General features: G+C 35.7%; 49 protein-coding genes (1 of these 49 running past the window's edge). 15 read left to right on the forward strand and 34 right to left on the reverse strand.

The annotated features are described in order from the left end of the window. Positions 1-99 precede the first annotated feature (99 nt). From EDF66_RS19360 to EDF66_RS19370, 3 genes are read right to left on the reverse strand one after another with little or no spacing between them, the layout of a single operon-like run. Entirely contained in the window at positions 100-1,578 is a 1,479-nt protein-coding gene (locus EDF66_RS19360; protein WP_243656094.1) for a M14 family zinc carboxypeptidase, read from the reverse strand. 4 nt (positions 1,579-1,582) lie between these two features. Then, a complete protein-coding gene (locus tag EDF66_RS19365) occupies positions 1,583-2,635 on the reverse strand; it encodes an LD-carboxypeptidase (protein WP_132844444.1) in 1,053 nt (350 codons plus the stop codon). A gap of 18 nt (positions 2,636-2,653) precedes the next feature. Next, positions 2,654-3,991 carry a dihydroorotase gene (locus tag EDF66_RS19370; RefSeq protein ID WP_021189426.1) on the reverse strand — a complete coding sequence of 446 codons (1,338 nt, stop codon included), beginning with the start codon at positions 3,989-3,991 and terminating at the stop codon, positions 2,654-2,656. 264 nt (positions 3,992-4,255) lie between these two features. Here EDF66_RS19370 and EDF66_RS19375 point away from each other — a divergent pair, with 264 nt between their 5' ends. Next, positions 4,256-4,945, forward strand: coding sequence for a DUF3784 domain-containing protein (locus EDF66_RS19375; protein ID WP_207898694.1), 690 nt, complete (start codon positions 4,256-4,258; stop codon positions 4,943-4,945). A 92-nt stretch (positions 4,946-5,037) separates the two neighbouring features. Here the strand turns inward: EDF66_RS19375 and EDF66_RS19380 are convergent, their stop codons facing one another. From EDF66_RS19380 to alaS, 3 genes are all read right to left on the reverse strand, one after another. After that, complete coding sequence (locus EDF66_RS19380; protein ID WP_132844447.1) at positions 5,038-5,730, reverse strand: response regulator transcription factor; 693 nt, start codon at positions 5,728-5,730, stop codon at positions 5,038-5,040. Between the two features lie 100 nt (positions 5,731-5,830). After that, the gene (locus EDF66_RS19385) at positions 5,831-6,931 is read right to left on the reverse strand and encodes a TlpA family protein disulfide reductase (RefSeq protein WP_237682888.1); all 1,101 of its coding nucleotides are present in this window, start codon (positions 6,929-6,931) and stop codon (positions 5,831-5,833) included. A gap of 7 nt (positions 6,932-6,938) precedes the next feature. Beyond that, positions 6,939-9,554 (reverse strand): alanine--tRNA ligase, encoded by a 2,616-nt coding sequence (gene alaS / locus EDF66_RS19390; RefSeq protein ID WP_132844449.1) that lies wholly within the window; start codon positions 9,552-9,554, stop codon positions 6,939-6,941. 383 nt (positions 9,555-9,937) lie between these two features. Between alaS and EDF66_RS19395 the strand changes: the two genes are divergently transcribed. The 4 genes from EDF66_RS19395 to EDF66_RS19410 all read left to right on the forward strand — a co-directional run bounded on the left by EDF66_RS19395 (position 9,938) and on the right by EDF66_RS19410 (position 14,720). Continuing rightward, positions 9,938-10,780: a universal stress protein gene (locus EDF66_RS19395; protein ID WP_021191118.1), complete on the forward strand. Its 843-nt coding sequence runs from the start codon at positions 9,938-9,940 to the stop codon at positions 10,778-10,780. Positions 10,781-10,785: 5 nt separating this feature from the next. Continuing rightward, complete coding sequence (locus EDF66_RS19400; protein ID WP_132844450.1) at positions 10,786-11,661, forward strand: universal stress protein; 876 nt, start codon at positions 10,786-10,788, stop codon at positions 11,659-11,661. Positions 11,662-11,854: 193 nt separating this feature from the next. After that, positions 11,855-13,192, forward strand: coding sequence for an OmpA family protein (locus tag EDF66_RS19405; RefSeq protein WP_132844452.1), 1,338 nt, complete (start codon positions 11,855-11,857; stop codon positions 13,190-13,192). A gap of 184 nt (positions 13,193-13,376) precedes the next feature. Then, positions 13,377-14,720, forward strand: coding sequence for a S41 family peptidase (locus EDF66_RS19410; protein ID WP_132844454.1), 1,344 nt, complete (start codon positions 13,377-13,379; stop codon positions 14,718-14,720). Positions 14,721-14,749: 29 nt separating this feature from the next. Here EDF66_RS19410 and EDF66_RS19415 read toward each other — a convergent pair whose 3' ends face one another. From EDF66_RS19415 to EDF66_RS19440, 6 genes are all read right to left on the reverse strand, one after another. Next, positions 14,750-15,064, reverse strand: coding sequence for a hypothetical protein (locus EDF66_RS19415; protein WP_132844456.1), 315 nt, complete (start codon positions 15,062-15,064; stop codon positions 14,750-14,752). A gap of 72 nt (positions 15,065-15,136) precedes the next feature. Further along, entirely contained in the window at positions 15,137-15,940 is an 804-nt protein-coding gene (locus tag EDF66_RS19420) for a hypothetical protein (RefSeq protein ID WP_132844457.1), read from the reverse strand. Between the two features lie 54 nt (positions 15,941-15,994). After that, positions 15,995-17,350 (reverse strand): hypothetical protein, encoded by a 1,356-nt coding sequence (locus tag EDF66_RS19425; RefSeq protein ID WP_132844459.1) that lies wholly within the window; start codon positions 17,348-17,350, stop codon positions 15,995-15,997. A 216-nt stretch (positions 17,351-17,566) separates the two neighbouring features. Next, a complete protein-coding gene (locus EDF66_RS19430; protein ID WP_132844461.1) occupies positions 17,567-20,971 on the reverse strand; it encodes a TonB-dependent receptor in 3,405 nt (1,134 codons plus the stop codon). Between the two features lie 121 nt (positions 20,972-21,092). Continuing rightward, entirely contained in the window at positions 21,093-22,055 is a 963-nt protein-coding gene (locus EDF66_RS19435; RefSeq protein ID WP_132844462.1) for a FecR family protein, read from the reverse strand. A 128-nt stretch (positions 22,056-22,183) separates the two neighbouring features. Continuing rightward, positions 22,184-22,798, reverse strand: coding sequence for an RNA polymerase sigma factor (locus EDF66_RS19440; RefSeq protein WP_132844464.1), 615 nt, complete (start codon positions 22,796-22,798; stop codon positions 22,184-22,186). 259 nt (positions 22,799-23,057) lie between these two features. Here EDF66_RS19440 and EDF66_RS19445 point away from each other — a divergent pair, with 259 nt between their 5' ends. After that, positions 23,058-24,938, forward strand: coding sequence for a DEAD/DEAH box helicase (locus EDF66_RS19445; RefSeq protein ID WP_132844466.1), 1,881 nt, complete (start codon positions 23,058-23,060; stop codon positions 24,936-24,938). A gap of 160 nt (positions 24,939-25,098) precedes the next feature. On the opposite strand, the gene rlmB is transcribed toward EDF66_RS19445, so the two are convergent. The 3 genes from rlmB to EDF66_RS19460 form a co-directional block, all read right to left on the reverse strand. After that, complete coding sequence (gene rlmB, locus EDF66_RS19450; RefSeq protein WP_132844467.1) at positions 25,099-25,872, reverse strand: 23S rRNA (guanosine(2251)-2'-O)-methyltransferase RlmB; 774 nt, start codon at positions 25,870-25,872, stop codon at positions 25,099-25,101. 108 nt (positions 25,873-25,980) lie between these two features. Continuing rightward, a complete protein-coding gene (locus EDF66_RS19455; protein WP_132844469.1) occupies positions 25,981-27,792 on the reverse strand; it encodes a DNA polymerase III subunit gamma/tau in 1,812 nt (603 codons plus the stop codon). Positions 27,793-27,946: 154 nt separating this feature from the next. After that, entirely contained in the window at positions 27,947-28,666 is a 720-nt protein-coding gene (locus EDF66_RS19460; RefSeq protein WP_132844470.1) for an MIP family channel protein, read from the reverse strand. Between the two features lie 879 nt (positions 28,667-29,545). Between EDF66_RS19460 and EDF66_RS19465 the strand changes: the two genes are divergently transcribed. After that, complete coding sequence (locus tag EDF66_RS19465; protein WP_132844472.1) at positions 29,546-30,175, forward strand: hypothetical protein; 630 nt, start codon at positions 29,546-29,548, stop codon at positions 30,173-30,175. Positions 30,176-30,383: 208 nt separating this feature from the next. After that, positions 30,384-31,529 (forward strand): hypothetical protein, encoded by a 1,146-nt coding sequence (locus EDF66_RS19470; protein ID WP_132844473.1) that lies wholly within the window; start codon positions 30,384-30,386, stop codon positions 31,527-31,529. A gap of 69 nt (positions 31,530-31,598) precedes the next feature. Here the strand turns inward: EDF66_RS19470 and EDF66_RS19475 are convergent, their stop codons facing one another. After that, a complete protein-coding gene (locus EDF66_RS19475) occupies positions 31,599-33,056 on the reverse strand; it encodes a hypothetical protein (RefSeq protein ID WP_132844475.1) in 1,458 nt (485 codons plus the stop codon). Positions 33,057-33,141: 85 nt separating this feature from the next. Further along, on the reverse strand, positions 33,142-35,943 hold the full coding sequence (locus EDF66_RS19480) for a TonB-dependent receptor (RefSeq protein WP_132844476.1): 2,802 nt from the start codon (positions 35,941-35,943) through the stop codon (positions 33,142-33,144). Positions 35,944-36,219: 276 nt separating this feature from the next. On the opposite strand from EDF66_RS19480, the gene EDF66_RS19485 reads away from it, so the two are divergent. The 3 genes from EDF66_RS19485 to EDF66_RS19495 all read left to right on the forward strand — a co-directional run bounded on the left by EDF66_RS19485 (position 36,220) and on the right by EDF66_RS19495 (position 38,886). Beyond that, on the forward strand, positions 36,220-36,888 hold the full coding sequence (locus EDF66_RS19485) for an ABC transporter ATP-binding protein (RefSeq protein WP_132844478.1): 669 nt from the start codon (positions 36,220-36,222) through the stop codon (positions 36,886-36,888). 1 nt (position 36,889) lies between these two features. Next, positions 36,890-38,233: an ABC transporter permease gene (locus EDF66_RS19490; protein ID WP_132844479.1), complete on the forward strand. Its 1,344-nt coding sequence runs from the start codon at positions 36,890-36,892 to the stop codon at positions 38,231-38,233. Between the two features lie 176 nt (positions 38,234-38,409). Continuing rightward, positions 38,410-38,886: a hypothetical protein gene (locus tag EDF66_RS19495; protein ID WP_132844481.1), complete on the forward strand. Its 477-nt coding sequence runs from the start codon at positions 38,410-38,412 to the stop codon at positions 38,884-38,886. A gap of 21 nt (positions 38,887-38,907) precedes the next feature. Here EDF66_RS19495 and EDF66_RS19500 read toward each other — a convergent pair whose 3' ends face one another. From EDF66_RS19500 to EDF66_RS19540, 9 genes are all read right to left on the reverse strand, one after another. Continuing rightward, complete coding sequence (locus EDF66_RS19500; RefSeq protein ID WP_132844483.1) at positions 38,908-39,627, reverse strand: 16S rRNA (uracil(1498)-N(3))-methyltransferase; 720 nt, start codon at positions 39,625-39,627, stop codon at positions 38,908-38,910. 5 nt (positions 39,628-39,632) lie between these two features. Further along, positions 39,633-40,946, reverse strand: coding sequence for a hemolysin family protein (locus EDF66_RS19505; protein ID WP_132844484.1), 1,314 nt, complete (start codon positions 40,944-40,946; stop codon positions 39,633-39,635). An 8-nt stretch (positions 40,947-40,954) separates the two neighbouring features. Continuing rightward, the gene (locus tag EDF66_RS19510; RefSeq protein WP_021188159.1) at positions 40,955-41,497 is read right to left on the reverse strand and encodes an inorganic diphosphatase; all 543 of its coding nucleotides are present in this window, start codon (positions 41,495-41,497) and stop codon (positions 40,955-40,957) included. A gap of 5 nt (positions 41,498-41,502) precedes the next feature. Beyond that, positions 41,503-42,153 (reverse strand): DedA family protein, encoded by a 651-nt coding sequence (locus EDF66_RS19515; protein WP_132772219.1) that lies wholly within the window; start codon positions 42,151-42,153, stop codon positions 41,503-41,505. A gap of 176 nt (positions 42,154-42,329) precedes the next feature. Beyond that, the gene (locus EDF66_RS19520) at positions 42,330-42,743 is read right to left on the reverse strand and encodes an HIT family protein (RefSeq protein ID WP_132844486.1); all 414 of its coding nucleotides are present in this window, start codon (positions 42,741-42,743) and stop codon (positions 42,330-42,332) included. A gap of 117 nt (positions 42,744-42,860) precedes the next feature. Beyond that, a complete protein-coding gene (gene greA, locus EDF66_RS19525; protein ID WP_132772217.1) occupies positions 42,861-43,334 on the reverse strand; it encodes a transcription elongation factor GreA in 474 nt (157 codons plus the stop codon). A 142-nt stretch (positions 43,335-43,476) separates the two neighbouring features. Next, positions 43,477-44,175: a response regulator transcription factor gene (locus EDF66_RS19530; RefSeq protein WP_132772215.1), complete on the reverse strand. Its 699-nt coding sequence runs from the start codon at positions 44,173-44,175 to the stop codon at positions 43,477-43,479. A 13-nt stretch (positions 44,176-44,188) separates the two neighbouring features. Beyond that, positions 44,189-45,847 carry a sensor histidine kinase gene (locus EDF66_RS19535; protein WP_132844487.1) on the reverse strand — a complete coding sequence of 553 codons (1,659 nt, stop codon included), beginning with the start codon at positions 45,845-45,847 and terminating at the stop codon, positions 44,189-44,191. A gap of 7 nt (positions 45,848-45,854) precedes the next feature. Continuing rightward, positions 45,855-47,744 (reverse strand): prolyl oligopeptidase family serine peptidase, encoded by a 1,890-nt coding sequence (locus EDF66_RS19540; RefSeq protein WP_132844489.1) that lies wholly within the window; start codon positions 47,742-47,744, stop codon positions 45,855-45,857. Positions 47,745-47,904: 160 nt separating this feature from the next. Here EDF66_RS19540 and EDF66_RS19545 point away from each other — a divergent pair, with 160 nt between their 5' ends. Continuing rightward, positions 47,905-48,189 carry a DUF4286 family protein gene (locus tag EDF66_RS19545; protein ID WP_132844490.1) on the forward strand — a complete coding sequence of 95 codons (285 nt, stop codon included), beginning with the start codon at positions 47,905-47,907 and terminating at the stop codon, positions 48,187-48,189. 14 nt (positions 48,190-48,203) lie between these two features. On the opposite strand, the gene EDF66_RS19550 is transcribed toward EDF66_RS19545, so the two are convergent. The 6 genes from EDF66_RS19550 to EDF66_RS19575 all read right to left on the reverse strand — a co-directional run bounded on the left by EDF66_RS19550 (position 48,204) and on the right by EDF66_RS19575 (position 52,332). Continuing rightward, complete coding sequence (locus EDF66_RS19550) at positions 48,204-48,614, reverse strand: DUF983 domain-containing protein (RefSeq protein ID WP_132844492.1); 411 nt, start codon at positions 48,612-48,614, stop codon at positions 48,204-48,206. A 12-nt stretch (positions 48,615-48,626) separates the two neighbouring features. Next, on the reverse strand, positions 48,627-48,896 hold the full coding sequence (locus tag EDF66_RS19555; RefSeq protein ID WP_021188167.1) for a hypothetical protein: 270 nt from the start codon (positions 48,894-48,896) through the stop codon (positions 48,627-48,629). Positions 48,897-48,939: 43 nt separating this feature from the next. Continuing rightward, positions 48,940-49,635, reverse strand: a complete 696-nt coding sequence (locus EDF66_RS19560; protein ID WP_132844494.1) for an RluA family pseudouridine synthase — start codon at positions 49,633-49,635, stop codon at positions 48,940-48,942. 153 nt (positions 49,636-49,788) lie between these two features. Beyond that, the gene (locus EDF66_RS19565; protein ID WP_132844495.1) at positions 49,789-50,793 is read right to left on the reverse strand and encodes an MlaD family protein; all 1,005 of its coding nucleotides are present in this window, start codon (positions 50,791-50,793) and stop codon (positions 49,789-49,791) included. A 4-nt stretch (positions 50,794-50,797) separates the two neighbouring features. Next, positions 50,798-51,571: an ABC transporter ATP-binding protein gene (locus tag EDF66_RS19570; RefSeq protein ID WP_021188170.1), complete on the reverse strand. Its 774-nt coding sequence runs from the start codon at positions 51,569-51,571 to the stop codon at positions 50,798-50,800. 2 nt (positions 51,572-51,573) lie between these two features. Further along, positions 51,574-52,332 carry an MlaE family ABC transporter permease gene (locus tag EDF66_RS19575; RefSeq protein ID WP_132772204.1) on the reverse strand — a complete coding sequence of 253 codons (759 nt, stop codon included), beginning with the start codon at positions 52,330-52,332 and terminating at the stop codon, positions 51,574-51,576. Between the two features lie 258 nt (positions 52,333-52,590). On the opposite strand from EDF66_RS19575, the gene EDF66_RS19580 reads away from it, so the two are divergent. From EDF66_RS19580 to EDF66_RS19590, 3 genes are all read left to right on the forward strand, one after another. Then, positions 52,591-54,087, forward strand: coding sequence for a DUF6600 domain-containing protein (locus EDF66_RS19580; RefSeq protein ID WP_132844497.1), 1,497 nt, complete (start codon positions 52,591-52,593; stop codon positions 54,085-54,087). Positions 54,088-54,235: 148 nt separating this feature from the next. Then, entirely contained in the window at positions 54,236-55,408 is a 1,173-nt protein-coding gene (pncB, locus tag EDF66_RS19585) for a nicotinate phosphoribosyltransferase (protein ID WP_132844499.1), read from the forward strand. Beyond that, positions 55,401-56,102: a class I SAM-dependent methyltransferase gene (locus EDF66_RS19590; protein ID WP_132844501.1), complete on the forward strand. Its 702-nt coding sequence runs from the start codon at positions 55,401-55,403 to the stop codon at positions 56,100-56,102. The genes pncB and EDF66_RS19590 overlap by 8 nt, the downstream gene beginning before the upstream one ends. A gap of 109 nt (positions 56,103-56,211) precedes the next feature. Here EDF66_RS19590 and EDF66_RS19595 read toward each other — a convergent pair whose 3' ends face one another. Both EDF66_RS19595 and EDF66_RS19600 read right to left on the reverse strand, forming a co-directional pair. Further along, complete coding sequence (locus EDF66_RS19595; protein ID WP_132844503.1) at positions 56,212-56,685, reverse strand: hypothetical protein; 474 nt, start codon at positions 56,683-56,685, stop codon at positions 56,212-56,214. A 67-nt stretch (positions 56,686-56,752) separates the two neighbouring features. Next, positions 56,753-57,671 carry the 3' portion of a SusD/RagB family nutrient-binding outer membrane lipoprotein gene (locus EDF66_RS19600; protein ID WP_132844504.1) on the reverse strand. The gene runs 680 nt beyond the window's last position, so only the last 919 of its 1,599 coding nucleotides appear in the window; its start codon lies beyond the right edge, outside the window; the stop codon is at positions 56,753-56,755.

Below are 57,671 nucleotides of genomic sequence, written 5' to 3' on the forward strand. Positions count from 1 at the left end.
AACTAACTAACTAACTAACTAACTAACTAACTAACTAACTAACTAACTAACTAACTAACTAACTAACTAACTAACTAACTAACTAACTAACTAACCAAACTACCGAACAATCTGTTTCATATTTCGTGGCAACTCATGATTCAAATCAATGAGATAACCATTGATAACAGCGTATTGAATTTCTTCATTCTTCTTTAAGAAAAAATTTGCTTCTTTACCAAGACTTAATGTTCTGATCGTACTCAACTTGCTTTTAGATAGTACATTGATGGTTAAATGATGTAGTACTTTGGGCTCGGATGCATTTATCTTTACACCGGCATATCCTTGCTTCAGTAATGCTTTTATATCAACGTTTTCAAGATCACTCAGGCGATAAAATTCCTTTTCGTAAACTTTAGCTTCTACAAATTCGAAATCTGTCAGATCCAGATCATCGTACCCATAAAAGTCATGAAGATCTCCAATGTCTTCAATATATCCTTTTGTATAGTAATCTTCCCCCTCGGTAATCTCATCTCTTCGGATAGCAATATCTACTTTCAGAGGAAGACCATGTGATATTGTGGTCACCCGACGAAGGATCACATCGTGCAGCTGCGAGGCGTTGAATGGTATCTGCTGGTATTCTGAGATTGAAAATTGCTGATAACTGTCCTGGGCGATTTGCAGTAAGGAATTAAGAATCAGAATAAAATTCAATTTTCTAATTTCCTGTTTTTCCGGATCTCCAGCAAAAGCTCCTGATTCGATCAGTATGGTGCTTGCACCCCATTGCTGAAAGCTATCTCCAAATGCTCTTGGTGAGTGTTCATCATCATATTTGGCAATGGCTCCTGGGATATAGTCTTGAAGCAGCTGATTCATACCAGCTATGATCTTCATTGCATTACCACGCACTTCATTGACTTCGCGCTCCCAATTATATGCTGGTGCTAAAAGGGAAATGGTAACCGGAGTTTTAGTTCCCGGAACGTTATAATAGATATTCTGATCATGTAGATTAAAGCCAAATTGTGGTTTGATCATTTCTGCCTGATTTCTTAATAGCTTACCTTCTGGTGTTGCGGTATCTCTGGCATCCCGATTCAGATCAATGTGCTGCGCATTTCTTCTTGTATAGATTTCAGCTCCATCTGGGTTGAGCATAGGGATAAAATGCACTTCTAAGTTTGATTTTAATATTTCCCTTAAGCTTTGAAATCTGCTATCTTTTCCTTCAAGAAAATTAAACAGGTCAAAAAGGGCCATGGTTGCGGTCGGTTCATCGCCATGCATCTGCGACCACAGCATTACTTTCTTTTTTCCCTGACCGTAGGTTAATTTATAGATCGATCTTTTTTGAACTGACAGTCCGATCTGATCAATCTTTAGGGTTGATGCCTCCTGATGCTTATTGATGAGATCGACTACAGTCGAATGTTTAAATCTACGTTTTGTTAACGTGGTTTCTTTATAGGATGAATAGGCTTCATCAAAATCATTTTTATTTAAATTCATGGTTTGGGCAGAAATTGTAATTCCCGAAGTAACGAAGATCAAAAAGAAGATAATTTTCATCAGGGGGATAATTTTCATCGATTTAATCTTTTAGTACTTTCTCTAAAAGTGTAATGGTTCCTTTGTCGGCATCTATTTTGACCTGTGCTCCTACCGGTAATATAAATTGATTGGCAATATGTCCGATCATGGCTCCTGAATAAGCAGGAATCCCGAGCGGTTTGATATAATCGTTCAATACCTGTTCGAGCGTAAGAGAACCATAACCTCCTGCTGGCCCACAGTCCGTACACTTACCAAAGACGAAACCTTTGATCTGATCCAAAATTCCTGCTAATTTTAATTGACAGAACATCCGGTCCACGCGCTCTATATTTTCATCTACTTCTTCTAGGAAGAGTATGGCATTTTTAAAATCTGGCAAATAGGCTGACCCGCATAACCCACTGAGCAATGTCAGGTTTCCTCCTAGTAGTGTACCTGTTGCTTGTCCTGAGTTTAAGGTCGTGATCCGCTCTTTGTACTGGATAAAGTTATCGCCTTTTTCTGTTGGGTTTGCAAATTGTGTCGGCTGATTAAGGAAAAATTGATTTTCAAAATTTTTAGCAACGGTATTACTCCATGTACTGATACCGACTGCGCCGTGAAAGGATATTAAACCGGTCTTTTTATAGAAGGCCATGATCAGTGCAGTAATATCGCTATAACCTAATAATACTTTGGGGTTATTGGCGATGAGTTGATAATCAATATGTGGTAATAAACGGGATGCTCCTGCTCCTCCGCGTATACAGACAATCGCTTTCACTTCTTTGTCTGCAAACATGCTGTGGATATCGGCTAGGCGCTCTTCATCTTTTCCTGCAAAATTACCATATCTACTTCGGATATGTTTTCCTTCTTTGATTTTGAAACCAAAGTTTTCAAAAATTTCGCGGGTCATAACAATGGCTTCTTCGGTATCAATAACTCCCGCAGGAGCTATTAATCCGATGGTATCTCCTTTGCGCAATACTTGAGCTAGTAATTTCTTTTGATCTGCTTTTGTTTCAAAGAAATCTTCCTTTGCAAATGATAGTGCAGGTATTCCTGTTGCGACTAAGCCTAAGGATTTTAAAAATGTTCTTTTATCCATAGTCCTGGATGATCATGATTATCTGTTAAATAATAAACGTCTACCAGAGCCGTACTCGATCAAGCTCCCTTTGGAATAGGCTAATTGTCCTGATACAATGGTGTGCTCGATAGAAGATTTAAAGGTATGATCTTCAAATGGAGACCAGCCACATTTTGACAGTATATTTGATTTTGTAACAGTATAAGGTTTATTTAAATCTACCAGTACTAAATCTGCCCAATAGCCTTCACGAATAAATCCACGTTCCTCAATCTGGAAGCAAATTGCTGTATTGTGTGCTGACTTTTGAACGATCTGCTCTAAAGTGATCTTGCCCTCATGGTACATGTCCAATAAAGCTTGTAATGCATGCTGTACCAATGGCCCTCCAGATGGTGCTGCGCTATAAGCTTGTGTCTTTTCAGCAATGGTATGTGGGGCATGATCGGTAGCAATTACATCGATATGTCCATCCAATACCGCTTTTACAATGGCATCTCTATCATCTGCTGTTTTAACAGCTGGATTCCATTTGATAAAATTACCTTTTGTCTTGTAATCGACATCGGAGAACCACATATGGTGAATACATGCTTCAGCTGTAATTAATTTTTCTGCCAATGGAATGTCATTTCTGAATAGTCCGATTTCTTTAGCAGTAGAGATGTGCAGAATATGTAAGCGGGTATTGTTCTTTTTCGCTAATTCTACAGCTTTGGAGGATGAGATGTAGCAAGCTTCTGCCGAACGAATAAGGGGATGCATATCTATTGTCAATCCTGCTTCGCCATATTTCTCTTTATATATAGCAAGGTTTTCCTGGATAGTGGCTTCATCTTCGCAGTGTGTGGCTACTAATGTGGGCGAGTTAGCAAATATCTGTTCCAATGCACGCTCATTGTCTACCAACATATTACCAGTTGATGATCCCATGAATACTTTGACACCACAGACATCACGAGGGTTTGTTTTGAGTACTTCTTCCAGATTATCATTGGCTGCACCCATAAAAAATGAGTAGTTGGCTAAAGCATTTTGAGAGGCGATATCGTACTTATCTTGTAACAAAGATTGTGTTAAAGTATTGGGTACTGTATTGGGCATCTCCATAAATGATGTTGTACCTCCCGCCACTGCGGCACGGCTTTCATGCCAGATATCAGCTTTGTGCGTCAATCCTGGTTCACGAAAGTGTACTTGATCGTCAATTAATCCGGGTAAAAGGTGTAATCCTTCGGCATTAATCTCTCTATCGGCAGGGTGGTTAATCTCTGCGGCGATCATCTCGATACGGCCATTACTGATATAGACATCTGAAGTGGTAATCTTCCCTTCATTAACGATTTGTGCAGATTTTATAAGTATTGTTGACATGGATGATGGTAATGTTTAATATGATATACAAATATAAGCATTTGAATATTTACAGCCTAAAAATACACAATTGGATGCTTGCTTGCATATTTTATGAGTTTGAAATACTATTAAATTTTTGTATATTAAGTTGCTTTACCCTTTAATAGGGATAGCCCTATTATGATACAAGATCATATTATGTTATAATCAATTTTCCTAAATCGGATTTGTTAAACAAAACTATTCGCTCATTAAACAATTCATCTAACAATGGAAATAAACATGTTGTATTTACTTTCTTTTATCTTAATATTGATCGGACTTATTATTAATAAAGAGAATGCGAAGTACTTATTAAGTGGATACAATATGCTTCCTGAGAAGGAACGTAATCATTTTGATCTCGTTAATTTTCTTAAATTTTTTAAAAGATCTTTCCTCCTTTTGGGTGTATCGTATCTGATTATTGGTTTACTGATTTCTGCCTGTGTTAAGAACCCGCTAATTTTTATCATTTATAGTGTTTTGTTTCCCTTAATTGGTGTATTTTTTATTATTTATAAATCTATTGGTTATTATAAACCTAACAAATGGTCTTGGGCTATATTGACATTTGGCTTGATGATCATCATCGCGATTATGGCGGGTATCGGTATTGGGTTGGCTGAGGTTAACGTTACTATTAAAGGAAATAAAATATATACTTCTGGTCCATATGCTATTGCTATTGATCGTAATCAAATAAAAGCTATTACTATTGAAAAAATGCCCACTATTGTGGGTAAGATTGAGGGTTTTGAAATGGGAAAGGTTAGAAAAGGTATTTTTAAGCTTTCTGATGGCGGGAACGCAACGATTCTGAGTAACGGAAAAGATAGTTGTTTTATTATCCTGACTATCGAACGGAATACCTATATCCTGGACTATCGCGCTAATCTTAAGAATAAATTGTTCGAGAAGATCGAACGTTAATTGTTTAAATGGGATTTAGAAACTGATTTTTTACAGAAAAGGGCTGTATCATGATGATACAGCCCTTTTCTGTTATGATATTTCTGTAATTTCTAAGCTACATCAAATTTGTATCCAACACCTTTAACGGTGGTTACATAATCTTCACCAATTTTTTCTCTAAGCTTTCTGATGTGTACATCTATTGTTCTGTTGGTAACAACAACTGAATCTTCCCAAATGCTTTTCAAAATTTGTTCTCTTGTAAAAACTTTATTTGGTTTTGATGCCAATAAGTACATCAATTCAAATTCTTTTTTTGCAAGTACAATTTTTTGTTCTCCACGGTACACTAAAAAAGAATCACGATCAATCACCAGATCCATAATCTCTAATTTATCTTGTGATCGTGCTGCTTCTTCCGAGACATTTCTTCTTAGAATGGCATTAATACGGCTCATCAAAGCACGAGGCTTGATAGGCTTTGCAATATAATCATCGGCTCCAACATGGAAACCTGCAATCTCAGAATACTCCTCACTTCTAGCCGTTAAAAACACCATAAATGTATTTTTAAACTCTGGCATGGCACGCATTAGTCGGCAAGCTTCGATACCATCCATTTTAGGCATCATAACATCCAAAATAATAAGATCTGGATTAATATCCTTTGCTACATTGATAGCTTCGTGACCATTCGAGGCAGTTGATACTTGATATCCTTCGCGCTTTAAATTAAAAGCAATTAATTCTAGAATATCCTGCTCGTCATCAACTACTAATATTTTTTGCTTTGCAATGCTCATCTTTTTTTTTTGCTAAATTATGAACAAAATGACAACAAAACATTAACGAAGTGTTATTAAATTGTTAAGTAACATTCCGAAAGTTAATATTTAATTTGCGCTATTTTAAAGTTTTCTTTAAAAAATCTTCCAATTCTTTACCGCGTAGGTTTTTAGCAATGATCAAGCCTTCTGGATTTAAGACATAAGAGGCCGGTATTCCTGTTATTCGATACAGACCAACAACAACGGATCCCCATGCTTTTAAATCAGATGCCTGCGTCCATTGTAACTGATCGTCTGCTATGGCACGCATCCATGGTCCGGGATTATCATCAAGAGATACTCCGAAAACGTCAAACCCTTTTCCTTTGTACTGATTATATAATTTGACAATATTCGGATTTTCTTGACGACAGGGCATACACCATGACGCCCAAAAATCCAACAACACATATTTACCTTTGAAATCTGATAACTTTATCGATTTATTGTTAGGTGTGAACGATTCAAAGTCTGGAGCTGGTTGACCTACAGCCAACTTTCTCAGTTTATTTGTTTCTTCTTTAAATTGGGTAACATAGCCATTATCTAAGAACTTATCTTTTATCTTATCGGCATAGGTTATAATTTCAGCTTCTGCAATTTCCGGATCTAGTGTACTGATGGCATAAAATCCAGCGATATCATCGTGCTGTTCAGCAAAATCTACTGCTGCTTTTGTATAGTACTGCAATTGCTCTGTAAACTTTTGTTTGTACTCACTACGCAGATTTTCAATATCATCCACATCAGCTGTGATGGATTTCTTCGCAAAATCTGCCTGTAAGGAATCGCGAACTGCATCACGTCGATTTCTCATTTTTGAGAAACTCTGAATCGATGATGACAACTCAGAGCCCTCTAATTGATAATCGTTAACATCTTTCTGAAGATCTGCCTTGAAAACAATGTCCTCTCCTGGTGAAGCAATTAAATCATAACGATTTTTACCTACACGAAGTGATAATAGACGCGCCTGACTTGTAGGTCTTTTAAATTGAAAGGCATTTTTGTCTCCAAAAAACATGGAGTCCAATTTTCTTTCGCCTTCGTATAACGATATTACTTTAATATTTCCTGGATTTTCAATTTGGCCAGAAATTGTAAACTCATCTTTATTTTTACATCCGATTAGAAATAAAAATAAACAACCCACCACTAGCAACGTCTGCTTCATCATATTCGTTTTATTTTATAAATTCTATTGCTCTATCTATCGCTGTTTGTAATCCGGCACTATTTTTTCCTCCGGCTGTCGCAAAGAACGGCTGTCCTCCACCACCACCTTGGATGTCTTTTGCCAAATCCCGGATAATATTTCCAGCATTCAAGCCTTTTGATTTTGCTAATTCATCTGAGATGACAACGGTCAAACTTGGTTTACCGTCAAAGTCAGCTCCTATTACTAAGAATAAGTTATTAACGGCTCCTTTTAATGCGTAAGCTAAGGTCTTTACAGCCTCTGCGTTTGGCAAATCAACAACTGTGGCTAAGAAATTAACATCACCTACTTGTTGTAATTTGCTTTCTAGGTCTGATTTTAACGCTAATGATTTTTCAATAATCGTTTTTTCAATTTCCTTTTTCAAAGCACTGTTTTCGTCCACAATTTTACCCATTGCAGCAACAAAGTCTTTTGGATTATTTAATAACCCTTTGATTTGGTCAACTAATTCAAAATGTTCACGGATCACTGCTGCAGATTTCGTTCCTGTAATCGCTTCGATACGACGTACACCTGCTGCAACGGCAGACTCTGATGTAATCTTAAAGAAACCGATCTGACCGGTAGCTTTAACATGCGTACCACCACATAGTTCTTTTGAAAATTGATCATCAAAAGTAATGACACGCACATAATCGCCATATTTTTCACCAAACAACGCAGTTACTCCTGAATCTAATGCTTGTTGGTAAGGAATATTGCGTTCTTCTTTCAATGCAATATTTTCACGAATCTTAGCATTGACAATATCTTCGACTTGTTTGATTTCCTCTTCTGTTACTTTAGAGAAGTGAGAAACATCAAAACGTAAAATATCATCATTTACTAAGGAACCTTTTTGATTCACATGATCGCCTAATACCTGCTTTAATGCAGCGTGCAATAAATGCGTCGCAGAGTGGTTATTCTCTGTATCTTGTCTTTTTGCCTGATCGACTTGAGCTACAAAAAGGCCTGCAAAACTTTGTGGGAGGATATCTATAAAATGTACGAACAACCCATTTTCCTTTTTTGTATCGGTTACAAATATCTTCTCACCTGTAGCTTCAGAAATCAAAACTCCAGTGTCACCGACCTGACCACCACCTTCTGCATAAAAAGGTGTGACCGATAAAACCAATTGAAATTGGTCTTTTCCTTTTGCTGAAACTTTACGGTATTTTACAATTTCTGTTTTTGCACTTAGTGTATCGTATCCAACAAATTCAAAGCCTTCATCTTCATTGACTAAAATCCAGTCTCCTGTATCAATGGCAGTTGCTGCACGTGAACGGTCTTTTTGGATCTGCAATGCTTTATTAAAACCGACCATATCAACGGAAAGATTTTTCTCTCTCGCTAGTAACTCGGTCAAGTCTATTGGAAAGCCATAAGTATCATATAATTCAAATGCAAAATCACCATCAACAGTTGTATTTGATTCAGCATAATTTTCGAAACGCTGTACTCCTGTGACTAGAGTTCTTAAGAAAGATACTTCCTCTTCTAAGATTACTTTTTGAACAAAACTTTCCTGTGCTTTCAATTCGTTAAATACACCATCAAACTGTGCCGCCAACAAAGGGACTAGCTCATTGATGAATGGTGTTTTGAAATTTAGGAAGGTATACGCATAACGCACTGCACGACGTAAAATACGACGGATTACATAACCAGCTTTATTATTAGAAGGTAGCTGACCATCGGCAATGGCAAAACTAATCGCCCGGATATGGTCTGCAACTACACGCATTGCAATATCTGTTTTCTCATCCGCACCATAAGCTATCCCGGCTTTTTGAGAGATGAACTGAATAGTAGGCTGAAAAACATCGGTATCATAGTTAGATGTTTTCCCTTGAATAGAACGTACCAAACGCTCAAAACCCATTCCTGTATCCACATGTTTTGCTGGTAAAGGTTGTAATGAACCATCTTTTAGACGGTTGAACTGCATGAAAACCAAATTCCATACTTCAATAACCTGCGGATGATCGGCATTAACAAGTGACTGTCCTGCTACTTCTTGACGTTCTTCTTGCGTACGCATATCGTAATGGATTTCGGAACATGGACCACATGGTCCTGTCTCTCCCATTTCCCAAAAATTATCTTTTTTATTTCCTAATAGAATACGATCTTCAGCGATTAAAGCTTTCCAAAAATCATAGGCTTCAGTATCCTTTGCTAGTCCTTCTGAATCATCACCTTCGAAAATCGTCACGTAAAGACGGTCTTTATCTAATTTGTATACATCAGTAAATAACTCCCAAGCCCACTGAATAGCCTCTTTTTTGAAATAATCGCCAAAGCTCCAATTGCCCAACATTTCAAATAAGGTATGGTGGTAGGTATCAATACCTACTTCTTCCAAATCATTATGCTTACCAGAAACACGTAAACAACGCTGTGTATCGGCGACACGTGGAAATTTAATGGCGGCTTCGCCTAAAAATAAATCTTTAAACTGATTCATTCCCGCGTTTGTAAACATCAATGTGGGGTCATTTTTCACCACAACTGGTGCAGATGGTACGATTTGGTGTCCTTTACTTTTGAAAAAATCCAAAAAAGCCTGACGAATTTCTCTACTTGTCATTGAAAATCTAATTGTCTAATTATGATGTTGCAAACTTACTTAAAATTGCCTCGTTATGCAATTAGACGGATGTCTTTTAGTTCATAATAATGTACTAAAAGTGTCATGAAATAAAATAAATTTTGACTATTTTTAGGAATAATTCAATTTCACTCTACAATAGGAATAAGGAAAATTAATGGTGGTGATACGTCTTATTTAAATTTGTGCTTAAAATCACTTTATTTCATTAAATTAAGCACATGTTTAGATCTTTGGAAAAAATATCTTTACAACAGTCAAAAACAAACTTAACCGATACAAAATGTGTTAAGCTACAATGATGAAATTATATCATTATTAATTAAAGAAAGTGTACGTAATAAAATTAATTACCAAACAACATGAGCAATAAAATTTTAGTCCCGATTGATTTTTCAGAGAACGCCAACACGGCTGTTCAATTTGCAATTGATTTGGCAAAAAAAAGAGGGTTTGATATTCATTTATATCATAACTATACCGTTTCGTCCAGTACTTTTGATGATGTAAACAGTGATAGTTCTGATGATAATTTCAAAGCAGATGTTTTAATGGCTGATTTAATCGAGAAACTAAAGGCCAATAATCCTACTATCGTTTTCACGTCAAAATGTGAGCGCGGCATTATTACGGAGTCCCTGTTGAAAGAAACGAAAAACACTACTTATTCGGCTATTATCATGGGTACTAAGGGTAAAACAGATGATACCAGTGTGATAGTGGGCAGTACAACATATGCTGTTAGTCAGAAAAGTAATATTCCCGTTATTGCGATCCCCTTTAATTACCAAACAAAAGATATTAAGAAAATAGGTTTATTGTCCAATTTTAAATATGCTGAATTGGATACATTAAATGAATACATCAAAATATTCGGATCTGATGTCAAAGTACAGATCATTCACGTACACTACCATTCGGAGTCTGAATCTGACATTGAGGATAAACTAGAAATTTGGAAATATCAAATCAAAAAGCACACTGAAATAACCGATGTGGATATAGAAGTAGATTCTATACAAACTGATGTAGAAGAATTGGACACTATTCCTGAGGTAATCAATGATATCATCAAAGATGAAGAAATCGATGTTGTATTGATCACGAAAACACGTAAGTCATTTTTTGAAAGATTGTTCAAAAAATCTGTCGCCAAACAAATCATTCATCATCCTATTATTCCAACATTTTTTTCTAAAGCTTAATTATTATGGGCAAAATATTAGTTCCGATCGACTTTTCTGAAAACTCGATTATTGCTGCACGATACGCAAGAGAAATTGCTCTTGAAAATCAAGATGAACTTGTTTTCTTACATGTTTACACCCGACATGTAAACAAATACGCCAATTTTATGGTCCATGGGGAACACATTGTTGATCCAACTATAAAGGAATCTGAGGAACAACTCAATCAACTTGTCGGCGTGGTAAAAGAAAAATGGCCTACTTTGGTCATAAGCCAACTTTTCGATGAAGGGATTCTTGCTGAAGTTATTAGTAAAGAAACGGCAAGAAATCAGTATAAAGTTGTTGTTATGGGTACAAAGGGTGCCTCTGGATTAGAGTCTGTATTAATAGGGAGTAATACTTATGATGTAATCCGTGATTCACAAACTCCAATTTTAGCGATACCTGCTAATGCAACCGCATATAAAAAAGATACGATTGCTTTGTTAACGAATTTTAAACCAGGTGAATTAGAGGTGTTAAAACAGGCGATTCCTGTCTTTGGTAGTAAATTTCATCTATTATTGATTCATATTAATAAACAAGAGGTTGATATTAAAATACTGGATAAAAAACTTACGGAATGGATAGACAATATCATTACAGAAACGGGTATTGACGACGTTTCATATACCGTAAAAAACAGAAGTCATTTTGCAAATTCTGCTGAGAAAATTGCGAATGGAATACAAACGATGATTCGCGATGAAAATATTGATATTATTTTAATAACAAAGAGCCGTAAAACATTTTTTCAGAACTTGTTTAATGAAAATATAATCAAAGAAATGGCTATGGGGATTGTTATTCCTAACTTCTTTGGCAAAACGAATCCGAATAGCAATATTCCTAAATAAAGTACAATCTAACGCTGTAATGTTAATTATAGTATACATTATGGCATTTTTTTTAAAAAATTAATAAAATGGCAAAGTAGACAATTGTCTACAAGAAGGGATAAATGTAACTCAGATTCTAACAGACGTCCAATATTTGGCAACATTATTGTCTAGAGCACTATGAAGAAATTTAAAATCAAATTTAAATAATATGAAGATTAACCTTAAGAAAAGTGGATTATTAGTAGCAGCTGGATTATTGGCATCTGCTTCATTTGCACAAAATGCAAAAGTTGGTTCTATAGAGGGCACTACACCGCTAGGACCATCTACCCAATACAGAACTTGGTCTATCGGTATTGGTGCTGGGGTTTTAAATCAAACTAATATTTTTGGTTTCAACCGTAAGGATTACAATGATTTAGATCACAATGTTGGTTATTCGGCATACATTAAGAAACAAATATCTCCTTCTTTTGGATTTAAAGCTTCTTATTTAGGCGGTAAAGTTGGTGGAGCATATGATGATGGTTCACAATCTTTCGAAACTAAAACACCTTGGTCGGCAGCTTTATCTGGAGAGTGGACAATGGCTAATACCAACTGGAGATTTTTCAACAGTTTTATCAAACCTTATGTATCATTAGGTATTGGGGTATTAAATTCTGAGGCTACAGTAACGATGGGGTCAACAAGCACTACATATGATTCTCAATCGAAGTTATTTGTTCCTGCTGATTTCGGATTGAAATTCGCCATTGCAAAAGGGATTAATTTAGATTTAGGGTACCAGTTGAACTGGGCAAATCAGAAGTTTGATGGATCTAATCCAGCAGTGGATCCAAAGCCTACCTTCAAAAATGATTTATTCTCGTATGCACATGCTGGTTTAGAGATTGCTTTAGGAGATGGTTCGAAACCTACTTTGAATAATTCAAACCCTGTTGCAACGTTAGTAAATGATTATTCTGCAAAATATGATGAGTTAAAAGCACAACGTGATGCACTAGATGCTGCTAATAAAGCATTACAATCTAAAGTTGAGTCATTGAATGCTGACTTACAAGATGATGATGGCGATGGTGTTGCTAACAAATTTGACAAATGTCCAGGTACGCCTTCAGGTGTTCAAGTAGATGGTGCTGGTTGTCCAATTCTTGTTAAAAATGAAACTAAAATTGTAGAGAAAGTTATCACAGAGACGGATAGAAGAACTGTTGATGAAGCAATTAAAAACTTAGAATTCGAAACTGGTAAATCAGTTATCCGTTCTACTTCATACAATTCTTTAGATCGAGTTGCTGCTTTATTAATTGAAAAAGATTTCAGTTTAAAATTAGCTGGTCACACGGATAATACAGGTTCATTACAATTGAACTTAAGATTATCTAAAGAGCGTGCTGAATCAGTAAAAGCTTATTTAGTATCTAAAGGCGCTAACCCTTCTCGTATTGAAGCTACTGGTTACGGTCCAAACCAACCTATTGCATCTAACAAAACTGCAGAAGGTCGCCAACAAAACCGTCGTGTTGAGTTTACAATATATTAGTAGATTTTAACATCAGGTATATAAAGGCTACTCTATATAGAGTAGCCTTTTTTTATGAAATAAAAACATCGCAATATGAATGCTTTGATAAGTTGTTTAAACCAAATAAACATTTGAACAACATAAAGATAACGCCAATATCATTTCGATAATACGTATTTTTATGTCGTTAAGATTTTAAAAAATGTGGAAATCAAATCGTATTGTTTTAACCCTTTTTTCAGTGATTCTTTTCTCCTGTGAAAAAGAAGACTCGTTGAAAGAGCCCGGCTCAAATGAGGCCATCAATCACTGGACTCTGGATCAAATGCGACAGTATTATTACTGGAATACTAAAATCAGAACAACAAACGATTATCAGCAACGTCCGGATCTATTCTTCAAAAGTATCTTGTTTCAAGATGACCATTATTCAATGATTATGCAAACCCTGAACAGCGACACCTACGGTAATACCTTGACAAATACTTTTGGCTTTGATATGGTGCAGCTACAGGTTGCAACAGGTACTATCCAAGTCGTAACTCAGGTGGTTCCATTTAGTGAAGCAGATTTACTGGGTCTAAAACGTGGTGATAGTTTATCCTATATGAACAACGAGCTTTTGGATAAGAGTAATATGAAAGCTCTGATAAATAAATCCTTTCATTTGCCTGCAATCAATCTGAAGCGGATAGATGGGAAAATATTTATTCTACCCTCCTCCTATATTTCACAACCTGTTGTTTATATGTCTAAGATTATCTCGTCGTCTCCCACAGTAGGTTACATTTTTTTAAGTCAATTTGACTTCAGCGGTGCTTATTCATTATTGGAAGCTGTACAAAATTTTAAATCCAAACAGATAAAGGATCTTATTGTTGATTTACGCTATAACCCTGGCGGACAAGTTGCTTTTGCTTCATTTTGTGCGCTATTGTTCGCTAATATTAAGGAAAATGACATCTTTGCGAAATATCAGGGAAACAAAAACATCAAAAAGCTGGAGGACTCTTTTTCAGCTACGCTACAAAGACAGCCAGAGGGTTATTCTTTTATTGCCAAAGAAGTTTTAAAAGAGGGCCTGGGACTAAATAGAATATATATCCTAACGGGTCCAAACACAGCTTCCGCCTCCGAAATGCTCATTAATGGATTGCACCCTTACGTACAGGTTATTCAGGTTGGCGATAAAACCTATGGAAAAGACATGGCTTCTACCACCATATCTACACCAGAAGAAATACATGGCGTAGAGCGCAGCTGGCATTTAATCCCAATGGTTTATAAAATTTATAACAAATTGGACCAAGGGAACTACAATGCGGGAATTCTACCACAAAAGCCTATAAATGAATTTGATTTTTTACCACTGGTGCCTATAGGCAATATACAAGATCCACTTATTGAGGAAGTGTTGAATACGATCAATGCACATAAACCTCAAGCTAAAATCGCTCTTGATAAAAACAACAAAGCCAATTCAAATGCTCATCAATATCTGGGTAGCAGTTATGAAACGATTCCTGTAGAAATAAATCCCCATTAGAAAAACTGGAATAAATACCTATTCGTTCTTCAGCGTGCGCAGGAATTGAAAGAATTGATCACGGTACGGAGATCAACTCCGGTTTGTCCTTCTCTAACAAGCTTACGAAGGGAACGCGATAATATGCCGGAACGAATATTGCGTTCTTTTACTTCATATTCCCTGACCAATATTTCCAACTGTTGTAATACTTCTTGATATTGACTATAAAGTTGATTCAGGTCGTTAAGCTCTTTACCCAAGGCAAAAAGCACAGTTGCATCGATATCATGCTTAATTTCTCCCTGAAAATTCAGGGAGAGCGCCAGTAGTTTTCGATGTTTTAAATCATTGATTCCTTTCATAATGATTCTTTTATGGTAATATAGATTGAGATTTTTGTATTATATGGAGTTTTTTTTAAAAAAAACTACCATTTATTTTTTAAGCCAGATATTATCCAGACTATAACCTATTCCGCCAATTTCTGAAACTCCATCAACATCTAAAGGAGTGTCAGATTCTTTTTGAGGAAGATATACAATACCTATGTCTACCGTAAAATAAAAGAACAAATAGACTTTTTGTCCATCTACAAATATTGGCTTTGAATCCTTATCCAATACCTGCGCCTTTGCTGGAAAAATGGGGTCCACTGCTAATTTGAGAAATTTTTCAGGGATTTTATCCGATATTAAGTCAGTAATAAGGATCGGAGTTTCGTCGTATTTGACCAAGTCCATTCCCCAACTTTCATCAAAAACAGGCTTACCTTGATAAACCGCCAATCGAATTGGCTCCCCTTTTGGTGAAATCGTTTTGTTATAATTTAATATTTTCACCTGCATTACACCTGGAATCGACGGCACATCATCACCTAAAGGATTTTCCCCTACAACTAGTGAAGGATCAATGGGACTTTTACTATGTACACCAAAGGTATTTAACCCGGGTTTGATAGGTAAGCGTTGTTCTAGAACTACATGATCTTTCCCATCATAGGCTACAATCAATGAAGAATCGGCATCTTTATTTCTCATAAATATGAAGTTGCTCTTATCACTGTTCGCAATTTTCCCGTCAACCATTACTTTTTTTACATCTGCTGATACAGCAGTATATGTTTTAAAAGCAATCCTAGCTAATTCTTCCGATTCCAGAACAAGCTCACCTTTCTGACATGAGCATAGCATACATCCTGTCCAAAAGACAGCAAAATATGTTAATAGATTTTTTATCATTTGAGAATAATTAAAGAAGTGAGCCATAAAAATGGCTCACTAAGAGATATTATGTTAATAAGTTCTTGGCGCAAATTGTGTCCAAGTTGCAGTCCATGGAGCAGTTGTTGGATGGAAAGCACCACTGTAAGTTGTAGTTCCATTACCATATGCCGGTGAAGTGGATAGTGGTCTTAATACAACAGGATTAAAAGTAGCTGTTGTTGGGTAAAAAATATTAGCTCCACCTGCCAATTTCAAATAAGTTGCTGCATCGGTTGATACATTTGTTTGGTTTCCTGTCGGAGTAGCACCACTGAAGGCTGCCGTATATGCATGTACGACATTTGCAGTAAAAGTACCTGTTGCACCGTCTTGGAATGCGGCACCTGTTGCATAACCTGCGATAATCGAGTTTTGAATATCATACTCAGAAGCTCTTCTCCAACGGTTACCAAATTTTAGTTTAGTACCGGCTACAGTAACATCTTTAATACCCAAGAATGTGAAATTTTTCAAAACTGGACGTGTTTTTGGTGTTTGTGCATATGGAGCTATACCTTCATTATCAGACTCCAAACCATTCGAATCAGAGTTACCGCCTGATAGACTGTTTGTCGAATTAGGATCTTTCAATGATAAGGCATATTGAATTGTTCCGGTGTATCCATGATCGAAATCAAAGTCATCATCGTCATTCGATAATGCAACTAAGTATTTTGCATTGACAGTACCACCGAAGAACTCAAATCCATCATCTTTACCCCAAGATACTTGGATATTTTCTAGCGTTGTACCCGTACCAACACCACCTAAAGTCAATCCATTGATTTCATTGTCGGCAGTTAAGTTGTAACCTGCAAACTCAATACGCACATATTTTAATGAGCCTGAATTATCAGCCGCATTTGTACCACCATAAGTCACATCTACGCCCACAGGTTGAGGAATTCCTTCGATTCTTTTTGTTGCAGCTTGATTTGTCGTCGCGTTACCCAATAATACAACACCACCAAAATCACCAGGATTACGTAGGCCTGAAGCATTCGGAGAAGTAAATACAATAGGTGCGGCGGCAGTACCATTGGCAATCAATTTGGCCGTTTTAGGAACAACCAAAACTCCTTTGATATTTTGTGTCAATCCGGTAATCTGATCATTATATGCTTTAGTTACACCAGAAGTAATGTACGTACCTGGTTGAATAGTTAATGTTGCCCCTGGTTTTACAAAAGCTACACCATCAATTTTCCATACGGTATCCGCAGAAAGAGTTGTCTTGGTAATAATACCTGAGGCATCTGTTGGAATAGTTGCTTGAGGTTTGTTTGGCAAACCAGCATTCAAATCTGAATTAGGTCCTACGTTGTCTTTGTTACAAGAAGCCAATGCGATTGCGCATACACTTGCTACTGTTAAGATTTTTTTCATTTTATGTTAAATAATTACTAGTTTTGCCATCACAAGATCATTTTTTAGACTATGCATCCCTATGGGATAGCATTTCATAAGTTTGCATAGTTGTTTTCATTCCCCCTATTTTGCTTCTATTTTATTTTCCTGTTGTGCTATATGGACAAACTCGGAACTGTTGTACATTATTGAGGGGTAATATGGAGCTGCCTCGCGCAGTTATTTTATTTTGTTCTAAAAATTATAGGATACTGAAAGACTAAATCTTCGACCATCTTTTCTTCTGTAAGTAATGATATCATCGTCCGCCCTATTGTACTTATTATCTCCTTTAACAAGCTCATAAACTATTTCTCCTTTTTCTCCTTGAGAATTACTATACGCCGATTGATTTTGATAATACCTTGTCCATTCATCCAAAAGATTGGCAGCATTAAATTTCACTTCCAATTTCTGTTTCAAAAAACGTTTATACACCTGAAAATCAACCTGCTTTGGCGCAAGTTCATACTCTACCCTATTTGGATTGAAAGAGGCCGTATTTGTACGATAGCCTCTATGGTTATAGCTTGCTGTTATACCAAAACTATCACCCCAATAACCTACACCAAGATTTAACAACCAAGGTGATTGTCCCATTAGTGGACGGTCTTGACTGGGCGCTCTTTCTTTTTCGCGTTCTGCAATTGTACGATCATCTACCAACTTATGTCTCCACTGACTTAATGCATTAACTTCAGATTTCAACAATGTTCCATTGGCATTTAGAAAAGCTTTAGATAGCCAATCGGCCTCACCAATAAAACTCAAATTTTTACGAATTTCAAATTCCAATCCCATGTTTTTTGCGGACTCCATATTATTGAAAACATATGCAGTTCCGGGACTTACATCTTCATTTTCAATCAGTTCTATTGGCTTATCTAAATATTTATAAAATCCGGTTAAAGATATAATTTCACCAGGACTTGGATACCATTCCAATCGCAGATCAACATTATCGATAAAAGTTGATTCGACATTATCCCCTGAAACAATAGCATCCAATTCAAAGTCATAAAATCCAAAAAAACCTGATTCCCTAAAGTCTGGACGAATGGCTGTCTTTGAATAACTTCCTCTCACATTAAAGGTGTTGGTCACACTATAGGTTGCATTAATGGATGGTAAAAATTTCCAATTATTTTCACGAATCATCAGTTTATAAAGCAATAATTTATTGTTATCTGCTTCTGGATCGCCATTCTGTTTTCTAAACATTTCATCCTGACGATTTAACAAGTTGTAATATTCAGCACGGAATCCGTAGACTAATCTCAGCTTATTCCAAAATTTCTGATCCAACATCAAATATCCTGCATGCGAACTCATATCACCATCATAAACATTGCCTCCAATAGGCTCAGGATAATAATAAGCTTGACCAACTCCGTTTCCAATATTTTCTGGAGAGAACAATATATCATATGATTTTTCAATAGCAGGCGCCTGTTTAGAAGGATCATCGGGCATGTAAGAGCGTGTAAATGGCAACAAACGAAAAACCGAAAGATTACGATTCTTTTTCCAACCTTGATATCCAGCCTTAACCAAAGTGCTAACGGATTTACTTTCCCCAAAGACTCGAGAAAATGCCATTGCCCAATTAAAATCATTTTCATTAATCTCAGTCCACATCCGGGAATCAAAACCCGTTTCGGAATGGTTAGACCAGTTAGAAAGACTTAATAAATTAGGACTTTGAAACATATAATTCCCGTCTAATATTGTCGTTAATCCATATCGCAATTTACGTTCATCCAATATCTGCTGCTCGATTCTATTATAGGCAAACATACCCTCAGCCTTGATTTTCCACGGCAGCTGATATTCACCACTTAACTGATGCTGCTGCAAAGACATTGTTTCAGGTAATTGATATTGATTTTTGGTCGGGGGGGTATTTAAATTAGTAAAGGTTGACCGGATATTTTCACTATAATTATTGTTAAAAGTACGGGCGTACATATTTTTAAATGCGAGCTTAAAATCCTGTCCTTTTAGTCCAAAATTTGCCACCAAGCCGCTACTACTATTAAAGCGATAAGATGTCCCTGCACCATTCTGACCGATCGTGTCACTTTCTATCATATGTTGCTTTTCTCCATACCCATTAATGATACTAGATCCTCGCACATTATTGAAGGCGACAATATTTTGCTCATTTCGAATATTAGCAGAAGCAGAGAAACCGAACAATAATCCATTTGAAAAATTAAACCGCCTTCCCAATGCAAACCTTAAATTTTGATTAGGATTGGCCTTGTAACGATATAATTTCATCGCATCGGCGTTAATCTGTTTGGACTGGGCTATTGCATCAATATCATTATATTTGAGATTTGAGCCTGGCATTAAAAATTCTTCATTCAACCTTGGGTCGTTCAATATATATCCTGGAGGAGCATCTAGACGTCTTGCTTCACCATTCCAAAACCAAGGCTGTATGCCTTCGGGCTGCATCGAGGAAGTGTGATTAAAACCAAAAAACTCTGATATTCTCCGTTCCCCAAGACGATAGAAGTCTTTACCTGTTGTGCGGGAATTTCCTCCAACACCATATTGTATTGTGGTAAAATCTTTATCTGGGATATCTAACGTATTGATCGAGACCTGTCCGCCCGAAAATTCAGCCGATACATCCGGTGTTGCTGTTTTATTGACCACCACCGAGCTCACCATTTCTGTTGGAATAATATCAAAAGAAAAATCGCGTCTATTCTGTGAAGTACTTGGAATAACGACTCCATCCAGCATGGCCTGATTATAGCGATCCGACATACCCCGCACAATCACATTTCTATTATTAACGGTGGTCACTCCAGTTACGCGTTTCAAAACCTGTCCCATATCATTGTCCGGTGTGCGGGCGATCTGTTCAGCCGAAATACCATCGGTCACCGTAGCCGCATTTTTTTGTGCAGCATAAAGTCCTGCTACTGATGCTTTTTTAAATGACACACTAACGACTGCCGTTTCCAACTTATTGGTCTGCGTTTTCATAGCAATATTGAGTGCTGTACGTTGTCCGCCCTCTATTTTCACGCCTTCAATGCGTTGTGTCTGATAAGATAGATAACTGACCTCCAAGACATAGGTGCCCGACGCACCGGTTAAAATATAACTACCATCAATACTGCTCTGTGTCGATTTATTGGCTCCAATTAATTTAATACTTGCGTTGGCCAAAAACTGACCGCGATCATCAATTACTTTACCGGAAATGCTTCCTACCTGCTGTATTGGTTTTTTGACCAATGTAATATAGACCCCGTTGTCTTGAGGTATCAGATCTGTGCCCTTAAGCAGGTAGTTGACTACTTCTCCTATACTGCTATTGTTAAAAATTTTGGCATTCACTTTTTCTTTTGACAGATTATATTTATTGGCGTCAAAGGCAATATGTATATTTTGCGATTCCAAATGCTCGAAAGCTGCTGGAATATTAGATTCATTAAAAGAAACTGAAATCTTTCTATTGAGCAACTGGCCGTATGCACCTGATGCTAAAAGCATTTCTGCTGATACGATTAAAAGAAGTAGTCCCACCAATGATGACTTGATCATAAACTTAATATTGTTTTTCGTAACGTATTTCATAAATTTGTATGCGTATATAATAGCTCTGTAAGTTTTTGTATATGTTATTTATAGCACCTTATGGATGCTATAGGGTCCAGAGTTGACGATGGCAGTCGTCAGCTCTTTTTTTATGCCTGAATTAATAGATATGCACCGTACTCCCCTCCTTCCTAGACTTGTTATGGTGGACAGCTTTTATACTTTCCAAGGTTGCTGACCAAGAGAGCTGTTTCGATATCGGCATACTGTAGCGCTGTCGGGCAATCTGATCATCGCCAGCTTTCAGATCGACATTGTACATATTTTTAACTGCTAGCGCCAATTCTGCAAAACTGCTTTGCTTTAGGTAAATCTTTCCTTCAATCCAACTATTACGAATAGTGAGGTCAAAAGTCTCTTGCTTAATGCTGTGGTTGTTTTTAGTATAACGAATCTGTCCGCCGCGCTCCAATGTGCCTAATGACTTGTTGTCGGCCGCTACTTGTACTTTACCTGTAAATACAGATACAGATATTTCATCCGATTCGCGGTAGTTTTTTACCGTAAATGATGTACCCAATACCTTTGTCTGTACTTGCTGCGTATTGACAATAAAAGCTTTTGTGGAATCTTTTTTAACTTCAAAAAATGCTTCTCCGGCAAGAAGCTCTACTACACGGTCCTTTCTGTCGTATGAAACGGTATCCAATTTAACTTTGGAACGTGCATTTAAAATGATCGTTGATCCGTCTGCCAATAATACCTTCTTCCGTTGTGCAACTCCTGTTTCAAAAATCCGGTACCCTGGTTTTACATTCACTTCCTGTTTTACGGTATCCAGAGCGGTTTGATTCTCCCAAAACAATATGCCAAGGCAAAACAAAAGTGTAGCCGCCACAGATCCAATCCAATAAACCATTTTCCGAATTGATGATTTTTGAGGAGTTGTATTTTCAATCTGCTGTTGTATCTTAGTCCATAATTGGACCTCATCAATTACACGTTCAGGAATCTCTTCCCGATCTAGTGTTTCATACCAGCGATCGACCAACATACGCTCTGCTTTCGTAGCTTTGTTCTGCTGATATCTGTAGATCAGGGATTCAAATATTCTTCTTTTCACTTTTTTGCCTGCTGTTTATATATAAGTCCGCAAAAAAGCTATAAAGTACTTCAAGAAATAGTTAATGTTTTATAAAAGAATTGTTAAGTATATTTTTGATGGCAGAGATTGTCTAAAGTATATAATATTTACTTAGATAGTTGCTCCAGAGCGAGAACAAGAAATACGCTAAGCGTACTATTTTGTACATTTTGTCTTGCACTTATTGCTTTCCTCATTCTTTTGGAAGCCTCTGTCAGGTTATTTTTCACGGTCTGCTCGGAAAGCCCCATACGCCGGGCGATCTCTCGAATTGGCAGATGCTCCCATTTAAGCAAGAGTGCCTGACGCATATTATGCGGCATAATTTCCAATTCCTCTTCCAGTAATTTTTCTAATGCAAGGTAAGTTTCCAATTCTTCAGGATGCTGGTGTACATAGTCAAAAATATGGTTGCTCCAATGATCCAAGAGACTATTTTTAACTTTATTGGCATTAAAAAAATCTATAATTTTATATTTGAGCATTCCTTTGAGGTAGGCTGGAAGATTCATTTGGATGTCGATAGCATGTCGTTTTTCCCAAAACTGCACAAATAATTCTTGAAGAATATCTTCTACATCCTGAGCGTCCAAAATCCGCCGGGCAGCATGCTGATAAAGATCTTTCCAACAATAGCGATAAAGCTCTCCAAAAGCGTTCGTATCATTCCGCTCTTTAATAGCTTGAAGCCAATGCTGATATATAATTGGTATTTGATCCATACTACTATCAAAAGTAAGGTTGAAATATTAAGTCTACATTAACAAATGATCAAAAAAGCAGAATAGTTATAAAATAGTTTCACAATCCAAATAATTCTTTTCAATGTGGTTTATTTATGTTTAACACGTATAAAAATATTTATTTGTCATTCAAAAAACACATTATATCAAATACTTAGGTTATAAATTAGTTTTGTAAATATTATTTTCTTATCTTTGCATCGCCTTAGGCAATAGAGCCTATTGTATAAATTAATTCATGAACCCATTTTTAGAACTGGGAATCCGTGAGGAAATTGTTAATGCCATCTCAGAATTAGGTTTTGAAAAACCTTCTGAAATTCAGGAAAAAGCCATTCCTGTTTTATTGACTGGTAACGACGATTTTGTCGGATTAGCCCAAACCGGCACAGGTAAGACAGCAGCATTTGGTCTTCCATTATTACAGCAATTAGACTTTTCTCAGAAACATCCTCAAGCGTTGGTATTGTGTCCAACACGTGAGCTTTGTTTGCAAATCTCGAAAGATATAGAAAGATATGCTAAAAACCTCGACAACGTACATGTTGTTGCTGTTTATGGAGGTGCAAATATTAGTGACCAACTGCGTCAAATCAGACGTGGAGTGCAAATTGTAGTAGCGACCCCAGGTCGTATGTTAGATATCATTGGCCGTAATGCTATTGATTTCTCTCAAGTGAAATATGTTGTGTTAGATGAAGCAGATGAAATGCTTAACATGGGCTTCAAAGAAGACATCAACAACATCCTGTCAGAAACTCCTGACACTAAAAAAACATGGTTATTCTCTGCAACAATGCCATCTGAGGTACGCCGTATAGCTAAAAACTATATGACTGATCCAGTTGAAATGACTGTAGGTACGAAAAACACTGGTAATGCTAATATTGAGCATCAATATTATTTAATTAGAGCTAAAGACAAATACGCTGCTTTCAAACGTATTGTAGATTCAAATCCAGATATTTTCGGTATCGTATTTTGTCGTACAAAAATTGAAACGCAAGAAATTGCTGAATCTTTAATTAAAGATGGTTACAACGCTGATTCATTGCACGGAGATTTATCTCAACAACAACGTGATAAAGTGATGAAACGTTACCGTGACCGTAGTTTACAATTATTAATTGCTACAGACGTTGCAGCCCGTGGTATTGATGTAAACGACGTAACTCACGTGATTAACTTCTCTTTACCTGATGAAATTGAAAACTATACTCACCGTTCTGGCCGTACAGCTCGTGCAGGTAAAACTGGTATTTCAATCTCATTGATCAACATTAAAGAGCAAAGCAAAATCCGTCAACTTGAAAAAGTTATCGGAAAACAATTTGAGCGTAAACAAGTTCCTCAAGGAGCTGATGTTGTTGAAAAACAATTATTAACGATCATCAATAAAGTTCAGAATGTTGAAGTTAATGAGGATCAAATCAATCAATTCTTACCAGCTATTATGGAAGGTTTTGAATCGTTATCGAAAGAAGATATCGTAAAAAGATTTGCTTCATTAGAATTCAATAGATTCTTAGATTATTACAAAGGTGCTCATGATTTAAATATCGAAGCACGTGATATCAGCAGCAATGGCCGCGAACGTGGCGAAAGAGGCGAGCGTGGTGAAAGAGGAGAACGTGGTAGCTCTAAAGGATTTACTCGTTTATTCATGAACCTTGGTTCTGTAGATGAATTCAGCCGTGGAGACATGTTAGGATTTATCTGTAACAACGCTAAAATTTCTGGAAAATCAATTGGTAAAATTGATTTAAAAGGAGTATTCACTTTCTTTGAAGTTGAAGATGCTGAGGTAACAAAAGTATTCGAAGGATTTAAAGACGTTGATTTCAACGGTCGTAACGTACGTATCGAAGTTTCTGGAGACGGAAAAACTGAAAACCGTGGTGGTGGAAACAGAAGCCGTGGTGGAAGTGGCGAACGTAGAAGCTTTGGCGGTGGTGAAAGACGTGAAGGTGGAGGTGGTTACCGCGGTGGTGGTGATCGCAGAAACGGTGGCGGTGAAAGACGTGAAGGTGGATACCGTGGTGGAGATCGTAGAGAAGGAAATGGTGGTGGTTTTAGAGACTTTTCTGGAAAAAGAAAAGAATCTAGTAACAAATACTAATCGATTCATCTTATATAATAAGAGCGGCTATCCCAAAAGATAGCCGCTCTTATTATATATACAGCAGTTATGCGATTTTCTAATGTGATTAACATATAAAAACAAGAGTGGCTACCCTTAAGATAGCCACTCTTGTTTTTATATAGTATTTATACAAATATTATTTCACGCGTTGACGAATAGCCTCGTACAATACAACCCCAGCTGAAACAGATACGTTTAATGATCCTATTTCTCCGAACATAGGTATTTTAGCAAGGTGATCTGCGATACGAATTAAGTCGTCTGATACACCTGTATCTTCAGCTCCCATGATGATACATGTTGGCACAGTATAATCTACATCATAGATGCTATCTTTTGTCTTTTCAGTACTTACAACTAACTGTATTCCGGACTCAATAAGAAATTTACCCACTTTAGCCAAACCTTCATGACGACATACCGGTATTTTATATAATGCACCTGCGGATGTCTTGATTGCATCAGGATTGACCTCTGCAGATCCTTTTTTTGGTACAATGATCGCATGTACACCTGAACATTCTGCTGTACGTGCAATAGCACCAAAGTTGCGCACATCTGTAACACCATCTAGCATCAAAAATAAAGGCACTTCTCCTTTTTCATAAATTGCAGGAACGATGTCTTCAACTTTTTGATAGATAATCGGGGAAATAACGGCTATAACACCTTGATGGTTTTTGCGTGTGATACGATTTAGTTTTTCAATTGGAACTTGTTGAAACCCTAAGTCGTGCTCTTTCAAAAGAGCTTTCAATTCTAAAACTAAACTTCCGGCTAAACCTCTTTGTATAAATAATGATTCGATTTCTTTACCACTATCTATCGCTTCTATAACGGCACGAATACCGAAAACCATCTGATTGGCTTCACGATCTGATGATCTATCGTGTCTTTGAAAATTTTGCATGCTTAATATTCTAAATAAGAATTGGTTTCTAGCAATTAGCTAACCAATTTGAAAGGCAAAGATACAAAAAGAAATATGGGTTAGTGCAAGAAAAAGTTGGTCTAAGTTTTAACTTAGTCCCAAATTAAGCTCTTTTCTTAACGTTTCTAAAAGTGGATTCTTCTGTACCATAGCTTGATATTTCTCTTGCGAGGTATAAGGTTTACGTACAACATCATGCTCCATAACAATACCACGCAGATCTAGCGAAAAATTATGCAAGGCAGGGCGAAGGTAATTTAATAAATCTACCTTTGCCATATTGAGAACATCCATCTGGACCATGTTCTCCACATCTACTTCAATTTGATTTCCAACTAACTTTGGTGGCACAGCTGTCATCAGGGTATACAGATTAATCTTATTTTGCTTTTTTATATCTGTTGCCAACGTTTTCCAGAATTGGATAAATTTTTCATAAGTCACTACTTCCTCTTCCGTACCTTTAACTAAACTAGGTTCGTTACTATCTTCTTCTTCAGTTTTAGATTCAAAAATTGAATTTAGATCAGGTAATGATGGCATAGAACTTTTGGAAGCTCCCCATCCACCCTTTTTCACTTTAGGCGGTAAGTTAGAGACTTCTGGGCTTTTCGTTTGTTCTACTATAGGTGTTGCAGGAGGTACTGCAATCGGAGTTATAGCAATATTTTTATCTACTACTGGTAATGAGGGTTTTGCATCAACGACAGGGGTTTCTGTGGCTAGAGCTACATTAGGGAGTTTTTTTTTTAATCCTTCAACCGTATTGGGAGCTTGAAGGGCTCCAATCTGGCTTAACTTAATCGCACTTGATAAGTGACAAATTTTTAATAGCGCTAATTCTACCTGAAGCCTCTGATTCTTACTTGTTTTATAATTAATCTCACATTGATTAGCAATATTCAATGCTGATAATAATAATCCCGTTGAAGATTTACGTGCTTGATCCAAATACTTAGCTCTTATACTTTCACTTACTTCTAACAACTTTAGCGTAGACGGTTCTTTTGCTACCAATAGATTTCTAAAATGCGATGCTAAACCTGAAATGAAATGACTGCCATCAAAACCATTATTTAAAATATCATTTAATATTAATAAGGTATCTGCTGGATTTTCAATCAATATAGCATCTGTCAATTTAAAGAAGTAATCGTAATCTAAAATATTCAGATTATCAATAACTGCTTGATAAGTGACCTGCTTATTTGAAAAACTAACGATTTGATCAAACATCGATAATGCATCACGAAGTCCTCCATCTGCTTTTTGAGCGATGATATGAAGGCCATCTTGATCGTACTGAATACTTTCACGTGTTGCAATGCTGGCCAAGTGATTGGCCATATCTTCAACACGGATACGGTTAAAATCAAAAATCTGACAACGTGATAAAATCGTAGGTAAGATTTTATGTTTTTCTGTAGTTGCTAAGATAAATATGGCATAGGCAGGTGGTTCTTCCAATGTTTTTAGGAAAGCATTGAATGCCTGCTGCGACAGCATGTGAACCTCATCGATGATATAGATCTTAAACTTACCCACTTGTGGTGGAATACGTACTTGATCAATCAAATTTCGGATATCGTCTACTGAGTTGTTTGATGCTGCATCTAATTCATGAATGCTAAATGAATTACCATTCTGAAAAGATTTACAGCTATCACATACACCGCAGGCTTCGCTAATATCTGAAATGTTTTCACAATTTATTGTTTTTGCTAAAATACGCGCGCAAGTTGTTTTACCCACACCTCTTGGTCCACAGAACAAAAATGCTTGTGCTAACTGATTGTTATGTATAGCATTCTTAAGTGTACCGGTGATGTGTTGCTGACCGACAACCGAGTCGAAGGTGACCGGGCGATATTTACGAGCAGAAACAATAAAATTTTCCATTGTACGAAGATACAAATTTTGTACCTCCGTCACAAAATTAAAAAGCGATACTTCAAAAAAGTGTGCTCTTAAAACTGTTAGATAACAGAAACGAGAAGATAAAAAAATAGCTTCATTTTTCGATGAAGCTATCCAATATCATGATATAAAAGTTTTAATTCCCTTTGGGTTCAAGAGCACGCCAAACGACAGCGGCAATTATAGCTCCTACTATTGGAGCTACAATAAATAACCAAAGTTGTGAAAGGGCTTGCCCGCCAGCTAATACAGCTGGACCAAAACTACGCGCCGGATTGACTGAAGTACCTGTGATGGGAATAGCAACTAAATGAATCAAAACTAAGGTCAGCCCTATAGCCAAACCAGCCATAGTGGAATTTCCAACTTTGGAGGTAGTCGCTAAGATGACAAATAAAAAGATGAAGGTTAAAACAGCCTCTGTTAAAAATGCAGCGGTTGTGCCGTATTCATTCTGATAGCCTTTCCCCCATCCATTCGACCCATATGCCCATTCACCTGGAGAGAAACCAGCTAGCTGTCCTCCTAGAATCTGCTGTAGAACAAAAGCACCTAATAATGCTCCTATTAATTGTGCTACAATATAAATAATTGCATCTTTCGCAGCAATCTTTCCTGCAACAAGTACACCGATTGTTACCGCGGGGTTGATGTGACACCCACTAATGCCGCCTATCGCATAGGCAAAAACAACAACGGATAAACCGAATGCTAGCGCAATCCCCAGTAATCCCAATCCCGACAATCCGCCTAAAGTCGTAGCGCCGGCAACAGCCGCTGCACCACAACCAAATAGTACCAAACCAAAAGTTCCAATTAGTTCAGCAACAAATTTTGTAGAAATATTTGTTTCCATTTCTTTAAGTTATAATATGGTCAAACTTGCGTCAAATATCTTGCCTCTTTTACACCTGTTTTTCAATGAGTTAAATTAAAGTAAGGATACAGCTACATGTATATTATTTCGTACAAATAATATACAATGGTAACAGGTAAAACTTAATAGTAAGATCATTAAATAATAATGCTTTAGGTGAGAAAAAATTTAGGGTTTATAAGTGTGATCTATTTTACTTTTCTACGTAACATGGATTCAAAGAGCAATTGATTAGTGCTGCCGAGAGATGACGGTGCTATCAAATGCTATGGCGCAACTATATTGTTGTTTCGCAAATCGATGGTGCTCTTAAGATGATGCCCTACATTTTCTTGAAATATAAGTCCGCCAAGATGGTTGAACATCAATAAGTCAAAAGAAAAGTATCTCCCTGCCTGCAACGAGACAATACAGGAGTTTACTTTATCTTGACAGACTGGTGAATAGCTCCAAACACTTTCCTTTCAATAAACTTATCCCTCCTATGTGTAAATAACTATTTCCTTAAAAGCATGTTACGTAGAACTATCTACGCGAGATCGCGCAATATAATCAAGTCGTTGGGAGATATAAGCTTGTTATAAGAAGAAACCTTCCTGTTCCTCTTCATCATTACAAAGAAACTAGAAGATATCTTTCAAAAGTACAGTATTACTGAATTGCAATGGCGCAAAATGATCTCCCCACTATGCTAAGGTTATCGGAAATAGTGCGGAAGAATGCGGCCATTCCGTCTGTTAGGAATGCCATCGCGTGAAGTGCCGTGGCATCGCGTATAATCTCTAGTATCTATCGTTTCAATTGTGAGGTTATAACAAAAAAGAGTTATTTTAGTGATTAAACCTAGATGATATTCTAATGAAATATATTCGTGCAAAAGCCAATTTTATTCGATATACTGACGAAAAACTACTTGTAAAAGCAAGCTATATTTTATCGTGCATGAAGAATTCTACTGTCTTTATTAATCCGACTTTGCCACTGCCAACTATTGAAGATGCTTACCAAGATTACCAGAAGAAAGTGATCGAGGCTGAAAGCGGAAGCCGAGAAAAGAAGTCTTATAAGCGAGAAAGCAAGCGGAAACTCTGTGAACTGTTGCAACAGCTTGTTACTTATGTCAATTTAGTCAGTGATGGAAAGTTATCTTTACTACATAGTTCGGGTTTCCCTGTACTCACCAGGAAACGTAAAGGCCAAGTTCCTGATACTCCATCCGCCCCATTTCTTTGTGATGGACGTACAAGTGGTGAAGTCGCCTTTGGATTTAAACCCGTAGGACGGGATATGTTTTATGATTATAGGTTTGCAACAGAGGTAGACTCGTATGGACTCCCACAATGGGGAGAAATATTCTATAAAACGAACTCATTCAGGGCGTATTATTCAGGATTTACTCCTGGCCACTATATCTATTTTCAAGTTAGAGCACGTAATAAACATGGTCAAAGTCACTGGACGGCTCCTTTATTATTTATGGTCGGATAAAAAATAAACGCTTCCAAATATTATAGTTCGAAAACTGCATCACAGTTCCTTATTGTGGATCTCTAACGTCATTTAGCTGTAAGTAGTGAATTTAGGTCTTTCTTTTGATGTTATTTTTATGTAACTTCATTATTAATAAATTGTTAAGGAATTGAAATCTCTATCTTCATATTTGGTCGCAAGTGCTCTTTCACTGCTGTTTATCTTTATGCAGAAGCGAGAAAGCTATGCGCAAGAATACAAAGTTGATTTCTATAATACCCCATTTGTGTTTTCTGCAGATTCATCATTTATAATAGATTTTCCGACTGAAGTGAACGAAAATCATATTCTTGATTTTTATAAAAAGATAGAATCGTCGACCGACTCTATGGTCGTAAATTCATTACTTACTTACAAGCAGAAACACCATCTAAATGATTGGATCTACTATCAGCTCGTACGTCAGACAGCGCAAGCAATAAGCCCCAAACAGGAAAATTATAGTCGGTACACTTTATATAAATGGTACTTGATGTGTAAATCTGGTTATGATGCGCGTCTTGCCGTGGGAAATAATCAAATTATATTTTATATAAAGAATAACGAAGATATTGCTGATATTCCATTTTTTTCTGTTGATGGCAATCAATATACTTGTCTGAATTATCATGATTATGGAAAGTTATTTCAACGTAATGGCATTTACAAACCAGTCTCTTTGAAAATTACTGAAGCGGTGAACGACTTCAGTTATAAGGTCACACAGATGCCTGATTTTAATCCCCAAAATTACGTGGATAAAAAAATCAATTTCAAATATAATGAGCGATTATACCATTTTAAGGTAAAAATCAATAATGATGTCAATAAAATCTTTGCGAATTATCCTGGGGTAAATTTTGAAACTTATTTTAATATTCCACTTAGTCATGAAACTTATCGGACACTCATTCCGGTATTGAAGGAGAATATTAAAAAAATGGATACAACAAAAGGTGTTGATTATCTTATGCGCTTTACACGTTATGCATTCCTCTATGAAAATGATGATGTTAATTTCGGTAAAGAGAAAAGGCTATCCCCAGAGGAAACATTAACCAGCTCTTATAGTGATTGTGATGATCGGGCTGCTTTATTTTTCTATTTGGTCAAAGAGATTTACAATTTGCCAATGATTACATTGTTGTTCCCAACTCACATCACGATGGCGGTTCAATTTGATAAACCTATCGGCGATGCTATTTTGTACAATGGTAAATATTATTCGCTGTGCGAGCCGACACCACAAGAACAGAATTTAGATATTGGACAAATGGCAGATAAATTAAAGAACGAGTCTTATCAGGTGGTTTATCATTATGAACCTAAATAAGCTGAAACTATTTACGTAAGTAAAAAAAAATCCTGCACTAGGCAGGATTCTTATTATCATTCAAATATCTTATTTAACTTGACCTGGAGTTGTATATGGTAAGTTTTGAGGATCATAATGAGCCCATCCTTTGGTCCAATCTGTCGTTCCAAACGCACCTCTATAAGCTACTTTTTCAAAAAAGGCACCACTCACTTTAGCATGAGTAAATATAGCACCTGTCGCTGCTGCCGAACCTGATGATAGGGTAAAATCAGGATCTGCTGGAGTAGTAGAAATGTCTTTACCGTAATTATACGGTGCAACAAATAGAGAGGAAGCAAATTTGGTATTATCAAATACATTGTTTGCGCGTAACAATGTATTAACTGCGACAGAATTAGTCGTCGAGCTTACTTTTAAATCTGCATCTTTTGACCCATAAACTAAGTTATTTGCAAATACTGCAGCACCAGTTAAAAAGTTATTAGATGTTGTATTTGCAGTTACTACTTTTGTATCATCAATATACAAACCTGCAAATGGAAATCCAGAAATTACTGAATTTAAGATACTAATTGAAGAATTCCGACGAATTTGCGCTCCATGTTGATAATTTCCAATCGCTGATTCACCTGCTTTTTTGATAGGGCCTAAAATCGTTACGTTTGAAAATACTGCAGAAGTTTTTGGCGTTTGGTCTGTTCCAGTCGCATTATTATCAGACTCAAAACCATTTGATCCAGATTGATCTGCCATTGTAGATGCTCTTTGTGCTAATGCAAATTGAACATTACCTGCATAGCCAAAATCTGTATCAAAATCATCATCCCAAGTTGCTACAGCTAATAAGTGTTTTGCATTTACAGTACCACCAAACCATTCAAAAGCGTCATCACCTGAACGATATACCTGAATGTAATCAAGTGTAGTACCGTTTCCAACACCACCTAATGTCAATCCATTAATTTCATTATCTGCTGAATACTCAATTCCGCCATATTCGATACGCACATATTTCAGTACGCCAGAATTATCAGCCGCATCAGTACCACCATAATAGATATAGTTTTTGGCATCTTTATTTTTAGGTCCCTCTAAACCACCTTCGATCATCACATCGTTTCCTTGGTTTACTGGAGCTTTACCCAAAAGAATAACACCGCCCCAATCACCACGAGTTCGTGCCCCCGCAGGCAAAGCTGATGTAAATACAATTGGCTTATCAACTGTTCCTGTAGCATTTATTTTTGAACCTCTTGTAATCGTCAGAGTTGCTTTTGTAGCTTTATCACCTTTAATAATAGTTCCTGGCTCAATAGTCAAGGTAGCACCATTAGATACAAACACAAATCCTTTTAATAGATAAATCTTATTTGCAGACCAAGTTGTGTTAGCAGTAATTTCTCCTGTCACCACTACCACATCTTTGTCAGTTGGATTTGTAGGTGTTTCTGTATCGTTACCATCATCAGTAATCTTGGTTTCTTTACATGCGCCAGCAAATAATAAAGCTGCTAGGGATAAGAATAAAAATCTTTTTTTCATTTTTTAAGTTTTTAAAAATCTTGATACAAAAAAATACTTTAGTTATGTCTTTAGATTTAAAGTAATATTAAGTTTATATTATCTTTTAGAAGGTATAATTAAATGATAATGAAACATTTGCACCAGGCTTATATTTAAACCAAGTCTCATTTTCAATATTTCTCACTTTATTATCAAAATATACATCGATTGGATTATTTAAGATATCACTAGCATTCAGCTTCACCTCACCTTTGTTTTTCATCACTTTGTATCCAACTTGAAAATCCAAGACATTACGCGGAGCTTCCCATGCACTAGCAAAGGTCTGACCTCCAGGCTGGATGATACGCTTTCCAATGCGGTTGTATAAAATATTCATATTCAATTTATTATCAATAGCAGTGTGTTGCAGACCGGCATTAATAACATATGGAGATTGTCCAACCATAGGTCTTGTTTTCTCTAAATAAATCTGATCATCAGCATTTGTGATTTCTGAATGTACATAAGTTAAGTTTAAGTAAGCGGTTGTATTTTTAAAGAATGATTGCTCGTTTACAAAATCCAATCGTTTACGAACCTCTAATTCTGCCCCATAAATATTTGCTTTTGGAGTATTTCCAAATCTTATATCTGGCGTTGAGGTTACATCATAGCGTCTTGGTTCAATAGCATTTGTAAATTGCTTATAAAATGCTGATATGGATAATATTTCTCCTGCAGAAGGATAGATTTCATAACGTAAATCAGCATTATTGATTGACGCGCGTTTTAATTGTGGATTACCAGTAATCATTCCTAATTGCTCAAAATCATAAAATTTAAATGATGCTAATTCTCTTAACTCCGGCCTTGCTAATGTACGGTAATAAGATGCTCTGAAATTTGATTTATGGGTCAATCCATATGTTAAATTAACAGAAGGTAAGAAGTCTAATTTCGTATCATTTACATCACTTACCATCTTCATCGCGTCTACATCAAGAGCGTCTATTTTTACGTTATAATTTTCTACTCGAAGACCATAAACTACTCTGAATTTATCATTGAATTTTTGATCAAGCATAGCATAGCCGTAAGTAGTCAAAGAGCTACCTGTATACTTATCACCATTCATCATAATCTCCTTATAATTGAAATAGTTTTTATCTATATTTTCCTTAGAAAATATTTCATCAGCAGGCAATTGCGTTACTTTATTGATCAATTCAACAGTATTTAAAACATCGCCATTCAACTCTAATCCAATAAATCGAGCATCAAAATTTCTTTTCCTATAATTAGTTCCTGCGCCCACTTTAAATGTAGAAGGTGTTGATAGAAATGTCATCGGTAAATTGTAACTAGCTTCACCTGAATAAATATTTTCATTTAATTTGGCAAATAGTCTAGCATTTTGCTTCCCGATAGAACTAATATTTGCAGCGTATGGTACAGATGGATCATTTGCAGATTCCATCGGTCTTACATAATTAAGTTTAACTTGATTGGGTTGGTCATTTAATATATTACTCCAAGAAGCAGTCCATTTAATTTTATCATTCCTGTCACTTAATACATGTTCACCATCAATTGTTGATTTGAACAATGATTTTTGCATAATATCATAAGCTGAGAATTTTACATCGTACGATGTTCCAAGATCAGTACCTCTCCTATCTGTGTATGTATTGTCATAATTTCTGTTGTAAAGATTCTTCCATGTAATCTTACTTTTCCCATAGGTGTATCCAAAATTGGCTAAAGCACCTACATTGGTAGAGAACTTATATTGATTATCGGTATAATCATACTGGTGCCATTGACGTTTAACATTTGACAAAATATTTTGTGAATTCCTATATGTAACGGAGAATAAAGCTCCAAAACGATTACTGTTTTCAAATTGCTTCACTTTACCTAAAGAGAACTGATAGTTTTGTGAAGGCAGTGCTGTTTTATTCTGCACAGCAAGATCATTTGGTAATGATTTTAATGCTAATCTATTCTCTTTCCCTGATAATCCTTTATTATATTGTTCTCTAGAATACATATTTGTAGCTAGATTACTTGAACCATCATCAAATCCTAAGTAGTTCTGGAAGTTCTTCTTTGTTTGTAAAAAATCTTTGAACGTAGATGCTGTGTTATACCCATATCCAAGACCGAAAGAAACAAAGTTTTGATCTGGAATATCTTTTGTTGTAATCTGAACTGCTCCACCAGCAAAATCTGCAGGTAAATCCGGAGTTGCCGTTTTTGAAATTGTGATTTTATCAATTAAATTTGAAGGGATAATATCAAATGAAAATGCACGACGATTAGCCTCTGTACTTGGTAATACAGTACCATCCATCATGGAAACATTGTAACGATCACTTAAACCACGGACTACTACAAATTTGTTATCTTGTATAGTCGCTCCACTGACACGACGAATAGCTTCTGATGTATTCTTATCTGGTGATCTTCTGATTTGTTCACTTGAAATACCATCTGATATTAATGCACTATTTTTTTGTTGCGCATATAAAGCTCCAATTGATTCTTTTTTAAATGATCCCGTTATGACAACCTGATCTAATAACTGACCTTCAGAATTATCCAATACAACATCTAAATTTGTAATTTCATCTGCTTTGATTTCTACATCAGTTATTTGCTTAGTAGCATAACCAATAAAAGCATACTCAACAGTATACTTACCCACTGACAATCCAGGAATATTGTATTTTCCTGAAACATCTGAGCTAACCCCTCTTGCTGTACCTATTATTCGAACAGTTACTCCAGTGATTGTCTCTCCATTTTTACTATTAGTAATAGATCCTATTAACTTTCCACTACCTTGTGCAAAAACAGCTGTCGCTATTACCAATAAGATTAGAGTAGCAACAAATTTCTTAAGTGTTAATTGTGGTTTCAATTTATTTGTTTTTTTGTTTCTGCAAATCTATTACCGCGATATTACGTGCACATTACCTTAACATTACTATTACATTAGTGCTGTGTTAAAGAATTGTTAACGTCATCGTTTACACGTACTATACGCATTTTTACATGTTAACAATTGATTAACAGCTAAAATGTTAAGTGCAGTGCGCCTTAATAATTAATAAACATATGATGTAATAATGTCATAACAATTCGACATATATGCAGGAATTAGGTTAAATTTAGCATCTGAAAGAATGATCATACTATGCAGACAAATAATCCAATCATAGCAACACAGGAACTTTCCTTCCAATACAAAGGAGGTATACCAATCAAATTTCCCGCAGTTCAAATTCAAAAAGGTCAACATACACTGCTTCTTGGAAATTCGGGAACTGGTAAAACAACATTGCTTCATCTTTTGGGGGGACTTTCAAAACCGACAGCAGGAAAAGTCTGGATTAATGAAAAAGATATCTATGCCATGAGCACATCTGAAATGGATAAATTTAGATCGCAACATATCGGTTTTATTTTTCAGGAAGCCCACTTATTGAAAAACTTAACTATTCTTGAAAACATTCAGCTTGCGCAGTCTTTAGCAAAGAAAACAGTCAATAAAAATGAAGTTTTAAGCGTGCTAGACAAACTACAATTGTCTGATAAAGCCCATGCATATCCACAGGAATTAAGTCGAGGCCAATTACAACGTGCCGCTATTGCACGTGCTGTTATTAATAAGCCTTTGCTTTTAATTGCTGACGAACCTACTGCATCATTGGATGATCAGAATACAACTAGGGTATTAACACTATTAATGGAAATTGCCGATCAACAGGGCGCTACCCTCCTGATCGCTACGCATGATAAAAGAATTAAAAATAACTTTTCGAATACTTACGATTTAAATACACTCAATCCTAATAGCAAATAGCATGAATACTATTCAATTAGTTTGGAAAAATATTATTAAACAAATAGGATCAACAGCACTCAGCATATTACTGACTGCATTTGGTGTTGCCATACTATGTGTACTTTCTATAACCAGCGATAGCTTTGAAAAGCAACTTGAAAATAATAGTAAGAATATTGATTTAGTAATCGGAGCTAAAGGAAGTCCCTTACAATTGATTCTATCCAGTGTTTATCACATCGACAATCCTACTGGTAATATCCCTTTGGCTGAAGCTGAAAAATTGCAACATAACCCTTTAATAAAATTGGCTGTTCCTGTCTCATTGGGGGATAACTATAGGGGGCATCGTATAGTAGGCACGGATTCTAGCTTTCTTACTTTGTATGAAACCAAAGTACAACAAGGAAAGCTATTTGATAAAGACTATGAAGTTGTTGTCGGAACTGATGTTGCCCGTAAGCAAAATCTTAAGATTGGAGATCAGATTCATAGTTCACATGGATTAAGTAAAGGCGGACATAGTCATGATGATCAACCGTTCACTGTTGTAGGTATATTAGCATACAACAATAATATTACGGACAATCTCATTCTGACTAGTCTAAGTAGTGTCTGGGATGTACATGGAATTGAACACCACGATCATGACCATGAATTAACTCCTGCTGAAGCACAGGCTAAAGAGGATCTTGAAGAGACGAAAAATGCACATCTCCATCACCATGGTGAAGCGGAAGAGGAGGAACATCGTGATGAGGATCAACATGAACCCGATATGATGGTAAAATCAATTGGTGCAGATATGATTCATTCTTCTGGTCTTGAAATTACGGCATTGTTAGTACAGTACCGGTCACCAGCTGCAATTGCGGTATTACCTAAGTATATAGCACAAAATACGCAAATGCAGGCCGCTTCACCTGCTATAGAGAGCACACGCTTATTTTCTCTTTTAGGGGTGGGAATTGACTCTTTAAAGATATTAGCTTATATCATCATGGCAATTGCTGGATTGAGTGTCTTTATCAGCTTATACAATGCCTTAAAACAACGGAAATATGATTTAGCGATCATGCGTACATTAGGTGCTTCCAAGCTCAAACTTTTCTCTCTGGTAATCTGCGAGGGAATGGTCATTACTGTAATTGGTGGTTTTTTAGGATTGATTTTCGCCCATATAGCGCTTTATTATATCAATACACAAACAAGCCAAAGTGCTGACTTTATAGATGCATTTAAGCTTAATCCCATAGAACTGATTTTTGTGTTATTAGCCTGCGTAATTGGTATTATTTCAGCACTAATCCCTGCGGTCAAAGCATATAAAACAACGATTTCGCATATTTTATCAAACAATTAATGTAAAATGATATTATCATCAGGTTTTGTATTTTTACAAACTGAACTAAGATTTTTACGCACTATTTCGAAATATTTCTGCATATAAATATGGAATTATAAAACGGGAATTTTCAAGGTTAAAAATTGAAGAGCCCAGCAAAAAGCAAATTTTAAATGTACAAACAAACAATTATAATGAAAAAGATACTCGCTTTCTTTAGTTTACTGATTACCTTTTGTATTACAGCAAATGCACAGATCGGTCGTGATCCCAATACACCCGATCATACGCCAATGATGAATAAAACATGGGAAGCTGTTGATAAAATGGCTTATAAAGTTTCTTATAGCGGCAGTAAAAAGATCTATACTCCTTTCTATCCTGCAGAGTTGAAAGCCTTAGAAAATAAAATCGTTGAGATGCCCGGCTACATGGTTCCGTTGACCAGTGGTAGGACACATAAAAACTTTATGATATCGGTTCTACCTGTAGCTCAATGTATGTTTTGCGGTTCTAATGGAATCCCGCCGATGGTAGAGGTATTTCTAAAAGGTGACGCCATAAAATTTACAGAAGAGCCTATCAAGTTAAAAGGCAAAATGGTCTTTAACAAGGATCCTTTAAAAGGTAATTCGGAAATTACGATAGTTGATGCAGTAATTATAAAATAAAAGAAGCCGCGATAGCGGCTTTTATTTTGATCTGTTTACGAGAGAAACCTCAACACAAGATGTGATTCCTGCTGTTTCGGTTCGTAAACGTGCTTCTCCTAACGAAATCGGTCGATAGCCCAGGTTTAATGCTTGTTCTATCTCCTGTGTCGAAAAATCTCCTTCAGGACCGATCAATAAAATATAATGCTGTTCTGATTGTAAAACTTCGTTTAGATACTGTTTCTCACTATCTATACAATGCGCGATGACTTTTGTTGCTGTATTCGATTCCTGTTGCTTACAAAATTGAGAAAAAGTAATCGCAGGATTCAATTTTGGAATATAGGCCTTCAACGATTGCTTCATTGCTGCTACAATCACTTTATTAAGACGATCTAATTTCACCTCTTTTCTCTCAGAATGCTCACAGATTAAAGGTGTAATTTCATGAATGCCAATCTCTGTCGCTTTTTCTAAAAACCATTCGAAACGATCGATATTTTTAGTTGGAGCAATTGCAATATGTAAGTGATAGGAGGATTGCTGATAGTTTTCTTTAACATTTAAAATAGTCAAAACTGTTCTTTTCGGATGTGGATCCAAAATTTCAGCTTCATACAATCCGCCTCTTCCATCAATCAAGTGAACTTTATCACCTACTTGAAGTCGAAGCACACGAATGGCATGCTTACTCTCTTCTTCACTTAGAATAAAGTTTTTAAAATCAGGTTTAATCTCTTCTGTAAAAAATAGTTGCATAATCGCTAATTATCTTGATCATCATCCATCGACTCAACAAGTTCCAATTTTACAAATTCTATATTCTGTTGCGTTTTACGAATAATCGTAAAGGTATAACCAAATACTTCTTTATACTCTCCTACTTCAGGAATTTTATCAAACAAATCGCTTACTAGACCTGAAACAGTATCATAATCTTGACTTGCTGGTAATTCTAATGGTAAAAATTCATTCACATCATGAATGCTCGCACCAGCGTCCACCATATATTCTGTTTCAGAAATACGTTCAACAACTGGAGTTTCTTCATCATATTCATCTTGAATTTCACCGACAAGTTCTTCGACAATATCTTCTAAAGTAACCATACCGGCTGTACCTCCAAATTCATCCAATACAATAGCCAACTGAATTCTTTTCAATTGAAATTCGGCCATTAAATCATTGATCTTTTTGGTTTCCGGAATAAAGTAGGGCTTACGCATGATATCCTTTAATACCACTTCTTTACCTTTCATAACGATCGGTAAGATATCTTTTGTGTGTACGATACCGACAATCTGATCGATACTATCGGCATAAATAGGAATACGTGAATATCCCTCTTCTGTTACCGTATTGATAAAATCAATGGCTGCACAATCCTCTTCAACCGCTACGATTTTTGTTCTCGGAACCATGATGTTTTTCACAATCCGTTCATTAAAGTCGAAAACGTTTTTAATCAATTCATGTTCAGATGATTCTAATGCTCCGCTTTCCTTGCCTTTATCCAATAAATATTGAAGTTCTTCTGAAGAGTGTGAAGATTCACTAGGATGTGGTTGAATACCTATTAATCTCAATAAAAAATTAGCAAAGCCATTGAATACATATATTAATGGCATCAATAACCAATAAAATATACGCAATGGTACGGCTACTTTCATTGTTGTCGCGACAGGTTTTTGAATAGCAATAGATTTAGGAGCAAGCTCACCTAATACCACATGCAAGAACGTAATAGTTCCAAATGCAAGTGCAAAACCGGTCCATTTAGCCCAGCTTTGCGAAGTATCTACCTGAAAAAAAGAAAACAGATTAGATACGATTTCAGTCATTACTGCTTCGCCTTTCCAGCCTAAGCCTAGCGATGCTAAAGTAATACCTAGCTGTGTTGCAGCTAGGTATTTATCCAAATGCTCTGTAATATTTTTTGCAATTTTAGCAACATTGCTTCCTGATTTTGCTTGGAGCTCAATTTGTGAAGCTCTTACTTTGACTATAGCAAATTCTGCCGCAACAAAAAAACCATTTGCAACTACTAAAAATACTGTCCAAAAAATATCGAGGGCCATTATGGGGTTTATTTATTACCAAATTCTTTATTGTACAATTCTATACTATCCAATAGAATTTGTTGTGCAACTTCACGGCCTTGAACGCCTTCAACCACAACATTTTTCTTTTCTAATGCTTTGTAACTTTCAAAAAACTGAACAATTTCTTTCATACTATGTGGAGATAGTTGTTCAATATCTGTAATGTAATTGTACACAGGATCATTCTTAGCAACAGCAATGATTTTATCATCTTGCTCACCACCATCAACCATGTTCATCACACCAATGATTTGTGCTTCAACCAATGTCAAAGGAAGAATATCAACAGAACAGATTACCAAAATATCCAATGGATCTTTATCATCACAATATGTTTGTGGAATAAAACCATAGTTAGCAGGATACACTACAGAAGAACTCAAAACGCGATCTAATAATAAAAGACCAGTTTCTTTGTCTAATTCGTATTTTCCTTTTGAACCATTTGAAATTTCAATAATAGCATTTACTGAATTTGGCACATTTGTACCAGGAGATACTTTATGCCAAGGATTTTGTGTACTCATTTGATTTACTGTATATTTTGTTTGTTTTTATTTTCATTCATTTTACGTTTGATCAAAGCAATAACGATCGGCAGGAAGGCAATCGCAATCAATCCAACAATAATATATTCGACATAATTAATAATCCAAGGAAATTCTATTCCTAAGAAATAACCTGATAAAGTTAATAATAGTACCCAAAGCAATGCTCCAGATATATTAAAAATTACAAATTTCTTAAAATCGAGTTTAACAACGCCTGCAAAAATTGGTGCAAATGTACGCACTATAGGTACAAAGCGACCGATGATCAAAGCTGTACCACCATATTTATGGTAGAATTCTTCAGCCATAATAACGTATTTACGCTTAAAGATAAGGCTATCCTTACGTTTGAAAAGCATAGGACCGGCTCGATAACCAAACCAATATCCTGCAAAGTTTCCGAGTACGCCAGCTGCAATTAAACCTGCACAAAGCGTCACGATATCCACTTCAATTTTATTTAATGCACAAAATAGTCCAGCTAAAAATAACAAATAATCTCCCGGTAAAAAGAAACCAAAAAACAAACCCGTTTCAGCAAATACAATGAGTAAAACTAAATAAAAACCGCCAGAGCTTAATAATTCCTCTGGGTTCAGTAATTGTTGAAAAGACAACAAAAGATCTTGCATAATTTCTTTTTTACGTTTTCACTTACTTTGTGAAAAATGTCATTATAATATAATCCCTATCTATGACATTTCATATAGACATATAATTTCTATATAAGACTGCAAAGATATGATATATTATAGTCTTTTTTTATATTTATATTTAAAATACTACTTTTAGATGAGGTTGTTTTCGATTAATTATCAGTTGTAACATTGATAATTGACTCTTTAATTGTTTCCGCAATTTGGGTAAATTCTTCATGAGTAAGAGACAATCTAGGTCGAGAAAAATTTAAATCTGAAACATTATTTAACGGGACTAAATGGATATGAGCATGGGCTACTTCTAATCCGATAACAGCAACACCGACTTTCTTACAAGGGAAAACGCGTTTGATACCTTGAGCTACAATCTTTGAGAAAACCCAAAGTGCCATATATTCGTCGTCATTGATATCGAAAATATAATCGGTCTCACGCTTTGGAATGACCAAAACATGCCCCTCGGCTAATGGACTAACATCTAAAAATGCTAGAAAATCATTACTCTCAGCTACCTTATAAGCAGCAATCTCTCCTGACACTATTTTTGAAAAAATCGTAGACATATTTCAATTGTTTATAACCCAAATATAAAAAAAGGCTGCATGTAATGCAACCTTAAATGATGATATAACGTTTTATTAATATGCGGTTATGGCAAAACCGCACATAACCGATATAATTTATCTTGTAATTTCTATAATTTCGAATTCAATCTGACCTGCAGGAACATCGATTACAGCTACATCACCTTTAGATTTACCTAGTAAACCTTTGGCAATAGGAGACTTAACAGAAATCTTACCTTGCTTCATATCAGCTTCTGTTTCGGACACCAATTGATACGTCATTTCAGCGCCATTTTTCTTATTCTTGATCTTTACGATAGATAAGGCCAATACTTTTGATGTATCTAATTTGGATTCGTCAATCAAACGAGCTCCAGCTAGCGTATTTTCCAAGTTTGCAATCTTTGCTTCATGCATACCTTGCGCCTCTTTTGCAGCATCATATTCTGCATTCTCAGACAAATCACCTTTATCTCTTGCTTCAGCTATTGCATTCGAGATACTAGTTCTTCCTTCAGTTTTAAGATAGTGCAACTCTTCCTTGAGCTTTTGTAATCCCTCTGCGGTGTAATAAGTTACTTCTGCCATAATTATTGTTATTTGTTTTATCTTAATTATTCAAAAATGAAACAAGACCATGTTATCCTTGTCGGATAACATGGTCTCGCTGTCTATAATACGAAGGTAAGAATTGTTTTTAACAAAACAAATTCAAACCCATTAATTCATTTTAATTCTCTTCTTCATCAACAAATCTATACCCTAACCCCCTAACAGTCTGCAAGTAATAGGGTTTATCAGGATTCTTTTCGATCTTCTTCCTTAATCTAACCACATGCATGTCTAAGGTGCGTGTATTGACATTTGAACTGTACCCCCAAACGACTTCCATCAGCTCTTCGCGTGTTATTTCTTTACCTACATTTTGCAGAAAATGCAATAAAATACGATTCTCTAAAATTGTAAGTTCTATTTTCTTACCGTCTCTCACAAGTGAGTGAATGTTTGGCTGATGTTCAGTTTTACCAAAATGATAGATCTCAGGCGTATTTTTAGGTAAAAAGAAACGAACCTTATTTTCAATCATGGCGATTAATACGTCCATATTGAATGGCTTACTAATGTAATCCGTCACACCAAAGCTATAAGCTTCGATCTTATCAATATCTTGAGATTTAGCAGTCATCATGATAACAATATTTTCAAATCCTGCTTTACGTATATTTTCACAAATCTCGTTACCTTCCTTACCTGGCAACATCCAATCTAGCAATACAACATCTGGTTTTTTCTCTAAAATCAACTTTTCAGCCTCATTTCCATCCCCCGTTTGAACAACATTGTACCCTTCCGTTTCTAATCTGTGACGAACTAAAAAGCGTAGATTTTCATCATCTTCAATAACAGCTACAGTTATTTCTTTGCTCATAATTAATTATATTTTAAACTGAAAAAATGAGAGTAAAGGTAGTTCCTTTACCGATTTCACTTTTAACAGAAATTTCTCCCCCCATAAATTCTGTTATCTCTTTACAAAAGGCTAAACCCAAACCAATACTTCCTTGTTGATTGTATTGACTTTTGATCCGATAGAACTTCTTAAATATATTTGAAAACTCATTTTTATTTATACCTATTCCTTCGTCTCTAAAGATAATAACAAAATTCTTTTTATTTTGTTGTATTTTAATATCTAATACTTTCCTCTTTTGATCCGAATATTTATAGGCATTATCAATTAAATTTTGAAACACACTTGTTAATAATACAGGATCTGCAAGTAGACTGGATTTGACGTTAATTTCTTTTGTTATTTTAAAATCTGCATGTTTTAATTGTGTGGATGCCACAATATTATCGACAAATGTATTTAAATCAATTTCTTCTCTTTTAAGCTTGATTGTTTTATTTTCAATTTGACTAAATGACAATAATTTGTTCATCAAATTGTTCAGCCGATCTGATTCCTGATCCAATATGTTTCCATACATTATACGCTCTTCATCAGATAAATATTGTGCACTTTTAATATTGTTACCTGCTATTTTTATTACACTAACAGGGGTTTTAAACTCATGTGTCAAATTATTAATGAAATCGTATTGCAATTTAAACAGTCTACCATTAATTTCTAAATTACGGTAAATCAAATATAAAATGACTAATAAAATCAAATAAACTAATGAAATGCCCAGCACTATAGGTAGAAAACTACGATTCACTTCTTTTGAGATAAATGATTCGCTTGAATGAAATAACAATTTATAATCTGCCAGAGCTCCCGGTAAAAGCATTTCGGTCACATATTCTTTGACATCGGAGGTTACAGGAGCGCGTACGATAGGTACGACTTCAATTCTTTCATAAAGATTGGGATATATATTTTTAACATCTAATAGGGTCGGATCGACGCTAAAGACAAACATATCCTGTTCATAATTTACAATATGATCTAATTTTGTATCCATGATATCTTTATATACCAGTAGATCATTGATGCGCGGAATATTGAGATAAGTAATACGACCTGGTTGCGTGGAATAGAAAACACGAAGAATGTCGCGATCTGTTAATTTTGAGCTGGACTGCAATTTATCAATATAACTTGCCACCTTGATCCCCATACTGTTCAATTCCTCATTAAAAGGTCCCATTTCTTCACGTTTAGTGATATACCTTTTATCTAAACCGCGGTTATTAATTGTAAATATGGATAATGTTTTAGGTCTGATATTTAATCCGTTGATCGAAAAGCCGGCAAGTATTCTATTATCATTACTAAAAAGCATATCGTAAAATGCAATTTCTTTCACAAATGGATAAGAGCTTAGGACACTGTAAGCATATTTTCCTGCTTCCAAAGAATCCAGATATCCCTGATAAAAAGAAACTTCAGGGACACGATTTTGAAAAAAATCATTGAAGGGTACCAATGTTAAATCAAATACCTCCGATTTGCGATTCGTAAACTCATTATTAACGAGATTTACTGTATAATTTCTTGCTGCAAATATGACAACAAAATACAATAACGTAACGAAAGCAAAGAAGACAAAAAGCAAACCAAAATTCTTACGATAATTATAACCTGTTCCTCTCATCGCCCCACTATTTACCGATATATTTATCTAAAAATTTCTCTAGCTCCTGGTAATATTGAATGACATTTTCATCCTTTTTAAAAGTTCTACCCTCTTCTTCTTTCAATATATATTGTACAGGAATATTATTATTCTTGAGTTTCTGCACAAATTGATTGGCATCTGTTACCGAACTTAATCGATCCTTCCCGCCCTGCGCTATTAAAACTGGAATTTTGACACGATTGGAATGAAATACTGGAGAAATCTGCTTAAACATGCTCGATTCGCGAATTGGATTTCCAATTATCTGATAGTATTTTTGCAAATAGGGTTTTACATACGGTGGTATATCTCTAAAATATGTAAACAAGTTTGTATAGCCCGAATATGATACTGCACAGGCATACATATCAGAATTAAAACACGCTGCATGCAATGCTGAATATCCGCCAAAGCCCTTTCCAACAATAGCTATTCTATCTTTATCTGCAATTCCTTCTCTAATTAACCATTTTACACCGTCCGTAATATCATCTTGAATCTTACCGCCCCACTCTTTAAAACCTGCCGACCAAAATTCTTTACCGAAGCCTACTGAGCCACGATAGTTCATCTGAAACACTACAAAACCACGGTTAGCTAAAAATTGTGCTTCGTGATCAAAACCCCAAATTTCTCGCTGATTAGGTCCATCATGTGGCAACACAACAACAGGAAGGTTACTCCTATCTTCATGTAAAGGGTAAGTAATAAACCCTGTAATGATCTTACCATCGCGGGCTTGATATTTGACAGATTCTGTTTGCGATAACTCACGATCCTTCAAGTTAGGATTGTTATCGGTAAGTTTATGTAGTTCGTTATCCTGGCAATCAAAATAATAAATCGCACCAGGATTTGTGTCTGTATATGTTCTTATGATGATTTTATTAAAGGAAGAATCTGAGTCAATAATATCAAATTCTGATCCCTTTGCCTTTTCAGATATTTTTTTAAATATTTCTGCGATTTTATCATTGAAAAAAAATCTTTTCTTTTTTGAAAGTGTATAAGAGGCATACATCATTTCATTTGTATAAGAAGAATAACCACCCCAATCGAGATCGACTTCCTTATTATTAAAAACCTCGTATACTTCTTTCTTCTGCTCTAAATCATACTCAACTAACGACAGCTTGTCTCTGCCGATATTTGAAAGTGCGTAAATATTTGTTGTCGAGTTTTTAACGAAACCCATCGGTATAATAGTAGAAGCAAAATCATTTTTTAAGACCTGATGAAAGGGTTGCTCATTGTCTGCCCTATACATCATTGATTCTTCCACACTATCATTAGCCATGACAAGGCGCACTTGGCCATCCTGAGAAAGATACCAGGAGTTAATGTTTCCTGGATTTTGAAGAATCATCTCGGATTTCCGCCCATCAATAAATAACTTATGAAGATCGAACGTTGAAGAATCTCGATCATTAATAGCAACTATAATTCCATTATCATATAATCGCGCAGGCTGTACCCAACGAAATTTTGCTTTCATGGGTTTAATCAATGGCTGAAGGGCGTCCGTAAAAATATTTACAGCATATAGTCTTAGGCTGTCATTAGAGGTTTGTTCTATAGAAAATATAATCTCTTCATCATCTCCCCAAACAAAACTATTAACATTCATATCATTTTGATACGTCAATTGCTTGGAACTGTCCTGATTATTTAAGTTTAATAAAAAAATATTCTTGCAATGATTATCCAAACCGATATAAGCGATATAATTACCATCGGGAGAAATTTTAAAAGATGTTTTTTCAGGAGTTGAAAAAAAACTTTCAATAGGTATACGTTCCGTTTTATTATTCGAACAGCTAATGCCTAGAAACAGCAAGGTAATTAATATAGAAAATGTAATATATGCGCGCATAAACAAACTCATTCGTCAACCTACTCAAAGATTAAAATTAATTAGCAATAACAAATCATGTGCAACTTTATTTTTACAAGAACAGCTAACATTTATTGTACCACGATAATATACAGATATATATTTCAATAAGGCAATTAAAGTTCATATTTTTGCACTTATGTATTTATATAACATATCCATCATATCAGAAGAATCTGTACATCAGGAAATAGTTTCCTGGATAAAAGAAAATCTTCTAAGCAGTACTAATTTCAATCCTCGTTTTTTGGAAATGCTTAATTCTCCTCATGAAGGAGTAACATACTGTATTCAGATACAGGTTTCCAGCGAAGAGGACATTGCACAATTTCAGCAAGATCATCTCAGCCATTTACAGCATGAAATTTCATCCAATTATAAGGATAAAGCTTTCATCTTTGACAGTACAATGAAATACTTGTAAAAATAAGAGCGATACTAAATATCGCTCTTATTTTTATTTTCTTCTAAAAGTTCCCACTTGGGATCATAAACAATTTTTGGAGTCATGTAATGCAATAATATCAATCTTGAATAACGAAAGTTAAATGGAGAAAAGATTATGATTGTTGCAAAAAGGACTACCATATACGTCCACGGGGACTCACTTCCTGTTAATACTGCTGTTGCCAAAGCAAATGTTACAACTTCAGCCACCGACATCGCGTAACTGACATACATGGCCGCATAAAAATAACCTGGCTCGATTTCGAAAGTCAAATTACAAACGGGACATACATCATTTGTTTTTTGTTTACGTAAACCATAGGCAGGTCCGACAAACATATTTCCGACATGACATCTTGGACATTTTGAATGTACAAGCGCATGAATTTTAGATGTTGGCATATCTTATTAATTTTAAAGAATTTTTTCCTGAGATTTATTCGACTTTACAGTACGATATTTTTTATACCATAGAAAGCCCAAACCTGCGGCTGCCAAATAAGGAATGACAAGCAAAAATAAGATTCCATCATTTAAGCCTTTACCTTGTGTATTGCCGTTCTGAGTAGAATTTTCAGCATTTAAGGAACACATAGCACACTGGGCATATACTGAACTGATTGGTGTTACCGTAATCGTGCAAAACAGAACAATTGTAACTAGCAAATACTTAAGCGTTTTCATAATACAAAGATACTTAAAAAATTAAGATTATTTTACAGCTACTCTAGTCATTAAACTTAGAAAACTTCTCCCAGAAACCGTCATGCTGTAATGGAGCCTTTAATGTAATCGTCTCTTTTTTGATTGGGTGAACAAAAGTAAGTGATCTGGAATGAAGACAGATACTACCCTTTGAGCTGCCCCGAGGGTACCCGTATTTATTGTCACCGACTATAGGGCACCCCATCGTGGATAATTGCACCCGAATCTGATGAGTTCGTCCTGTTAATGGCTCAACTTTTAATAAATGAAAACCATTCATTTCACCGATCAAAGTATAATCCAATTCGGCATAGCTGCTTTCTTTCACTTCCTTATTAAAAGCTTTTGTTACCATTTTTTCACGATTTCGCACAAGCCAATTGATCAATTTACCGGCAGGTTCTTGTGGACGTTGTCTCACAACTGCAAGGTAAGTTTTTTTTACCTGTCTATCTTTAAACAGTTTATTCATACGTTCTAATGCTTTGCTTGTTTTTGCAAAAACGATTAATCCGCTAACAGGCCTATCAAGACGATGAATAACTCCTAAAAAGGCTTCATTAGGTTTATTGTATTTATATTTTAAATACTCTTTAACCATATCTTCTAAAGACTTATCACCGGTGTCGTCTACCTGAACAATATCTCCTGCCCTTTTATTGATTGCGATGAGGTGGTTATCTTCATAGATAACATCTCTATCTGTAATATTATGCATTTAGTTAAAATAAAATCTTACAATAATAATCCATATGCAAGAGATCTTGCCTATGTATAAAGGCAAAGATACACCTAATCAGAATAGCTTAAAAAAGTAAAGGGCGATTTTCGAAGAAAATTGCCCTTTACTTTTTTAAATATATTAAAATTTCTATTTCACTGAATCTTTCAATTCTAATTCAGCTGCCTTTTTTGCTTCTTTGTCCTTCTTCTTAAAGAAACCTCTCAATAAGAAATTACTTTGCAAAGCTTCCATGTTTTGATCCAATTTAGCTGTACTGTTATTTAAATTACGAACGGCCTCTCTAAGCTCATTACCAACCGCTGGATCATTGATCAATGTACCAATCGCATTATCTTTACTACTTAATTTACTTGAAGCAGTATTTAAATTTGTCATCAGTGCATTAGCTGTCTGTGAAACGCCCTGTAGTTGCGCTGCAGAAGCTCTTAAGCTAGCAAAAACTGCTGTATCTGTAGTCAGATCGTGAACTAAGCCTTTATTCGAATTTAATTTTTCTGTCAATAGAACAAGGTTAGATGTTGCTTTATTTGTACTGGCCATAACCTGACTGATCGACTGCAAAGACATATGAAGGGAAGATAACATGGCTGTATCTGTCAATAAAGATCCAACTACACCACGTCCTTCAACTAAACCACGTGAAATTTCAACAAAATCTGTTGTAATTTTTGCCAAGTTTTGGTTATTAAGCTGTAGGGTTTCCATCATTGCTTCCATGTCTGCGGCTTTCGCAGAACGAAGAAAATCATTAGCTTCAATTGATGGCGCATTTTGAGAACCACCTGAAATCACAATGATTTTATTACCAATAAGACCATCTGATCCTAATTTTGTAATTGCATCTTTACGGATATATTCAGCTGATTTTTCTTCAATGGTCATAACAACCTCAACATCCTGTAAATTTTTAAAATGAATATTCTTTATAATCCCCACTTTAACACCTGAAAACCAAACATTACTACCTACTTTTAAGCCTGCAACATCAGGGAAAGACGTAGCAATTTCGAAAGTTTTAGTAAATTTCTTCTGTTGACTCCCCAGTATAAATATACCTGCAATCAGAATAGCTAATCCTATAAATACGAATAATCCAACTATTACTGCTCTCTTATTTTCTACTTTGCTCATTTATTTAAACAATAAAATTATAATCATAAAACGCTTTAACTCGCGCATCATCTGTTTCAAATATTTCCTTAAAAGATCCCTGTCTTTCAAATTTACCATCTAGTAACATCACAATACGATCTCCTACCGATCGAGCACAAGCTAAATCATGTGTGATGATAATGGATGATGTTTTATACCTTTCTTGGACTTCGTTAATAAGACTATTAATATCTAAACAGGTTATTGGATCCAATCCTGCTGTTGGCTCATCATACATCATGATATCCGGGCGTAAAATTAATGTACGTGCAATACCGATTCTTTTACGCTGTCCACCAGATAATTCAGATGGCATTTGATTGATTGCCTGTGATAGTCCCACACCTTCTAGCACATCTTCCACCTCTTTATTGATTTCAGCACGTGTAAGATTTCTTTTATTACGAATCAATGGAAATTCAAGATTTTCACGTACCGTCATACTATCGTACAAAGCGCTATTTTGAAATGAAAATCCTATACGCAACCGCAACTTCATCAACTCATGGTTATCCAAATCATTAACAGAATTTCCAAGAACTTCAATACTACCCACATCAGGCTGTAAAAGTCCAGCAATAAGTTTTATTAATACGGATTTACCAGTACCAGAACGTCCTAAAACAACTAAGTTTTCCCCCCGGTACAAGTCTAAATCAACATTTCTTAATACATGGTTCTCTCCGAATGATTTACTAACACCGCGTATTGTAATGACAGAATCTTGATAATCGATATGTGTTTTTACTTTTTCCATCACTAATTTATTATTGATAAAATTTGTACGATGATAATTTCTTCAATAAAAACCAAAAACATGGAAGCTACAACAGCGGCATTAGCCGCTTTACCAACCCCCTCAGTTCCTTTTGAAGAATAATATCCACAATAACAACTTACTGCACCGATAGTAAAACCAAATACAATAGCTCTAAAAACCATTGCCCATAAATCCTGATAACCAATTGTTTCGAAGACTTGTGTAAAGAAACTTAAAAAGCTTAGATCATCTTTGGATGCCATACTCAGGTAACCACCAAGAAGTCCGATTCCCGCAACATAAAAACATAAAATAGGAATACCTATTGTTGTCGCTATAATACGACTTACAATTAAAAATTTAAATGGGTTTGTTCCCGAAACTTCCATCGCATCAATTTGTTCGGTAACATTCATCGAACTCAATTCAGCTCCAACCTGCGAACCAATTTTTCCAGATGCAATCAGTGCCGTTACCAGCGGGGCTAACGCCCGAACAATAGCAATGGAAATCAATGAAGGTAACATAGAGGTTGCTCCAAACTCTTCCAATGAAGGTCGTGATTGTTTAGAAAAAACAAATCCCACAATAAAACCCGTTAAACTGATTAAGGGTAATGATTTCCATCCAATTTCAAAACATTGACGTATTATTTCCTTAAATTCATAAGGAGGTGTGACAAGTTCTTTCCAGAATCGAATTAAGAATCGATGGATATTTGCGAATTCAGTAAAAAATGATCGAAGTTTATTTAACATTCAAATAAATATTTCCTGTGTACAATATTTTATGACACGATTGAAGGGATAAAGGTACAAAAAATAGGTAATTATTATCAAACCATAATCACTTAGTTTCCGCTTAAGTTTTCTTACAGCCCTAGAAAACAACAAAATAATCTGGAATAAGTTTTGTCTACATAAAAAACAAATCACTGATTAAACCATATGTATATTATAGGTGTCATACCTACAAAATAAAGAACTATTTTTCACGATCGATAAAAAAGAAATATCATGAAAAAAATTAAATATATAAAATTAATCGCATTAGCAGTTTTTAGTATCCTGTTTTTTGCGACGCCTAAATCTTCGTTAGCACAACGTGGATATTCTAATTATAACAGTGGTGTTTCTTTTCAAACATTTTATGATGAACTAGCGCCTTATGGTGACTGGGTAAATGACCGCAATTATGGTTATATGTGGATACCTGATGTAGGTCCTAATTTCCAGCCATATTCAACAAATGGATACTGGACCATGACTGAATATGGAAATACGTGGGTATCAAATTATTCTTGGGGCTGGGCACCATTCCATTATGGTAGATGGGAATACAACAACAACTATGGTTGGGCATGGATTCCAGATTATGAGTGGGGACCTGCTTGGGTAAATTGGAGAGAAGGATCTGGTTATTATGGCTGGGCACCTTTAGGGATTAATATTTCGATCAACCTTCCTATGAATTTATGGGTATTTGTTGGATCATCTAACATCTATAGCAATAGACTAGATCGTTACTATGTTCACCCTCGTAATTATAATAATTTTTATAATAGAACTACAATTATCAATAATACGATTATCATCAATAATAAAAACTATTATGGTGGTCCAAGAAGATCAGATATTGAGAGAAGTACAGGAAGACGTGTAAGCGTAAGAAGTATTAATAATTCTGATAGACCTGGTGCATCACGTGTAACGCGTAGCAGTGTTGATATCTATCGTCCAAATGTGGATCGTAATTCAAGAACTGATGCAAGACCAAGCCGAGTTGCTGAAGTTTCATCACGTACACGCAGCAATAATACATCTCTACAAAATAGAAATGATCGGGTGATATCTACAAGAGATAATATGACCAGTACGAGAGGTAGTCGCGAATTGTATATTGACAATAGCGGAAATGCTACTGTTAGATCGAGAGAAAATGGATCAACAGATAGATCAAGAGGCAATAATAGTACAATTGATAGAACAGATGGCCGTATAAACAATAATGGTGGTAGCACAAGAAGTAACTCATCTAATACAGATAATGGTTCTTCGAATACCAGAAACACCCGGGAGAGAGTACAATCTATCGATAATAATAATAATAATAATAACAATACTTCAGTTCGTACAGAAAGGCCTACAAGAAATACAAATACAGTAGAACAATCTAGAACTGAGCGACCAGCTAGGGTCCAAACTAGTACAAACAATGAAACTAGAAGTAGCAGAACTGCCCCTACGAACACAGAGCGACCAGCTAGAGTACAGGAAACTTCAAACAACGAAACTAGAAGTAGCAGAACTGCGCCTACGAATACAGAACGACCTGCAAGGGTTCAGTCAACTTCTAACAACGAAAGTAGAAGTAGTAGAACTGCCCCTTCAACCAATACGGAACGACCTGCGAGAGCACAGTCAAATAGTGTGGAAAGAAGTAATAATAGTACCAATGAAAGAAGCTCAACACAGTCGGGAGCTACCAGAAGCGGCAGTACACGTACAAGATAAGAATTGAAATAATTATATGGAGAGGCTTAGTAATGATACTAAGCCTCTTTTTTATGAATAAGACACAAATTGGATTTTCCGAACAATTACTTTAAATTGATGTTAATTATTAAATTTACATTCTTATTCACTTTATATTAAGAAGCCAATGGCTCAACTAACATCCATACTAGACAACGACTTTTATAAGTTCACGATGCAATATGCTGTTGTCAAGTTATTTCCAAAAGCAAAGGCTCGATACCAATTCATTAATCGCGGTCAACATAAATTTCCGCTCGGATTTGATAAAAAACTAAGAGAGGCAATCGATGCGATGGCAAATCTAAAATTGAGCAAAGCTGAAAAAACATTTTTTGCTCAAAATTGCCCATATATTGACCCTACTTACTTTGACTTCTTACAGGGCTATCGCTATGATCCTGATGAGATCAGTATCATTCAAAATGGCGAAGATTTAGAAGTTAAAATTGAAGGATATTGGTATCGTACCATTCTATGGGAAGTTCCGATCATGGCTTTAATATGTGAACTTTATTACGAAATAACTGAACAGAAGCGCTTAACGAATGAACAGGTTATTGATGATGCTAAAACTAAAATTGAAAAATATAAGAAATTAAATATTACAATCGCAGATTTTGGTACAAGGAGAAGACATTCTTTTCAGGTTCACAAACTTGTCGTAGAAACATTAAAAGAATATGGGGGTGGTACTTTTATCGGAACGAGTAATGTTCTTCTTGCTATGCAATATCAAATTAAACCTATTGGCACACATGCTCATGAATGGTTTATGTTTCATGCAGCCAAGTATGGTTATAAAATGGCAAATTTGCTTGGTCTCGAGCATTGGGCCGATGTATACAGAGGTGACTTGGGTATCGCGCTATCTGACACGTATACAACAGAAGTATTCTTTAGACAATTTGACAAAAAACTCACCAAATTATTTGATGGTGTACGACATGACAGCGGAGATCCTATAGAGTTCGCTGAAAAAATCATTTCACATTATGTCAATAAAGGAATCGATCCTTTATCGAAAACCATCATATTTTCGGACGGTTTAGATTATGATAAAGTGGCTCATATAACGCAGTATTGTAAAGGCAAAATTGGACATTCATTTGGAGTGGGTACCAACTTCACTAATGATGTTGGCCTGACACAAATGAATATAGTGATTAAAATGACTGAAACACAACCAGAAGATGATGAATGGACGCAGGTAATTAAATTATCGGATGAACCTAAAAAGAACACTGGAGATCCAGCGACCATCAAATTAGCAAAACAAATATTAATGATACATGACTAGAGATATTTACGGCGAAGCCCTAAACGATTATTACATTCATCAAAAAGAGGTAGCGCCTCTGCTGTTACACAGTAGTTATGGTGATATTGAAGAAATGCCCGTTGATATATTTTTTCGCGACGAAGACGAGATTCCTGAACTGGAATTTATTGCACTTTCCCTATGTGATGGACGTGTTTTAGATGTGGGCGCTGGCGTAGGTTGTCACACATTGTATTTGCAAGACAAAAATTTCGACGTTGAAGCACTTGAAGTATCGAACATCGCCTGTCAGATCATGCAACAGAGAGGGGTTCAAAAAATACATCATAACGATTTTTATCAATTCAAAGATCATAAATATGATACTCTCTTGTTCTTGATGAATGGAATTGGATTAGCAGGCGATATAGAAGGCTTTAAAAACCTTTTGATTCATGCTGAATCTATATTGACAGATCGTGGACAGCTTATCTTTGATACGTCAAACATCGAGTATCTTTATGAAGAGTATAAAATAAAACGACCTGATCACTATTTTGGAGAGATAAATTATCAATATCAATATCAGGGAAATTTTGGGGACAAATTCAAGTGGCTATATCTGGATCAAAAGATGCTCATTAAAATTGCACATGAATTAAACTGGGTAGTACAAATTCTATTTGAAGATGAACACGACCAATATTTAGTTCGTATGGAAAAGAGAAAATAGTGCCCACTTAATTAGATACAACAAAGCCTTTCGGAAATATTGCGAAAGGCTTTGTTTTTTAATAAGTAGCAATTTTAAATACGATTACCAACCTAATAATTAAAATGGGCTATTTAAGCTTGATATAGGTTTCAATTATTATTTGTTTAACACCTAATTCTGGAAGATTTTCTTCGCCTTTTTGAATAAGCGTATCTCCTTTTTGAGTTAGCTCAAAATCAAAAGTATTATTTTCCCAGTCGCGCATGGTGCAATACTGTAAATGTTCTTTATATTTATTACCAATTAGTGTATATGTACCTCCTCCCGAGACAAATAATGGTTCTTTTCCTTTCCCTTTCTCTTTATCGTGATTAAAAAAAGAAAAGTGATCTCCATTAAACATCTTAAACATCTCTGTTTTTGATGTATCTGTAAAAGCAAGAATCGTGTCTGTTCCTTTTATGGTTTTACTTTCAAGTAAACGATAGGTTCCTGCAATATTTTGTATATTTTCTGCAGGTTTATCAGACTTTGGCGCACATGATGAACATGCAGCAACAAATGACAAAATGATTAACTTTTGATTTATTAGGTTTTTCATAAAATGGTTTTTTATTTTAACAGAGATCAAAGTTGTCGCATCTGATCTCTGTTAAAGATGCAAGAAATTACTTATCCCACCAAACACGGCCTGTCAATTTATCTCCACCAGTTACTGCATTTGAAGCTGCTTTATAATTTTCCGGATTCTCCGCTGCCTCCATTACTGGGTAAGGAAATCTTCTCGGGATAGTTCCTCCTGTAGCATTTCCAGGATAATTACCTATAGAAATTAAAATAGGATATCCTGTTCTTCTCCAATTACTCCAAGTTTCATAAAAATCGAGCATTGTGATAGTATGTGCCCAATATTGGGAATTAATTTGGTTAAGTGCATCATTTGCATTGAAAGGATTTTTTACAATGTACTCTTCTGCCTCTGCTTCAGAAATGCCTAATGTTGAACTATACTGATTTAAATATGTAAGTCCCGCTTTAACTCCATTTTTATAATGCTGTGATGCACTACCGCCTATACTCCATCTCTGAGCTGCCTCGGCCCATAGAAGTTCTGTTTCAGCATATGTTAGAATAAATGTAGGTGCCTCTCTTTTGATCATTTCAGGGTGAGCCGAAGAGTATTCATCCATTTTTGTAAAATTAGGATCACTTGCAATATTGTATTCTGGTTTAGCGCCTAAATCTTTACCATTTGGCATTCCTTTCTGTTTTGCTACATCAGTAATAAAACTTGCATTCTGATCTTTATTCCCGTCAGATAAATATAATTTAGTCACAGCTATTTTAGCAAGCCTTGGATCATTTGATTTTTTTAAGAAATCGATAAAGGTTTTGGACCATTTGGTATAAAAATGCTCTTGCCCTCCATCACCTAATAACACTTGGCTATTTCTATTTTGAGTGACGCGTGCACCAGAAGTTTCATGTTTTAGATAAGCATTGTCATCATTAGACGTCATGGTCTTATTAATAACTTTATTCGCATATTCTTTTGCTTTATTTTCATCGACCTTAATTAGACGCATT

This window comes from Sphingobacterium sp. JUb20, from assembly GCF_004342035.1.
GTDB lineage: Bacteria > Bacteroidota > Bacteroidia > Sphingobacteriales > Sphingobacteriaceae > Sphingobacterium > Sphingobacterium anhuiense.

What these genes read in the sequence shown, in the direction of transcription:
- EDF66_RS19595 (WP_132844503.1), bottom strand. Translation starts at nt 56,685, where the DNA reads ATGAAAAACCTAATAAATCAAAAGTTAATCATTTTGTCATTTGTTGCT.
- EDF66_RS19580 (WP_132844497.1), top strand. Translation starts at nt 52,591, where the DNA reads ATGAAAAAAATTAAATATATAAAATTAATCGCATTAGCAGTTTTTAGT.
- EDF66_RS19560 (WP_132844494.1), bottom strand. Translation starts at nt 49,635, where the DNA reads ATGCATAATATTACAGATAGAGATGTTATCTATGAAGATAACCACCTC.
- EDF66_RS19470 (WP_132844473.1), top strand. Translation starts at nt 30,384, where the DNA reads ATGCAGAAGCGAGAAAGCTATGCGCAAGAATACAAAGTTGATTTCTAT.
- EDF66_RS19430 (WP_132844461.1), bottom strand. Translation starts at nt 20,971, where the DNA reads ATGAAATACGTTACGAAAAACAATATTAAGTTTATGATCAAGTCATCA.
- EDF66_RS19495 (WP_132844481.1), top strand. Translation starts at nt 38,410, where the DNA reads ATGAAAAAGATACTCGCTTTCTTTAGTTTACTGATTACCTTTTGTATT.
- alaS (WP_132844449.1), bottom strand. Translation starts at nt 9,554, where the DNA reads ATGACAAGTAGAGAAATTCGTCAGGCTTTTTTGGATTTTTTCAAAAGT.
- EDF66_RS19475 (WP_132844475.1), bottom strand. Translation starts at nt 33,056, where the DNA reads ATGAAAAAAAGATTTTTATTCTTATCCCTAGCAGCTTTATTATTTGCT.
- EDF66_RS19555 (WP_021188167.1), bottom strand. Translation starts at nt 48,896, where the DNA reads ATGAAAACGCTTAAGTATTTGCTAGTTACAATTGTTCTGTTTTGCACG.
- EDF66_RS19375 (WP_207898694.1), top strand. Translation starts at nt 4,256, where the DNA reads ATGTTGTATTTACTTTCTTTTATCTTAATATTGATCGGACTTATTATT.
- EDF66_RS19385 (WP_237682888.1), bottom strand. Translation starts at nt 6,931, where the DNA reads ATGATGAAGCAGACGTTGCTAGTGGTGGGTTGTTTATTTTTATTTCTA.
- EDF66_RS19460 (WP_132844470.1), bottom strand. Translation starts at nt 28,666, where the DNA reads ATGGAAACAAATATTTCTACAAAATTTGTTGCTGAACTAATTGGAACT.
- EDF66_RS19410 (WP_132844454.1), top strand. Translation starts at nt 13,377, where the DNA reads ATGTGGAAATCAAATCGTATTGTTTTAACCCTTTTTTCAGTGATTCTT.
- EDF66_RS19510 (WP_021188159.1), bottom strand. Translation starts at nt 41,497, where the DNA reads ATGAGTACACAAAATCCTTGGCATAAAGTATCTCCTGGTACAAATGTG.
- EDF66_RS19490 (WP_132844479.1), top strand. Translation starts at nt 36,890, where the DNA reads ATGAATACTATTCAATTAGTTTGGAAAAATATTATTAAACAAATAGGA.
- EDF66_RS19545 (WP_132844490.1), top strand. Translation starts at nt 47,905, where the DNA reads ATGTATTTATATAACATATCCATCATATCAGAAGAATCTGTACATCAG.
- EDF66_RS19540 (WP_132844489.1), bottom strand. Translation starts at nt 47,744, where the DNA reads ATGCGCGCATATATTACATTTTCTATATTAATTACCTTGCTGTTTCTA.
- EDF66_RS19420 (WP_132844457.1), bottom strand. Translation starts at nt 15,940, where the DNA reads ATGATAAAAAATCTATTAACATATTTTGCTGTCTTTTGGACAGGATGT.
- EDF66_RS19370 (WP_021189426.1), bottom strand. Translation starts at nt 3,991, where the DNA reads ATGTCAACAATACTTATAAAATCTGCACAAATCGTTAATGAAGGGAAG.
- EDF66_RS19445 (WP_132844466.1), top strand. Translation starts at nt 23,058, where the DNA reads ATGAACCCATTTTTAGAACTGGGAATCCGTGAGGAAATTGTTAATGCC.
- EDF66_RS19440 (WP_132844464.1), bottom strand. Translation starts at nt 22,798, where the DNA reads ATGGATCAAATACCAATTATATATCAGCATTGGCTTCAAGCTATTAAA.
- EDF66_RS19485 (WP_132844478.1), top strand. Translation starts at nt 36,220, where the DNA reads ATGCAGACAAATAATCCAATCATAGCAACACAGGAACTTTCCTTCCAA.
- rlmB (WP_132844467.1), bottom strand. Translation starts at nt 25,872, where the DNA reads ATGCAAAATTTTCAAAGACACGATAGATCATCAGATCGTGAAGCCAAT.
- EDF66_RS19400 (WP_132844450.1), top strand. Translation starts at nt 10,786, where the DNA reads ATGGGCAAAATATTAGTTCCGATCGACTTTTCTGAAAACTCGATTATT.
- EDF66_RS19550 (WP_132844492.1), bottom strand. Translation starts at nt 48,614, where the DNA reads ATGCCAACATCTAAAATTCATGCGCTTGTACATTCAAAATGTCCAAGA.
- pncB (WP_132844499.1), top strand. Translation starts at nt 54,236, where the DNA reads ATGGCTCAACTAACATCCATACTAGACAACGACTTTTATAAGTTCACG.
- greA (WP_132772217.1), bottom strand. Translation starts at nt 43,334, where the DNA reads ATGGCAGAAGTAACTTATTACACCGCAGAGGGATTACAAAAGCTCAAG.
- EDF66_RS19535 (WP_132844487.1), bottom strand. Translation starts at nt 45,847, where the DNA reads ATGAGAGGAACAGGTTATAATTATCGTAAGAATTTTGGTTTGCTTTTT.
- EDF66_RS19425 (WP_132844459.1), bottom strand. Translation starts at nt 17,350, where the DNA reads ATGAAAAAAATCTTAACAGTAGCAAGTGTATGCGCAATCGCATTGGCT.
- EDF66_RS19520 (WP_132844486.1), bottom strand. Translation starts at nt 42,743, where the DNA reads ATGTCTACGATTTTTTCAAAAATAGTGTCAGGAGAGATTGCTGCTTAT.
- EDF66_RS19415 (WP_132844456.1), bottom strand. Translation starts at nt 15,064, where the DNA reads ATGAAAGGAATCAATGATTTAAAACATCGAAAACTACTGGCGCTCTCC.
- EDF66_RS19570 (WP_021188170.1), bottom strand. Translation starts at nt 51,571, where the DNA reads ATGGAAAAAGTAAAAACACATATCGATTATCAAGATTCTGTCATTACA.
- EDF66_RS19590 (WP_132844501.1), top strand. Translation starts at nt 55,401, where the DNA reads ATGACTAGAGATATTTACGGCGAAGCCCTAAACGATTATTACATTCAT.
- EDF66_RS19405 (WP_132844452.1), top strand. Translation starts at nt 11,855, where the DNA reads ATGAAGATTAACCTTAAGAAAAGTGGATTATTAGTAGCAGCTGGATTA.
- EDF66_RS19575 (WP_132772204.1), bottom strand. Translation starts at nt 52,332, where the DNA reads ATGTTAAATAAACTTCGATCATTTTTTACTGAATTCGCAAATATCCAT.
- EDF66_RS19500 (WP_132844483.1), bottom strand. Translation starts at nt 39,627, where the DNA reads ATGCAACTATTTTTTACAGAAGAGATTAAACCTGATTTTAAAAACTTT.
- EDF66_RS19530 (WP_132772215.1), bottom strand. Translation starts at nt 44,175, where the DNA reads ATGAGCAAAGAAATAACTGTAGCTGTTATTGAAGATGATGAAAATCTA.
- EDF66_RS19360 (WP_243656094.1), bottom strand. Translation starts at nt 1,578, where the DNA reads ATGAAAATTATCCCCCTGATGAAAATTATCTTCTTTTTGATCTTCGTT.
- EDF66_RS19395 (WP_021191118.1), top strand. Translation starts at nt 9,938, where the DNA reads ATGAGCAATAAAATTTTAGTCCCGATTGATTTTTCAGAGAACGCCAAC.
- EDF66_RS19565 (WP_132844495.1), bottom strand. Translation starts at nt 50,793, where the DNA reads ATGAGCAAAGTAGAAAATAAGAGAGCAGTAATAGTTGGATTATTCGTA.
- EDF66_RS19515 (WP_132772219.1), bottom strand. Translation starts at nt 42,153, where the DNA reads ATGCAAGATCTTTTGTTGTCTTTTCAACAATTACTGAACCCAGAGGAA.
- EDF66_RS19505 (WP_132844484.1), bottom strand. Translation starts at nt 40,946, where the DNA reads ATGGCCCTCGATATTTTTTGGACAGTATTTTTAGTAGTTGCAAATGGT.
- EDF66_RS19380 (WP_132844447.1), bottom strand. Translation starts at nt 5,730, where the DNA reads ATGAGCATTGCAAAGCAAAAAATATTAGTAGTTGATGACGAGCAGGAT.
- EDF66_RS19455 (WP_132844469.1), bottom strand. Translation starts at nt 27,792, where the DNA reads ATGGAAAATTTTATTGTTTCTGCTCGTAAATATCGCCCGGTCACCTTC.
- EDF66_RS19465 (WP_132844472.1), top strand. Translation starts at nt 29,546, where the DNA reads ATGAAATATATTCGTGCAAAAGCCAATTTTATTCGATATACTGACGAA.
- EDF66_RS19365 (WP_132844444.1), bottom strand. Translation starts at nt 2,635, where the DNA reads ATGGATAAAAGAACATTTTTAAAATCCTTAGGCTTAGTCGCAACAGGA.